General features: G+C 69.5%; 49 protein-coding genes and 5 pseudogenes (1 of these 54 running past the window's edge). 37 read left to right on the top strand and 17 right to left on the bottom strand.

Translation table 11 applies throughout. The features are described 5' to 3' along the window. The 6 genes from ABZ622_RS28905 to ABZ622_RS28880 form a co-directional block, all read left to right on the top strand. A protein-coding gene (locus ABZ622_RS28905; RefSeq protein WP_360548075.1) for a family 43 glycosylhydrolase crosses the window boundary here: on the top strand, positions 1-408 show its final stretch. 561 nt of this gene lie to the left of the window's left edge; the window shows 408 of its 969 coding nt (coding positions 562-969); its start codon lies beyond the left edge, outside the window; the stop codon is at positions 406-408. Then, complete coding sequence (locus ABZ622_RS28900) at positions 405-2,357, top strand: DUF2264 domain-containing protein (RefSeq protein ID WP_360548073.1); 1,953 nt, start codon at positions 405-407, stop codon at positions 2,355-2,357. Before ABZ622_RS28905 ends, ABZ622_RS28900 begins: the two co-directional genes overlap by 4 nt. Before the next feature lie 61 nt (positions 2,358-2,418). Further along, a complete protein-coding gene (locus tag ABZ622_RS28895) occupies positions 2,419-4,581 on the top strand; it encodes an alpha-galactosidase (RefSeq protein ID WP_360548071.1) in 2,163 nt (720 codons plus the stop codon). 175 nt (positions 4,582-4,756) lie between these two features. Next, complete coding sequence (locus ABZ622_RS28890) at positions 4,757-5,551, top strand: sugar phosphate isomerase/epimerase (protein WP_360548069.1); 795 nt, start codon at positions 4,757-4,759, stop codon at positions 5,549-5,551. Then, on the top strand, positions 5,551-6,672 hold the full coding sequence (locus ABZ622_RS28885; RefSeq protein ID WP_360548067.1) for a Gfo/Idh/MocA family oxidoreductase: 1,122 nt from the start codon (positions 5,551-5,553) through the stop codon (positions 6,670-6,672). Before ABZ622_RS28890 ends, ABZ622_RS28885 begins: the two co-directional genes overlap by 1 nt. 138 nt (positions 6,673-6,810) lie before the next feature. After that, the gene (locus ABZ622_RS28880; protein WP_360548065.1) at positions 6,811-7,308 is read left to right on the top strand and encodes a hypothetical protein; all 498 of its coding nucleotides are present in this window, start codon (positions 6,811-6,813) and stop codon (positions 7,306-7,308) included. 123 nt (positions 7,309-7,431) lie between these two features. Here ABZ622_RS28880 and ABZ622_RS28875 read toward each other — a convergent pair whose 3' ends face one another. Further along, positions 7,432-7,926, bottom strand: coding sequence for an SDR family NAD(P)-dependent oxidoreductase (locus ABZ622_RS28875; RefSeq protein ID WP_360548063.1), 495 nt, complete (start codon positions 7,924-7,926; stop codon positions 7,432-7,434). A 126-nt stretch (positions 7,927-8,052) separates the two neighbouring features. On the opposite strand from ABZ622_RS28875, the pseudogene ABZ622_RS28870 reads away from it, so the two are divergent. The 3 genes and pseudogenes from ABZ622_RS28870 to ABZ622_RS28860 all read left to right on the top strand — a co-directional run bounded on the left by ABZ622_RS28870 (position 8,053) and on the right by ABZ622_RS28860 (position 10,479). Continuing rightward, positions 8,053-8,864: pseudogene (locus tag ABZ622_RS28870) on the top strand (helix-turn-helix transcriptional regulator). Positions 8,865-9,098: 234 nt separating this feature from the next. Further along, positions 9,099-9,367: pseudogene (locus ABZ622_RS28865) on the top strand (IS5/IS1182 family transposase); the annotation flags it as partial. Between the two features lie 272 nt (positions 9,368-9,639). Then, on the top strand, positions 9,640-10,479 hold the full coding sequence (locus ABZ622_RS28860; RefSeq protein WP_360548061.1) for an IS5 family transposase: 840 nt from the start codon (positions 9,640-9,642) through the stop codon (positions 10,477-10,479). Positions 10,480-10,515: 36 nt separating this feature from the next. Here the strand turns inward: ABZ622_RS28860 and ABZ622_RS28855 are convergent, their stop codons facing one another. Beyond that, positions 10,516-11,406, bottom strand: a complete 891-nt coding sequence (locus tag ABZ622_RS28855; RefSeq protein ID WP_360548059.1) for a MurR/RpiR family transcriptional regulator — start codon at positions 11,404-11,406, stop codon at positions 10,516-10,518. Between the two features lie 140 nt (positions 11,407-11,546). Between ABZ622_RS28855 and ABZ622_RS28850 the strand changes: the two genes are divergently transcribed. From ABZ622_RS28850 to ABZ622_RS28820, 7 genes are all read left to right on the top strand, one after another. Beyond that, on the top strand, positions 11,547-12,731 hold the full coding sequence (locus ABZ622_RS28850; RefSeq protein ID WP_360548057.1) for a C45 family peptidase: 1,185 nt from the start codon (positions 11,547-11,549) through the stop codon (positions 12,729-12,731). 13 nt (positions 12,732-12,744) lie between these two features. Beyond that, positions 12,745-14,400 carry an ABC transporter substrate-binding protein gene (locus ABZ622_RS28845; protein WP_360548055.1) on the top strand — a complete coding sequence of 552 codons (1,656 nt, stop codon included), beginning with the start codon at positions 12,745-12,747 and terminating at the stop codon, positions 14,398-14,400. Between the two features lie 6 nt (positions 14,401-14,406). Continuing rightward, positions 14,407-15,354 (top strand): ABC transporter permease, encoded by a 948-nt coding sequence (locus tag ABZ622_RS28840; protein ID WP_317859734.1) that lies wholly within the window; start codon positions 14,407-14,409, stop codon positions 15,352-15,354. Continuing rightward, positions 15,351-16,202, top strand: coding sequence for an ABC transporter permease (locus tag ABZ622_RS28835; protein WP_360548052.1), 852 nt, complete (start codon positions 15,351-15,353; stop codon positions 16,200-16,202). The genes ABZ622_RS28840 and ABZ622_RS28835 overlap by 4 nt, the downstream gene beginning before the upstream one ends. A 4-nt stretch (positions 16,203-16,206) precedes the next feature. After that, on the top strand, positions 16,207-17,193 hold the full coding sequence (locus tag ABZ622_RS28830) for an ABC transporter ATP-binding protein (protein WP_360548050.1): 987 nt from the start codon (positions 16,207-16,209) through the stop codon (positions 17,191-17,193). Further along, a complete protein-coding gene (locus tag ABZ622_RS28825) occupies positions 17,190-18,017 on the top strand; it encodes an ATP-binding cassette domain-containing protein (RefSeq protein ID WP_360548048.1) in 828 nt (275 codons plus the stop codon). Before ABZ622_RS28830 ends, ABZ622_RS28825 begins: the two co-directional genes overlap by 4 nt. A gap of 772 nt (positions 18,018-18,789) precedes the next feature. Beyond that, positions 18,790-19,272 (top strand): hypothetical protein, encoded by a 483-nt coding sequence (locus tag ABZ622_RS28820; RefSeq protein WP_360548157.1) that lies wholly within the window; start codon positions 18,790-18,792, stop codon positions 19,270-19,272. Positions 19,273-19,389: 117 nt separating this feature from the next. Here ABZ622_RS28820 and ABZ622_RS28815 read toward each other — a convergent pair whose 3' ends face one another. From ABZ622_RS28815 to ABZ622_RS28805, 3 genes are all read right to left on the bottom strand, one after another. Continuing rightward, complete coding sequence (locus ABZ622_RS28815; protein WP_360548046.1) at positions 19,390-19,761, bottom strand: hypothetical protein; 372 nt, start codon at positions 19,759-19,761, stop codon at positions 19,390-19,392. After that, entirely contained in the window at positions 19,724-20,380 is a 657-nt protein-coding gene (locus ABZ622_RS28810; RefSeq protein WP_360548044.1) for an LD-carboxypeptidase, read from the bottom strand. The genes ABZ622_RS28815 and ABZ622_RS28810 overlap by 38 nt, the downstream gene beginning before the upstream one ends. 466 nt (positions 20,381-20,846) lie before the next feature. Beyond that, positions 20,847-21,887: an Lrp/AsnC family transcriptional regulator gene (locus ABZ622_RS28805; RefSeq protein WP_360548042.1), complete on the bottom strand. Its 1,041-nt coding sequence runs from the start codon at positions 21,885-21,887 to the stop codon at positions 20,847-20,849. 116 nt (positions 21,888-22,003) lie between these two features. Between ABZ622_RS28805 and ABZ622_RS28800 the strand changes: the two genes are divergently transcribed. From ABZ622_RS28800 to ABZ622_RS28780, 5 genes are all read left to right on the top strand, one after another. Further along, the gene (locus tag ABZ622_RS28800) at positions 22,004-23,254 is read left to right on the top strand and encodes an MFS transporter (RefSeq protein ID WP_360548040.1); all 1,251 of its coding nucleotides are present in this window, start codon (positions 22,004-22,006) and stop codon (positions 23,252-23,254) included. Continuing rightward, a complete protein-coding gene (locus tag ABZ622_RS28795) occupies positions 23,251-24,558 on the top strand; it encodes an amidohydrolase (RefSeq protein WP_360548038.1) in 1,308 nt (435 codons plus the stop codon). Before ABZ622_RS28800 ends, ABZ622_RS28795 begins: the two co-directional genes overlap by 4 nt. A 197-nt stretch (positions 24,559-24,755) precedes the next feature. After that, positions 24,756-24,950: a hypothetical protein gene (locus ABZ622_RS28790; RefSeq protein WP_360548036.1), complete on the top strand. Its 195-nt coding sequence runs from the start codon at positions 24,756-24,758 to the stop codon at positions 24,948-24,950. A 61-nt stretch (positions 24,951-25,011) separates the two neighbouring features. Then, positions 25,012-26,478 (top strand): amidase, encoded by a 1,467-nt coding sequence (locus ABZ622_RS28785; protein WP_360548034.1) that lies wholly within the window; start codon positions 25,012-25,014, stop codon positions 26,476-26,478. Between the two features lie 624 nt (positions 26,479-27,102). Then, entirely contained in the window at positions 27,103-27,336 is a 234-nt protein-coding gene (locus ABZ622_RS28780; RefSeq protein WP_360548155.1) for an HAD-IA family hydrolase, read from the top strand. 19 nt (positions 27,337-27,355) lie between these two features. Here ABZ622_RS28780 and ABZ622_RS28775 read toward each other — a convergent pair. Further along, positions 27,356-27,573: pseudogene (locus ABZ622_RS28775) on the bottom strand (IS5/IS1182 family transposase); the annotation flags it as partial. Here ABZ622_RS28775 and ABZ622_RS28770 point away from each other — a divergent pair. Beyond that, the gene (locus tag ABZ622_RS28770; RefSeq protein ID WP_360548032.1) at positions 27,547-27,654 is read left to right on the top strand and encodes a DUF6357 family protein; all 108 of its coding nucleotides are present in this window, start codon (positions 27,547-27,549) and stop codon (positions 27,652-27,654) included. The pseudogene ABZ622_RS28775 and the gene ABZ622_RS28770 overlap by 27 nt on opposite strands. A 436-nt stretch (positions 27,655-28,090) precedes the next feature. Here the strand turns inward: ABZ622_RS28770 and ABZ622_RS28765 are convergent, their stop codons facing one another. After that, positions 28,091-29,503 (bottom strand): hypothetical protein, encoded by a 1,413-nt coding sequence (locus ABZ622_RS28765; RefSeq protein WP_360548030.1) that lies wholly within the window; start codon positions 29,501-29,503, stop codon positions 28,091-28,093. Between the two features lie 761 nt (positions 29,504-30,264). On the opposite strand from ABZ622_RS28765, the gene ABZ622_RS28760 reads away from it, so the two are divergent. The 5 genes and pseudogenes from ABZ622_RS28760 (at position 30,265) to ABZ622_RS28740 (ending at position 33,971) form a co-directional block, all read left to right on the top strand. Next, positions 30,265-30,738, top strand: a complete 474-nt coding sequence (locus tag ABZ622_RS28760) for a hypothetical protein (RefSeq protein WP_360548028.1) — start codon at positions 30,265-30,267, stop codon at positions 30,736-30,738. A 171-nt stretch (positions 30,739-30,909) separates the two neighbouring features. After that, complete coding sequence (locus ABZ622_RS28755; RefSeq protein WP_360548026.1) at positions 30,910-31,266, top strand: hypothetical protein; 357 nt, start codon at positions 30,910-30,912, stop codon at positions 31,264-31,266. A 482-nt stretch (positions 31,267-31,748) separates the two neighbouring features. Then, positions 31,749-32,126, top strand: a complete 378-nt coding sequence (locus ABZ622_RS28750; RefSeq protein WP_360548024.1) for a hypothetical protein — start codon at positions 31,749-31,751, stop codon at positions 32,124-32,126. 264 nt (positions 32,127-32,390) lie between these two features. Next, complete coding sequence (locus ABZ622_RS28745; protein WP_360548022.1) at positions 32,391-32,798, top strand: hypothetical protein; 408 nt, start codon at positions 32,391-32,393, stop codon at positions 32,796-32,798. A 671-nt stretch (positions 32,799-33,469) separates the two neighbouring features. Continuing rightward, positions 33,470-33,971, top strand: a pseudogene (locus tag ABZ622_RS28740) (class I SAM-dependent methyltransferase). Between the two features lie 64 nt (positions 33,972-34,035). Here the strand turns inward: ABZ622_RS28740 and ABZ622_RS28735 are convergent. The 3 genes and pseudogenes from ABZ622_RS28735 to ABZ622_RS28725 form a co-directional block, all read right to left on the bottom strand. After that, positions 34,036-34,707: pseudogene (locus ABZ622_RS28735) on the bottom strand (IS630 family transposase); the annotation flags it as partial. A gap of 39 nt (positions 34,708-34,746) precedes the next feature. Further along, positions 34,747-35,709 carry an adenosine deaminase gene (gene add / locus ABZ622_RS28730; protein WP_360548020.1) on the bottom strand — a complete coding sequence of 321 codons (963 nt, stop codon included), beginning with the start codon at positions 35,707-35,709 and terminating at the stop codon, positions 34,747-34,749. Beyond that, positions 35,706-36,959, bottom strand: a complete 1,254-nt coding sequence (locus ABZ622_RS28725) for a nucleoside hydrolase (protein WP_360548018.1) — start codon at positions 36,957-36,959, stop codon at positions 35,706-35,708. The genes add and ABZ622_RS28725 overlap by 4 nt, the downstream gene beginning before the upstream one ends. Before the next feature lie 232 nt (positions 36,960-37,191). On the opposite strand from ABZ622_RS28725, the gene ABZ622_RS28720 reads away from it, so the two are divergent. Further along, a complete protein-coding gene (locus ABZ622_RS28720) occupies positions 37,192-38,196 on the top strand; it encodes a LacI family DNA-binding transcriptional regulator (protein ID WP_360548016.1) in 1,005 nt (334 codons plus the stop codon). A gap of 811 nt (positions 38,197-39,007) precedes the next feature. On the opposite strand, the gene ABZ622_RS28715 is transcribed toward ABZ622_RS28720, so the two are convergent. Then, positions 39,008-39,283, bottom strand: a complete 276-nt coding sequence (locus ABZ622_RS28715; protein ID WP_360548014.1) for a hypothetical protein — start codon at positions 39,281-39,283, stop codon at positions 39,008-39,010. Positions 39,284-39,480: 197 nt separating this feature from the next. Next, positions 39,481-40,473, bottom strand: a complete 993-nt coding sequence (locus ABZ622_RS28710; RefSeq protein WP_360548012.1) for an Lrp/AsnC family transcriptional regulator — start codon at positions 40,471-40,473, stop codon at positions 39,481-39,483. Positions 40,474-40,730: 257 nt separating this feature from the next. On the opposite strand from ABZ622_RS28710, the gene ABZ622_RS28705 reads away from it, so the two are divergent. Together ABZ622_RS28705 and ABZ622_RS28700 are read left to right on the top strand one after the other, a co-directional pair. Beyond that, a complete protein-coding gene (locus tag ABZ622_RS28705; RefSeq protein ID WP_360548010.1) occupies positions 40,731-42,131 on the top strand; it encodes a UbiD family decarboxylase in 1,401 nt (466 codons plus the stop codon). An 82-nt stretch (positions 42,132-42,213) separates the two neighbouring features. Further along, entirely contained in the window at positions 42,214-42,879 is a 666-nt protein-coding gene (locus ABZ622_RS28700; RefSeq protein WP_360548008.1) for a UbiX family flavin prenyltransferase, read from the top strand. A gap of 413 nt (positions 42,880-43,292) precedes the next feature. Here the strand turns inward: ABZ622_RS28700 and ABZ622_RS28695 are convergent, their stop codons facing one another. Continuing rightward, the gene (locus ABZ622_RS28695) at positions 43,293-43,751 is read right to left on the bottom strand and encodes a hypothetical protein (protein WP_360548006.1); all 459 of its coding nucleotides are present in this window, start codon (positions 43,749-43,751) and stop codon (positions 43,293-43,295) included. A gap of 150 nt (positions 43,752-43,901) precedes the next feature. On the opposite strand from ABZ622_RS28695, the gene ABZ622_RS28690 reads away from it, so the two are divergent. After that, positions 43,902-44,519, top strand: coding sequence for a hypothetical protein (locus tag ABZ622_RS28690; RefSeq protein WP_360548153.1), 618 nt, complete (start codon positions 43,902-43,904; stop codon positions 44,517-44,519). Here ABZ622_RS28690 and ABZ622_RS28685 read toward each other — a convergent pair. From ABZ622_RS28685 to ABZ622_RS28675, 3 genes are all read right to left on the bottom strand, one after another. Continuing rightward, positions 44,416-44,778: a helix-turn-helix transcriptional regulator gene (locus ABZ622_RS28685; RefSeq protein ID WP_360548004.1), complete on the bottom strand. Its 363-nt coding sequence runs from the start codon at positions 44,776-44,778 to the stop codon at positions 44,416-44,418. The two genes, ABZ622_RS28690 and ABZ622_RS28685, sit on opposite strands and share 104 nt — an antisense overlap. Before the next feature lie 332 nt (positions 44,779-45,110). Beyond that, complete coding sequence (locus ABZ622_RS28680) at positions 45,111-45,623, bottom strand: FBP domain-containing protein (protein ID WP_360548002.1); 513 nt, start codon at positions 45,621-45,623, stop codon at positions 45,111-45,113. 300 nt (positions 45,624-45,923) lie between these two features. Beyond that, entirely contained in the window at positions 45,924-47,531 is a 1,608-nt protein-coding gene (locus tag ABZ622_RS28675; RefSeq protein WP_360548000.1) for an MFS transporter, read from the bottom strand. Between the two features lie 228 nt (positions 47,532-47,759). Between ABZ622_RS28675 and ABZ622_RS28670 the strand changes: the two genes are divergently transcribed. Continuing rightward, positions 47,760-48,629 carry a TetR/AcrR family transcriptional regulator gene (locus ABZ622_RS28670; RefSeq protein ID WP_360547998.1) on the top strand — a complete coding sequence of 290 codons (870 nt, stop codon included), beginning with the start codon at positions 47,760-47,762 and terminating at the stop codon, positions 48,627-48,629. A gap of 180 nt (positions 48,630-48,809) precedes the next feature. Here the strand turns inward: ABZ622_RS28670 and ABZ622_RS28665 are convergent, their stop codons facing one another. After that, positions 48,810-49,718 carry a LysR family transcriptional regulator gene (locus ABZ622_RS28665; RefSeq protein ID WP_360547996.1) on the bottom strand — a complete coding sequence of 303 codons (909 nt, stop codon included), beginning with the start codon at positions 49,716-49,718 and terminating at the stop codon, positions 48,810-48,812. Between the two features lie 121 nt (positions 49,719-49,839). On the opposite strand from ABZ622_RS28665, the gene ABZ622_RS28660 reads away from it, so the two are divergent. The 5 genes from ABZ622_RS28660 (at position 49,840) to ABZ622_RS28640 (ending at position 57,580) form a co-directional block, all read left to right on the top strand. Continuing rightward, positions 49,840-50,190: a DoxX family protein gene (locus tag ABZ622_RS28660; RefSeq protein ID WP_360547994.1), complete on the top strand. Its 351-nt coding sequence runs from the start codon at positions 49,840-49,842 to the stop codon at positions 50,188-50,190. A 1,401-nt stretch (positions 50,191-51,591) separates the two neighbouring features. Next, positions 51,592-52,011, top strand: a complete 420-nt coding sequence (locus ABZ622_RS28655; protein ID WP_360547992.1) for a GNAT family N-acetyltransferase — start codon at positions 51,592-51,594, stop codon at positions 52,009-52,011. A 1,081-nt stretch (positions 52,012-53,092) separates the two neighbouring features. Next, positions 53,093-55,405: a M20/M25/M40 family metallo-hydrolase gene (locus ABZ622_RS28650; protein ID WP_360547990.1), complete on the top strand. Its 2,313-nt coding sequence runs from the start codon at positions 53,093-53,095 to the stop codon at positions 55,403-55,405. Positions 55,406-56,669: 1,264 nt separating this feature from the next. Continuing rightward, a complete protein-coding gene (locus ABZ622_RS28645) occupies positions 56,670-56,909 on the top strand; it encodes a GNAT family N-acetyltransferase (protein ID WP_360547988.1) in 240 nt (79 codons plus the stop codon). 458 nt (positions 56,910-57,367) lie between these two features. Further along, a complete protein-coding gene (locus ABZ622_RS28640) occupies positions 57,368-57,580 on the top strand; it encodes a cold-shock protein (protein WP_360547986.1) in 213 nt (70 codons plus the stop codon). Positions 57,581-57,671 lie beyond the last annotated feature (91 nt).

Genomic DNA, 57,671 nt, shown 5'->3' with positions numbered 1-57,671 from the left:
CACGGCTACGAATCACCCGCACTGGTACGCGTGGACGGCACCTACTACCTGTTCGGCTCCGACCTCACCGGCTGGACGACCAACGACAACCGGTACACGACCGCCCCCGTGCTCACCGGCCCCTGGGCACCCTGGCGGCTGTTCGCCCCCGAGGGCTCGGCGACCCACGACTCACAGATCAGCGCGATCGCGACGGTGTACGGAACCGAGCGCACCAGCCATGTCTACCTGGGCGACCGGTGGCTGCCGGACCGGCTGGCCGACTCGCCCCCCGTCTGGCTGCCGCTGCACATCGGCGGCGGCCGGGCACGCCTGGAATGGAGCGACCGTTGGAGCGTCGACACCACGAGCGGCAACATCTCCGCGCACGACGAGCCGGCCCGCCCGCACCGGAGCACCGCCACATGAGCCAGGCGCCGCCCCCCTTCGCCCTGCCCCCCGACGACCACACCCGCTCGCCCCTCACCGGCTGGACCCGCACCCACTGGGAGACCACCGGCCTGCGCTGGCTCGACCACGTCCGGCGCCACGACAGCCCCGGCGGGGCCCTCCCGCGTCTGCCCGGCCGGGTCACCCCGGACGGCGAACGCCGCGAGAGCATGGAGACCGTCGGCCGCTCCTTCCTCCTCGCCGCCCCCCTGCTCACCGGCGCCGACGAGAAGACCGCGGAACCGCTCGCCGAGCGCTACGCCCGCGCCCTGCTCGCCGGCACCGAGCCGGAAGGCCGCGAGTCATGGCCGCGCGGCGTCACCTGCCGCGCACCCGTCACCGGCGTCACCAACTCCATCGTCGAGGCCGCGAACATCGCGTTCGGCCTGTACATCAGCCGCGACCGCCTCTGGGACCGGTTCACCGCGCCCGAGCGCCACCGCATCGCCGACTGGCTCAGGCACCACGCCCGCCTGGAGGTGTGGCACAACAACTGGCAGCTCTTCCCGGCGATGGCCGAGGCATTCCTGCGGTCGGTGGGGGAGGACACCTCGGGCTGCACCGGCGAACGCAACGTGCGCCGCGTCGAGTCCTGGTACCTGGAGCAGGGCTGGTACACCGACGGCCCCGAGCACGCCATCGACTACTACAACGCCTGGGCCATCCACCCCTACCTGTGGGCCTGGTACCGGATGACGGACCGGGTCACCACTCCCGAGGGCGACCGCCACCTCGAACGCCTCGGCGCGTTCGTCACCTCCTGGGCGCGGACCGTCGCCCCCGACGGGTCGATGCTGCACATGGGACGGTCGCTCAGCTACCGCACCGCCGCGCTCGCCGCCCTGTGGTGCGCGGAGATCTCCGGCGTCAACCCGCTCCGGCCGGGCACCACCCGACGCCTCGCCTCCGGGGTCCTCGCCCGGTTCGTCGCCCACTGCGTCGGCATCGACCGCCCCCTCGACCTGGGCTGGTACCGGCCCTACGAGCCGATCGCGCAGAGCTACAGCGGCTTCGGGTCGGCCTACCTCGCGGGGATCGGCTTCCTCGGTCTCGCCCTCGCCCCGGACGCCCCGGTCTGGACGGCCGTGGAGGAGCCGCAGCCCACCGAGACCGACCACGGCACGCACGCGATGCCTTCGCTCGGCTGGCTACTGACCACACAGCGGGACGGCATCGTCCGGCTCACCAACCACGGCAGCGACCACTGCGAGATCCCCGTCGAACCGACCCGCCCGGACCCCGACGACCCGCACTACGCCAAGCTCGCGTTCTCCTCCCACACCGCCCCCGGCACCGGCGCCGCCTGGCAGGAGAACGTCGACTCCCACCTCGCCCTCGTCGACGCCGAAGGCCGGGCCAGCCGCCGCGGGGCGATCAGGGCGATGCGGGTCGACGGCACGATCGCGGGGTCGGTGCACCTGCCTCAGATCGACGGACGGCAACTGCCCGGCTGCGCGGTGGTCTCCGTCTCGCTGCCGGACGGCGAACACGAGGTACGCGCCCACCTCGTGCGCTCGCCCGGCGGACGGACGGTCCGGGAGGGCGGCTGGGCCGTCGCCGACGACGTACCGCCGACCACGCAACTCGACCCGGACGCCCCGTCGGTGACCGTGACGAACACCGGAGGCCTCACCGCACGCATCACCGGTCTCCACGGCTACGACGACGCCCGCGTGTTCCGCTGCCGGGACGCCGACGCCCTGGGCCCCTTCTCCGCCGTCCCGGCCCTCTTCGCCGCCGCCCGCGCCGGGGACACCGTACTGGTCAGCCTGCACACCCTCACCCGTACCACCACGACCACCCCGCCCGAACCGCCCGTCGTGCGCGTCGACGGAACCCTCGTGACGGTGACCCGGCCCGGTGGCATCCGGAAGTCCGTCGATCTCGCGGCCTTCGTCCCCTGGGACGGACGCCTTCTAGGGGTATGACCCCAACGCGACCCCGCACCCCGGCCGACCGCGGACCGGGACAGACCGTACGGAAGGCATCATGCGCTCCGAACCAACTGCCTCGATCGTCCACCTGCGCGCCCGGACGGTGAGCGTCGTCGTCGACCTCGGCGACGGCCGCCTCCCGGAGATCGTCCACTGGGGTGCTCCCCTCGGCGACCTCGACGACACCACCCTCAGCGCCCTGGTACGCGGCGCCGTCCGCGACGTCGCCCCGAACGGCCCCGACAGGCCGGTACGGCTCGCGGTCCTGCCCGAGGCGAGCGAGGCATGGCTGGGCCGCCCCGGCATCAGCGGCAGCCGCGGCGGCGCGGACTGGTCGCCCCTGTTCACCACGGAACCGCCCGAGACGACCGAACGCTCCCTGCGCGTCCGGGGCACGGACACCGCCGCCGGACTCTCCGTCCTCGTGGAACTCGAACTCGACGAGGAAGGACTGCTGCGCACCCGCGCGACCCTCGACAACACCGGCGCCGACGACTTCCAACTGGACGACCTGAGCCTCGCGTTGCCCCTGCCCGCACGGGCCCGGGAAGTCCTCGACCTCGCGGGCCGCTGGAGCATGGAACGCACTCCGCAGCGGGCGCCCCTGCGGGTCGGCGCCTGGGTCAGGGAGAACCGGCGCGGACGCACCGGCGCCGAATCGCCCCTGGTGCTCTCCGTCGGCACCCCCGGGTTCGGCTTCGCCGCCGGCGAGGTCTGGGGCGTACACGTCGGCCACAGCGGCAACCAGCGGCACTACGCGGAACGCCTCGCCACCGGCGACCAGGTCCTGGGCGGGGGCGAACTCCTGCTGCCGGGTGAGATCGTCCTGCCGCCAGGCGGGAGCTACACCAGCCCCTGGCTCTACGGGGCCTACGGGGACGGGCTCGACGCGCAGGCCGCTCTGTTCCACCGGCATCTGCGGGCCTCACCCGCGCACCCCGGCTCCGCGCGGCCCGTCACGCTCAACGTGTGGGAGGCCGTCTACTTCGCGCACGACCTCGGCGTACTCGCCGAACTGGCCGACATCGCCGCGTCCGTGGGCGTCGAGCGGTATGTCCTGGACGACGGCTGGTTCCGCGGGCGCCGCTCCGACCGCGCCGGCCTCGGGGACTGGACCGTCGACCCCGAGGTGTGGCCCGACGGCCTGCACCCGCTGATCGATCATGTCCGTTCCCTCGGCATGGAGTTCGGCCTGTGGTTCGAACCCGAGATGGTCAGCACCGACTCCGATCAGGCCCGCGCCCACCCGGAGTGGATACTCGGCACCGGCGGCCGGCTGCCGCTGCTCTCCCGCCACCAGCAGGTGCTCGACCTCACCCACCCCGGCGCCTTCGCCCACGTCCTGGACGGCATGACCGCGATCCTCACGGAGTACGACATCGCGGCCGTCAAGTGGGATCACAACCGCGACCTCGTGGACGCCGGGCACGGGCCGTCCCGGCGGCCCGGTGTCCACGCCCAGACCCGCGCCGCGTACCGGCTCATGGACGAACTGCGCCGCCGCTTCCCGGTGTTGGAGATCGAGTCGTGCTCGTCCGGCGGATCGCGCATCGACCTGGGCGTGCTCGAACGCACCCAGCGCGTCTGGCCGTCGGACTGCAGCGACCCCCTGGACCGCCAGCGGATCAACCGCTGGACCACTCAGCTCGTACCGCTCGAACTCCTCGGCACCCACATCGCCTCGCCCCGCTCCCACACCACCGCCCGCACCCACGATCTGTCGTTCCGGGCGGCGACCGCCCTCTTCGGACACATGGGCGTCGAGTGGGACCTGCGGGCGGCCGACGAGCGGGAACGCGGCGAGTTGCGGGACTGGTTCGCCCTGTACCACGCCTACCGTGGCCTGCTCCACACCGGGCGGCTCGTACGGGAGGACCCCTGGGACGACAGCCTGCAGCTGACCGGGGTGGTCGCACCCGACCGGAGCCGTGCCCTGCTCTCCCTCGCGGTGACCGGGCGCTCGGAGGTGGTCCGGCCGGGCCGTTTCACCTTCCGCGGCCTCGACCCGGCCCGCCGGTACCGGATCAGGCCGGTGCGAGCGGGGGAGAGCGGGCCACCGGAATCCGGGCCGGAGTGGTTCGGCACCGATGCCCGGGGCGTAGTCCTGACCGGCGCGGCATTCGCCCACGCCGGACTCCAGTGCCCGCCGTCACCCCCCGAACAGGTTCATCTGTTCGACGTCACGGCCGTGGACGCCGCGACGGACACGACCGCGTGACACCAACGGGCCGGAGGCGAAGAGCTCCCGGCCCGGAACACCGCACGCCCTGCCGGACCCCACCGACCCGGCGGGCCGGCCGTCCCGCCACGTGCGGACCCGCCACTTACGCACCGCCGGCCGGGCCGGTCACCGTTCGGCCCGCAACCCACCGTTGAACCCGAAGGGACACCGAATGCCCACATCCCGGTTGTCACTCCAGCTCTACTCCATGCGCGACGCGCTCCGAGCCGACGAGGACGGCACCCTGGCCCGCCTCGCCGAGATCGGGCTGCGCAACGTCGAGGTGTTCGACTTCGTCCACCGTCCGCGAGAACTCGCGGACGCCCTCGCCCGGCACGGGCTGGCCGCACGCACGGGGCACGCCGCCATCGCTTCCCCCGGCCAGACCCCGGACACACTGCGGCGGACGTTCGACGCGGCCCAAGTGCTGGGCCTGGAAACGGTGTTCGAGCCGATGGTGCCGGCCGCCCGATGGGCCGAGGCACGGGAGATCGACAGGACCGCGTCACTTCTGAACGAAGCGGCCGCCCTCGCCGCCGGCCACGGGCTGCGGGTCGGTTACCACAACCACTCGCAGGAGTTCACCCCCACCATCGAGGGCGTGAACGCCTACGACCGCTTCGTGGAGCGACTGGACGCCGAAGTGGGGCTGGAGGTGGACGTGTACTGGGCCTCGGCCGGCGGCAAGGACGCGGTCGGGCTGCTGCGCCGGCTCGGCCCCCGCGTGCGGGCGCTGCACATCAAGGACGGCGCCGTCATCGACGACCCGCACACGTCCGGCGCCCCGTTCGACGTCGCGCTGACCCGGCAGGTCCCGGCGGGGCAGGGCGAGATCCCGGTGGCCGCCGCCCTGGCCGCCGCCCCCGACACCGCGTGGGCGGTCGTGGAGTTCGACCACTACGACGGCGACATGTTCGACGGCGTGGCGGGCTCCGTGGCGCACCTCAACGAGAAGGGAATCGTCTGATGAGCTCCCGTCCTGGTCCGGTCGGTGTCGGCATCATCGGCGCCGGCAACATCAGCGAGCAGTACCTCTCCACATTCGGCCGGTTCCCCGACACGGACGTACGGATCGTCGGCGACGTCGCCGTCGACCGCGCCGAGACCCAGGCCCGGAGGCACGGCGTCGGTGAGTGGGGGAGCGCGGCGGACGTACTCGCCCACGACGGCGTGGAGATAGTCGTCAACCTGACCGTCCCCGCCGCTCACGCGGACGTCAGCACGGCAGCCGTCGCGGCGGGCAAGCACGTGTGGTCGGAGAAGCCCCTCGCCGTCCACCCGCTCGAAGCACGCACTCTCCTCGACCGGGCGGCGGCAGCCGGACTGCGGGTGGGCGTCGCCCCCGACACCGTCCTCGGTCCGGGTGTACAGACGGCACGCCGGGCGATCGCCCGAGGGGACATCGGCACCGTGCTGTCGGCGCAGACCTTCATGCAGACCCCCGGCCCCGACGCCTGGCACCCCGACCCGGAATTCCTCTTCGCCGAGGGAGCCGGCCCGCTGTTCGACATGGGCCCCTACTACCTGACGATGCTGGTCTCCCTGCTCGGGTCAGTGACGCGGGTGTCCGCCGTGGGCTCCACCGGGCGCAAGATCCGCACGATCAGGGCGGGAGACCGCGCCGGAACGGAATTCGCCGTCGCCGTCCCCACCCATGTCTCGGCACTCGCCACGTTCGAGAGCGGGGCGAGCAGCCAGAGCGTCTACAGTTTCGACTCCCACCTGGTCCGGAGCGGGGTCGTGGAGATCACCGGCACGGAGGGCACCCTGGCCGTACCCGACCCCAACACGTTCGCCGGGGACGTGCGGATCACCCGGGGACTCTCCGCGGACGGCGAGGCGCGGTGGGAGCCGGTCGAGCCGGTCGGCATCGAGGCGGGCCGCGGACTCGGGGTACTGGACATGGCCCGGGCCATCCGCACCGGCGAGCCGCACATCGCCACCGGAGACCTCGGCCACCACGTCCTGGACGTCCTCACCGCCATCGACCGGTCCATCGTCTCCGGGGAGACCGAACACATCGACAGCCGGGCCGGAACCATCCCGCTGGTCCCGCCGGACCGCGACCCGTACGCGGCCACCCTCTGACCCGCACGGCCCGCTCCGGCCCCACCGGCGCGGGCCGCGGCCGCCGTCCGACGGCTCGGTCGGTGAACGGTCTCGGGAGCGGGCGGTGGGCGTCGGGCGGGTAGGGGAGTGCGCGGGGGCGTACGGCAGAATCCCACTGTGGCGTCTTTGGAGGGCTTGGCCGAACTGGAAGCGGGCATGGCAGCGCTGTCCACCCCGATGAGGGTGTACGTGGAGGCCGGGCGGTTCACCGAGCCCGCCCCCGACCTGCCGGAGCTGGCGGCCCGGATTTGCGGGCTGCTTGCCGTGGTGGCGGCGGACGAGCCCTGGCAGCGCTTCCTGCGCGGATACACCCCGCCGTCCGTTCCGGAGATCTGTGCCGCTCTGGAGCCGGTGGAACCGCACGGCGCCGCCTCGTTCCTGGCCCGGGTCGCGGCTGTCGACCTGGTCTGGCCGAGCCACCGGCACCTGCCCGCCGAGACCGCCGAACACGCGGCGGTCCGGGTGGTGTCCCTGCTCGGACCGGAGGCCGTCTGGTGGACCAACCATGACGTCGACTGCGGCGCCGTGAACGGGCTCACCCCGCTGTTCGACAGCCTGCTCGCGGGGACGAACGGTGAACACTTCGCACTGGCCCTGCAGATCGCCGACGACTGAGGTCTCGTTGACGACTGAGGTCTCGTCAAGCGGGCACACCATGCGCCGGGGTGCTCCGATCCGGTGTCCCTGCGGGAACGGGGTTCCCCGCCGCCGACCACCCCCGCCGACCACCTCCGCCGATCAGCTCTGAGCAGTGGGCCGGACCACGATCTCGTTCACGTCCACGTCAGCGGGCTGCTCGATCGCGTAGGCGATGGCCCGGGCCACCGCCGCGGGCTCGATGGCGACCTCGTCCCGCATGCGCGTGATGTCGCCGCGGACCCGGTCGTTGCTCGACGCCTCGGCGAAATCGGTGGCGATCAGGCCGGGTGAGACGGTGGTGACCCGCAGGGTCGGCCCTGCCTCCTGCCGCAGGCCTTCGCAGACGGCCCGCACGGCGGCCTTCGTGCCGGCGTAGACGGCCATGGCCGGGGCGATCCGGGTCACGTTCGTACGCAGATGGACCGCCTCACCACCCGACTTCTTGATCCGCGCGGTCAGATCCGCCAGCCGCTCGGTGCGACGCGCACCCAGAACCAGCCGGGCGCCGCGCTCGGCCAGCAGCAGTACGGTCGCCTCGCCGATCCCGCTGCTTGCCCCCGTAACGGCCACGACCTTGCCGGTGATGCCTGACATGACGGCCCCTTCCACACTGCTGCTCATGTATCCCTGCCGCCCCTGTCGACGGCAATGGCCAGTGTGCGGCGGCATTAGCCTGGTATCCAGAGTCGGCTTATTCTGGAATCAAAGGTGCTAGTGCCCATGTCGGAGAGCGCCCTGTCCGGCCCTCAGGAGCAGCGTCGTGAGCTCGTGGCCTTCCTGCGCAGCCGCCGCGAGCGCATCACCCCGCGCGAGGCGGGCCTGCCGTCGACCAGCCGGCGCCGCACCCCGGGGCTGCGGCGCGAAGAGCTGGCGCTGCTCGCCGGGATGAGCGCCACCTGGTACACGTATCTGGAGCAGGGCCGGGACATCCGGGCCTCGGACCAGGTCCTGGACGCCCTCGCCGGCGCCCTGCGCCTCGACGCGCACGAGCGCGACCACCTCTTCCGGCTCGCCGGACGCTCACCGGCCGCCGAGGAACCGGGGCCCGAGCCACTCGACCCGGAAGTGGCCGCCGTCCCGCTGTTGCTGCAGCCGCATCCCGCGTACGTGATCGACGGCACGTACGACGTGCTGAGCAGCAATCCGGCGACCGAAAGGGTGTTCCCGGGGCTCTTCACCGCGGGCGGGCGGCCGCCGAACTTCGCGCGCTGGGTGTTTCTCGATCCGACGGCACGGGGGTCCTGGTCGACTGGGAGCCCGAGGCGCGGGGGCTGCTCGCGCGGGTGCGTACCCTGGCCGGCGCCCCCTCCGGGGATCCGCGCTTCGGGCGGCTGGTCGACGAACTGCACGAAGGCAGCGCCGAAGTGCGGGAATGGTGGCCGCAGTTCGAGATCGAGCCACGCAGGGGCGGACACAAACGGCTCCGGTCGCCGGACGGAGACGTGGTCACGTACGCCTACACGGCGTTCCATGTGGCGGGGAGGCCGGAACAGACGCTCGTGATCTATGTGGCGCCGGGCACCGGACCTTGACGAGTTCCCGCGCAAGTGGCAGGCCCTCCGACGTCCTGGTGACGACTGTGCCATGTGCGCCGAGCACAATGAAGTGATCGGCCACGCCCGCCACAGCCCGGCGAACCAGTGCGGTCACAGGGCGTTTTCGGAGTGGCCGGCGGTGGGGTGACGACGGCGAGGACTCGACGCGCGAGGCACCCGTGCCGTTGAGCGAGTTTTTCGAAGTCTCAACTCATCGGCGCAGGTGCCTCATTGGTACCCCGTCCTGCCGCTCTCGACCTGCTCCATGCGCTGGTCGAGTGGGTCATCCCGCTCGTCGTCACCCGCGAGGGCGACCGTCGCCGCAAGCTCCCGCCGCACCAACGCGCGCTCGTCGCTCCGGTGCCTCCGCGCAAGCACAACCCCCTGGCCCGGACAGCCCACCGGCCTCGGCATCTCCGTCGGCACCTACCCACGCCCACACCACCGCGGTGATCGGCCTCCTCGCCGACGGGGCGCCCGGCCTGCTCAAGGTGTTGCGCACCCCGACCTCGCTTCAAAACGGGCATCAACTCGCGAACTGCCCTCTCAGAGGGCGTTTACGTAGGTATATTCCGGAAGGCGGCTTTACTCACTGCCCTGCATTGCCCAGTTTCGGGAGGTAAGTGAATTTCAGCGCCTCCTGCCGCGCAGACTCTGCAGTCCGTTTCACACGCTTCTGCCACTGGGATTCCGTCTGGTTTGATGATGCACCAGAATCTCCCGATGAACGGCGGAACGGTACCTTCCGGCCTTCCCGCGGCAACGCTGCGGCGTGAGCCAGCGCAAGCCGTACCCGAGCGACCTGTCCGACGCCCGATGGGCCCTGATCGAGCCGACCCTGACGGCATGGCGGAAAGCGCGGCTCGACCGTCGCCCCACCGGACAGCCGGCGAAAGTCGAACTTCGTGACGTGTTCAACGCAATCCTCTACGTGAACCGCACCGGAATTCCCTGGAAGTACGTCCCGCACGACTTCCCGAGCCACGGCACCGTCTACGCCTACTACGCCGCGTGGCGCGACGAGGGAATCTTCACCCAGCTCAATTACGACCTCACCGCGCTGGCTCGCGTGAAAGAAGGCCGCAAGCCTGAACCCACAGGCTCCGTCATCGACACCCAGAGCATCAAAACCTCCACCAACGTGCCCGTGACCAGCCAGGGGACGGACGCCGCCAAGAAGATCGTCGGCCGGAAGCGAGGCATCCTCACCGACACGATCGGCCTGCTCCTCGCCGCGACCGTCACCGCCGCCAGCCTCTCCGAAAACGCCTTGGGAATACGCCTCCTCGACCAGGCCAAAAGCACCTACCCAACCATCGTCAAGAGTTGGGTCGACACCGGCTTCAAGAAAACCGTTGTCGAACACGGCGCCACCCTCGGAATCGACGTCGAAGTAGTCAACAGAAACCCCGGAGTTCGCGGCTTTCACGTCGTGAAAAGGCGCTGGGTAGTCGAGCGGAGCATCGGCTGGATCATGATGCACCGACGCCTCGCTCGCGACTACGAGACCCTCGATGCCAGCTCCGAAGCCATGATCCACATCGCTTCGATCGACAACCTCGCAAAGCGCATAACGGACGAGACCACACCGACCTGGCGAGGGACTTACTAGGGCATAAGCGGCAATTCAACTACACCAAACGCCCTCTCAGGGCCGCCGCTTGGGATCCAGCAACTGCTCACGCAGCGCGGTGAGCTGGTGCGAGGACTCCACCGCCCGGGTCTCGTCGAGCGTGGCCAGCGCAAGCAGCAGTGCGTCCGCGACAAGCAGCCCTGTCAGCGATTCCGCTGTGATCCCGGTCGGGGTGTGCGGTGCGGTCAGGACCGCCTCGACCCGGTCCGCATATGCCTCGCCCAGCTCGTCCGTCACGAGTACGACCTTGGCGCCGACCGCGCGGGCCCGCTCCATCATGACGGTCAGCTCCACCAGCCGGCGGCCCGGCTGGAAGATCACCACACTGTCGCCCTGCTCCAGGGCCAGCAGCTGGTCCGCGAGGGCGAAGCCCGTCTCGGAGACGAAGCGGGCCCGTCGGCCGATCCGGCCGAGCGCCAACGCCAAGTGGCGGGCGCCCGGTTCGGAGGCGGCGATTCCGTAACAGAACACCTCGCGCGCCTCGGCGAGGGCGGTCACCGAGCGCTTCAGGGCTTCCGGTTCAGTGAGGCGCCTGGTGTGGTCGATGCGGTCCTGGGCCTCGTCGAAGACATCGGCCCAGATGGACTCCAGGTCCTGACCCACATGCGCGATGCGCTGCTTGAGACGCTCCTCGGGGGAGACGGCCGCGGTGAAGTCGTTGGCCAGCTCGCGCTTCAGGGCGGGCAACCCCGCGTACCCGAGGCGTTGCAGCGCTCTTACGACGGTGGCGTTGCTGGTGGAGCTGGCGGCCCCCAGCTCCTGGGCGCTGACGAAGAGCAGCTGCCCGACAGGAGCGCTGACCAGGTGCTGCGCAACGGCTCGCTCAGACGCGGACAGACCCTCCCATTGATCGCGAATCGCCGCGCGCAGCCGAGTCGCGCCGGCCCCATTCTCTGGAATCTCCATTACAACCATTGACTTCCGTGTGACCGACGTTACTGTTCCTGGGCAGTGCGTTCCAATCGGAACGCAACCCGTAATCGACGTTACAGGACTGTCGCGGTCCCGTGGCGCCGTTCGGAGCGCGTTCCAGAGCGAGGAGAAGCATGGCACCCCGTCCCACGGCCCCCGGGCCCGCCCGGGTCCTCCCGGTCATCGAGATCTCCGGCAGCCCGCTCCAGCGCGGCCGCCAGTACGGCGAGGCAGTGCGGCCCCAAGTACACGCCGCGCTCGGCTACTACGAGGAGGCCTTCGGCCAGTCCGCAGGCCTGACCTGGGACCGGGTCACCGCCCGAGCCGCCCACTGGCTGGAGCCAGTACGCGACTACGCACCCCACCTCGTCGACGAGATGCAGGGCATCGCGGACGGCGCCGGTGTCAGCCTGCTCGACGTCCTCGCCCTGAACGCCCGGGGCGAGGTCATCTACGACAAGTCCTTCGCACAGATGGACGCCGACGGGCGAGCGAGCGAGGAAGAGCCCGCTGAGGGCTGCACCTCCTTCGCCGTCCACGGCGAAGCCAGCGGCGACGGGCACGTCTACGCCGGGCAGAACTGGGACTGGCGGGCCGGCGTCGCCGACACCGTCGTCATGATCAGGATTGTCCAGCCCCCCAAGCCGACTCTGATCATGCAGGTCGAGGCCGGACAGATCGGCCGCCAGGGCGCCAATTCCGCCGGGCTCGCCTTCAACGCCAACGGCCTCGGCGGCCGATTCAGCGATGCGATCGGGCTGCCCCAGACCGTCGTACGCCGAAGCGTCCTGGACCAGAGCAACATCACCGACGCCCTCGATGTGCTCTGCCGAACCCGGGCACATATCGCCAGCAACGCCCTGCTCACCTGTCGTGAGGGCTTCGCCATCGACCTGGAGACCACCCCGGCCGGGCACGGCTGGATGTATCCGACCGATGGCCTGCTCGTGCACGGCAACCACTACCAGGCAGGCATTCCCGCACCGCTGGCCGCTGCCGGCTACCGGCCCATGTCGTCCGATTCCCTGGTCCGCGTCCCCCGAGCCGCGGAAGGGCTGAAGGCACTGCGCGGCTCCGCCGGCCCCGACGAGTCGCGCAGGATCATCCGTCGGGCGATGTCGGACCACCTCGGCCACCCCGAATCCCTGTGCACCCACCCCGATCCGCGCCGGCCGCTGCTCGAGCGGTGGACCACCCTCGTCTCCTCCCTGGCCGACCTCACCTCAGGTGACTATCACGTGACCGCGGGTACCCCCTGCGACCGCGAGTACCAGCACCTTCCCTGGAACCTCTACGACGGCCCGTACGGCCAGAACTGACAGGAACTCAGTGATGACGCACACCTCTTCGAGAAAGTCGGTCCTGGCCGCGGGCCTCGTCGCGGCGACCCTCGTCGCGGCCGCGGGCTGTAGCGGAGCGACCCAGAACACCGCAGGCGGCTCCCGGACCGCAGACGCGGCCACGCTCGACCTCACCCCGACCACCACGCCGGCCAAGGGCGAACTCACCAACGCCAACTGGCTCCTGGAGGACGAGCCGGACTCGCTCGACCTGGACACCCAGGGATCGAGCGCGGGCCGCGTCGTGCTCACCAACGTCTGCGAGCGGCTGTATCAGCTCCAGCCGGACATGTCGACGAAGCCGTTCCTCGCCGAGAAGGCCGAAACCCCGGACGACAAGACCCTCGTACTGACCCTGCGCTCCGGTGTCACCTTCCACGACGGCACCCCGATGACCGCCGACGACGTGCTCTGGAGCCTGAAGCGGCACGCCGACCCGGACATGGAACAGGGCGACGAGTTCGACAACATCGCAGCGATGGAGAAGACCGGCGACCGCCGGATCACCATCTCCTTCAAGGCGCCGGACGCCATGTTCTTCAAGGCACTCGCCGGTGACGCGGGCATCGTCTGGAACAAGGAACAGGTCGAGAAGGCGGGCAAGGACTTCGGAACACCGGGACACCCCGACGCCTGCACCGGCCCCTACAGCCTGAGCAGTTGGAAATCCGGCGACTCCATCACCATCGAGCGCTCCGACGCGTACTGGGGCAAGAAGCCCCTGACGAAACAGGTCACCTTCCGCTGGGCCGCCGACAGCGCCCTCGTCAACGCCCTGACGACCGGCGCCGCCGACGGTGCCTACGCCGAATCGCCCAACACGGCGGCGGCTCTCCAGGACAAGAAGGGCATCGAGCAGCACTACGGTCCCTCCACCGCCTCCCTCGTCCTCATCCCGACCGGGCGCGGCGGACTGAAGGACGCGAAGGTCCGCCGGGCGCTCTCGCTCGCGCTGGACCGCAAGGGCATCGCCGCATCCGGCTACGGCGGCATGGTCCAGCCCTGGAGCACCCCGGTCGGCTCCGGCGCCTGGGGCTACGAGAAGCCCGTCTTCGAGGCCGCCCAGAAGGCCGTCGCCTATGCCCCCGCCGCCCCGACCGCCGAGGATCTCGCCGCGGCCAAGAACCTGGTGAAGGAGGCGGACACCGACACCACCGAGCCGGTAGTGATCGGCACGGACGCCAGCCAGGGCCGTTCCGTCGTCGCCAACGCCGTACGCGCCGCGCTCCAGCGGATCGGCCTCAAGGGGCAGATCAAAACCGTGCCGACCTCGCAGTTCGAGCAGTTCTACAGTGACCCGCAGGCCCGCGCCGACATCGATGTGCTGGTCGGTGACTGGTACATCTCCAAGGCCGATCCCATGGGCTTCTACGACAACGCGCTGTCCGACTCCTCCAACAACTGGGTGGGCTTCAAGGACGCCGCGTACGACGCCAAGGTGAAGAAGGCGCTCTCCACGCTCGACGACGCCGAGCGCGCGAAGCTCACGGTCGACATCCAGAAGACGTTCACGGACGCCGCCGTCTGGATCTCGGTCGCCCAAGTGCCCTCCGTTCTCGTCCTCAACGAGAAACTGACCGGACCGCCCGCCTCCATGGCCTATCTCTACTACCCGTGGGCCGCCGAACTCGGCTCGAAGAAGGGCTGATCGCGCATGCTCGCCCGGATCTCCCGGCGGCTGGCCGGACTGCTGGCCACACTCCTCGCCGCCTCCTTCGTCATCTTCGCCGCTGTGTACGCGGCGCCCGGCGACCCCGCGGTCTTCCTTGCCGGGGGACGCGACAAGCTCTCCCCGGAGAAGCTGGAACTGGTCAGGGCCCAGTACCACCTCGACGAGCCCCTCGTCGTGCAGTACGGGCGCTGGCTCGGCGACTGCGTTCAGCTGGACCTCGGCCGTTCCTTCAAGTACAGCGACCAGGTCGCCGATCTGCTGGCCGCCCGCTTCCCGACGACGCTCACCCTCGTGGCGTACGCGACCGTCCTCTTCGTCGTCCTCGGAGTCGGCGCCGGCGTGCTCGCCGCCGTCCGCCGCGGCACCTGGATCGACTCGACGGTCGTCGGCGGCACGACCCTGGCTGCCTCCGTGCCGTCCTTCGTCTCCGCCATCGCCCTGGTCGCGGTCTTCGGCGTCCAGCTCGGCTGGTTCCCGGTGACCGGCAGGGGCGAGGGGTTCGCGGGCACCGTGCACCATCTGACGCTGCCCGCCCTGTCCCTGGCGCTCGGCGCGCTCGCCCTGATCAGTCGTGTGACCAGGCAGTCGATGGTCGACGCGGGCGCGGCCGACCATGTCGAGGTCGCCCGAGCGTCCGGCATCCGCGAACGGGAGATCGTGGTCCGGCACGTGCTGCGCAACGCCCTCGGCCCGATCGTCACCATGTGCGGTCTGGTCATGGCGGGCATGCTGGCCGGCACGGTTGTCGTGGAGACCGCTTTCGGGATCAGCGGCATCGGCTCGCTGCTCGTCGGCGCCATCAACACGCACGACTTCCCCGTCGCGCAGGCCGTACTCCTGCTCATGGTCACCGGCTACATCGTCGTGACCACCCTCGTCGACCTGGTGCACCCCCTGCTCGACCCGCGAGTGAAGGAGGCCTCCGCATGAGCGCGCCCACCCTCGACCGCGTCAGTCCGAAGACCGGGAAGGAGCGGCTTCCGGCGGGTTTGGCGATCGCCGGCGGGACACTCGTCGTGGTCGTCCTGGCGGCGCTCCTCGCACCGCTTCTCGCCCCCTACGCCCCCGATGCCATCGACCTCTCCGCGTCCCTGGTCGGCACCGGCCCGGAACATCTGCTCGGCACCGACTCCTCCGGACAGGACCTCCTCTCGCGGGTGTTGTACGGGGCCCGCACCAGCCTTGTCGCCCCGATCCTCCTGCTGGCCATCGCCGCCGTCCTCGGCGTCACCCTCGGCACACTCGCCGCATGGCGTGGCGGCTGGGTCGACACGGTGGTCTCCCGCCTCACCGACGTCATGTACGCCTTCCCAGGACTGCTGTTCACCGTTCTGATCATCGCGGTCTTCGGCGCCGGAATGACGACCTCCGTGCTCGCCCTCGGTCTCGCCTACACACCGACCGTCGCCAAATACACCCGCTCGGTGGCACTCTCCGAACGTCGCAAGCCCTACATCGACGCCTATGGCGTCCAGGGCATGGGCGGAGCCCGGATCTGTGCCCGCTACCTCATCCCCAACCTCGGCCGTTCGATCACCGGCTATCTGGTCGTGCTGTTCGGCGAGGCCCTGATGTCCCTGGCCACCCTCTCCTACCTGGGCTTCGGCGCCCAGCCGCCCAGCTCCGACTGGGGTCTGATGGTGCAGGAGGGGCAGGCAGCCGTCGTCCAGGGCGCGCTCCTGCCGGCCCTGGTGCCCGGCCTCGCCATCGCCCTCGTCGTGGTGTCCTTCAACGTCGTCGGGGTCTGGGCCGCCGACCGACTCGGCAGCAGGAGGTAGCCGCATGCTCCTCGACATCGAAAACCTCACCCTCGAACTCCCGGGCACAGCCCGGCCCGTCCTCGACCGTGTCTCCCTGCGAGTGGCAAGTGGCGAAGTGGTCGGCCTGGTCGGCGAGTCCGGCTCGGGCAAGTCGACGACCGCCAGGGCGGCGCTGCGTACGCTCCCCGACAGGACGGCTGTCTCCGGTTCGATCCGCGTCGACGGCACGGACGTCCTCGCACTGACCGGCGACGCCCTGCGCCGGCACCGGGCCCGTACGGTCGCGATGGTCCACCAGGATCCGCGCTCCGCTCTCAACCCGGTCCGCCGCATCGGCGACTTCCTGGTCGAACGGCTGACGGGGACCGGGCTCGACAGGAAGGCAGCTCGTACCCGAGCCGTCGAACTCCTCGACACGGTCGGCCTCTCCGACCCGGAACGCCGGTCCCGCCAATACCCGCACGAGCTCTCAGGAGGCATGCTCCAGCGCGTCGTCATCGCGGGTGCGCTGGCCGCCGAGCCAAGGCTGCTCCTCGCCGACGAGGCGACCAGCGCCCTGGACGTCACCACTCAGGCCGAGATCCTCGCTCTCCTGCGCACCCTGCGTGCCGATCGGAGCCTGGGGCTCCTGTTCATCACACACGATCTCCAACTGGCCGCTGCGTACTGCGACCGGGTGTACGTGATGTACGCGGGCCGGGTCGTCGAGGAGCAGCCCGCCGGTGGCCTCTTCGACCGGCCCCGCCACCCGTACACGAAGGGGCTCCTGGCCTGCTCCCCGACGCTCGGGGAGGGGCAGCGGACGATCCTCCCGATCCCGGGGCGCCCGCCGTCGCTCGCGGACGCGTTCGGCGGCTGTGAATTCGCCGAGCGCTGTCCGGACGCCGAACCGGAGTGTTCGACCTGGCGGCCCGAGCCGGTGCCGCTGGACGGCGAGGGTACTGCGACCTGTCGCCGCCTGCCCGTGCTGCTGCCGGGCACGGGCACTGAGAGGAGGAGCGACCGATGACCACCACGACAACGAAAGCCGCACCACTGCTGGCCGTGGACGGACTGCGCAAGACATACGGGCTGCCCGGCGGAGGCCGCCTCACCGCTGCCGACGGCATCACCTTCACCGTCCCGGCGGGCGGTTCACTCGGAATCGTCGGCGAGTCCGGGTCCGGCAAGACAACCGTGGCCAGGATGCTGGTAGGTCTCGTACGTCCGGATGCGGGCAGCATCTCCGTCTCCGGACGGTCCCGCGCCGCGCGTACCCCGCGCGGCCGGGAGGCCCGGCTGGCACGGGCCCGGGAGATCCAGATGGTGTTCCAGGACCCGTATGTCTCCCTGGACCCCCGGCTCACCGCCCGCCAGTGCCTCACCACGGCCCTGCGTCTGCACGGCCGGGAGGCGACCGTGGCCGACGGGCTGCTCGACCGGGTGGGGCTCGGCGCCCGGGAGGCGGAGGCCAGGCCACACGGCCTCTCCGGCGGCCAACGGCAACGCCTGGCCATCGCAAGGGCGCTGGCGGTCGACCCGAAGGTATTGGTCCTCGACGAGGCAGTGGCCGCGCTGGACGTCTCGATCCAAGCGCAGATCCTTCAGCTCCTGAGCGAGATCCGCCGGGACACCGGGGTGGCGCTGGTCTTCGTCAGCCACGACCTGGCGGTAGTCCACCACATCACCGACGAGGTCGTGGTGATGCGCCGCGGAACGGTGGTGGAGCAAGGACCGACGGCCGAGGTGCTGGCCGGTCCGCAAGACCCCTACACCCGGCTCCTGCTGGCCTCGGTGCCACGAGCCGGCTGGAATCCGGCGGATGCGGTCAATGCCCGGGCCGCCATGGCCTGAGCCACTGCCCCGGCGCACAGCGGATGACGCAGGACTCGTCACTTCTCCTCCCAGCCGAATGGAAGTCCACCGTCACGCGCTCGCCCCGGTGCGCAGCCCGGCATCCGCTGCCCCGGCGCCGGCCAGGTCCTGCCTGACGACGCACTTATCCACATCGGTGAACAGCGGTGTCCTCTTGGGATTCGCGCACCCACGCTCCCAGGAGGGCACTGCGTTCAGCCCGCCCTACCGTCCCAATGGCACTCACGGCCGCCCGACGGGCACCGCGTCGACTCCGGGACCGACCCGGTCGACCTCGCCTCGGGAAGGACATTCCCGCCCAGACCGGCCTGGTGTTGCCGGGAACCCTGCCGCTGTCCTCCCGCCGGTTCTTTCGCCAGGGCCATCGACCTCGTGGCAAGGCCCGGGTGTCCACCCCGTTCACCGTCTGGGACCCTCTCGGCCTGTCGCCGCACTCGCAGTTCAAAGGCTTGGGCCGGCTGACGGACAGCTCCTTGAACGCCCGTCGGGCCAGTACCGGCGGCTCGTCACCGACCGGAGCTACGAGCAGCAGCGGATCCTGCCGGATGGCCGGAAGATCCATGTCGACGGCGGTCGGCGGCCGGCGGAACTGCTGGATCTGGAGGCACGGGTGTCCGCTGCAGGGGTGTCCAATGAATGGGGTGCCGCGCATGTGAACGAAGCGCGGTCCAAGGCCCTCCCCGAAACCGGCGCCGGCGGGCAGCTGAGGGCGTATCACGTGCCCGACAACGGCAGGAGTGGAATGAGTTTCATGGCCGCGGTGATCGCAATGCTGGAAGAGCTCAGGGGCCTCGCCCCGCTGACCGCAGAGGGCGTGGCGGCCCGGTTCTCGGCTCGGAAGTGGACGCCCGGGGGCAAGCCCCGTGACGGTGTGGAGACGTCGTGGGACAAGGACGGCGTCGGAGGCTGGATCCAGACGCTCGATGGTGGGGCGGTCTTCGTCTCGTTCGCCGTCTGGATCCGCGACGTCGACGAGTCGGGCTACTTCGACGACCTGGATGCCGTCTACGAGCAGGGGGAGCAGGTGCTGGCCGACTTCCTGCCCGAGATCGAGGAGTCCTCTCTCGCCGGCCACCTCGTCGAGGCCGAGCAAACGGAGGCTGACAGGGACGAGTTCATCAGGGTGCAGAAGTGGACCCTCGACGGCCGGATCCTGACCGCCGGTGTGATCCAGCAGGACACCGACCTTCCGGTGATGGTCGTGGTGGCGCTGGAGGAGCCCGGTGCCGCCTGAGCCACTCCGCGCACACCAGGAAGCCCGCGCCCCACCGGGGGCGCCTGTGCACCGGCCGACGGACTTACGAGCCGTTTTCCCGGCGCATCGCCGAGGGCCGCTCGATCGCGACGATGCTCAGCTGACCGGTCCCGTCATCGCGTGCGGCCGTACCGTCGGTTCAAGCAGCGACAACGTCCGCTGCTGCGCATCGAGACCGACGCGGATGCCGACCGGCATCGGCAGGTTCGGCCCGGCATGTCCGAACTCGACGTTGCCCAGGGCCGGGATGTCACGGCCGCCGAGGACGTCGAGGACCATCTCGGGGAGGCTCGGGGACGCGTTGGGCGTCTCAAGCATGCCGGAGATTCGATCGAGGATGCCGCAGTGCCTCAGTGTCTGCAGATAGCTCCACACGTGCGATGCCAGGCCGCCCATCTCCTCCCAGAACAGCACCGCGCCGTCGAACCACTCAAGCGGCAGCGCGTAGGGCGTCGCCTGCACCAGCACGATGCGATTGAGCAGGCCGCCGATCAGGCGCCCTTCGGCACCCAGGACGCCAGCACTCCCACGACGGGGTGGTGGGCAGCGCACCGATCGCCTCAGTGCCGGTCAGCAGCGTCGAGTAGAGCCTCTCAAGTTCCGCTCTGCGCGCGGCGGGCGCGGCCTGCCACGCCCCACCGAGACCGGGCGTGGCCAGGTCGGTATGGAACCCGACCAGACCTGTGCGCGCATAGAGCACCAGATGCAGCAGCGAGGTGTCGCTGTGGCCGAGGATCGGCTTGGGGTCGGCAGCGATCGCCTCGACGTCGATCAGGTCGAGATAGCCGAGCGCCGTCTGGCCGCCGTCATGCGCGATGATCGCGCGCACCTCAGGATCGCGCAGGAGAGCGTTGAGCTCCTCGGCGATCTCCACCGGCCGAGCCGCGCTCCACCAATGGTGCCGACCAGCCTCAAGGAGCGGCGACCGACGCACACGGAATCCCATACGCTCAAGCACGACCACCGCCTGTTCGAGGTCGGGCTCGTAAACGGCATGGAGCGGCCCGGACAGCGACGCGACAACGACGAGATCTCCTGGCCTCAGGGCACGAGGCCGAAGCAGTTGAGGCAGTGCGGAACCGGTCACCGACGCAGTCTCCCGACGCGCCCGACAGCACGCCACACATTTACCGAGACGATCCGGCCCGCACACCCCGGCCGGTCCGACACATGCGGTTCGTCCGGTGCCTGCTGAGCGAGTTGCTGCCCGACTGTGCCTGAGCCCGAAGCCGCACGAAGAGCCAGACGCTGGAGCCGGTCGCGCTCAGAGCCAGGCGCTGGAGCCGATCGTGCTCCTGGACTGGCGGACACCGGCTCTGCGGCAGGCGTCGGCGAACGCCCGGCTCGTGTACTGGGCGCCTCGGCCGGTGTGTACGACGGCCCCGGCCAGACTGCCGGGGCACTGCCCGGCGGTGGCCGACGCGTCGGTGACAGGCCCGGTGCGCGTGTGATCGGCAAAGGCCCAGCCGGCCCGGCAGTTCAAGGTTCCGGCAGACGAACCGCACCGCCCGGCCTCCATGTGGTTCGAGGTTCTCGACGCCACCGGGCACGGGTCAGAGCTGTGGCAGGGAGAAGGGAACATGCCCGGTGGCACGGCCGGTGGTGTCGAGCAGTCGTCCCATGCGCTTGCGTGAGTGGAGGACTACGGTGCGGTCGTTGACCCGCAGACTCGGGAAGCGCTCCGCGAGCTGTGCTTCGAAGGGGTCGATGGCGTGCAAGCCGCGCAGCCAGACCATCACGAGCAGGTTGTCGGAACCGCTGACGGACACGGCCAGGCGGACTTCCTCCATCCGGGCCAGCGCTTGGCCCGTGCCTTCGAGGTGGGTGTGAGGGGTGGCGGTGCGGTAGAGCACGACCGTCGAGAGCCCCGCGAGGGGATGGGCCAGATCGCAGCGGAAGGTGATGTCTCCGTCCCGGATCATCCGCAGAAGACGGCGCCGGGCGGTGTGCTCGCTCATCCCCGCCGCGGCCCCGAGACCGCTGTAGCCGAGGCGTCCGTCGCGGCCGAGGGCTTCCAGGAGAGCTCGGTCCTCCGGCGGAGGCAGGTGGTGCATATGGGCGCTGTACACGGTCGGACGTGCGGTGCGCGGAGTGGAGAGTTCCGCGTGCCCGGCGGGCTCCATGGCCCGCATCCGCCAGTCACCGCCCTCGCTGTACAGCGTGATGCCGAGGCGGGTACGGGTGGACCGTACACCGTCCAGACCGCCGATCAGGCCATGGACCGAGCGGCCGAGGGCAGGCAGATCGGCTGCGGCGACGGACGCCAGGAGGTCGAAGTCGCCCGCGGTTTCGTCGACGCTGAAGACCCAGGGCATGTCGGCCAGGGCGATGCTGACGGATTCGAGCGCCCGCGGCCGACACCGCACCTCGACATAGGCGACGGTGGCCGACTTCGCCGCGTCGTACGCGGTGACCCAAGCCAGGCCGTTCGCGCACAGCCGTTCCCAGCGGCGCGCCGCCGTGGTCGCGTCGACGCCCAGTGCCTGGCCGATCCGGGACCAGGGCGCCCGGGGAGCGGCCTGGAGCGCGTCGACGAGAGCCAGGTCCAGTTCGGAGAAGAGCGCGCCGGGACTCGTGTCGCGGGAATCCGGCACCACAGCTCCCTCCACAACATTTTCCTGCAATTCTCCAGGAATTCCTGTCACGGAACGGATCGTAGGGGCACTTCCGGCCGATGCCCAGTTTCGGCCACAGCGATGAGGAGTGCCGCGTGTCTGCTCCGTCCCCGCAGTCCGCCCGGAGAACCGTCCGGATCACGATCGTCCTGCTGTTCACCGCCTGGCTGGTCGACTACGCCGACCGACTCGTCATCAACCTGGTCCTGCCCTCCCTCGGTGCCGAGTTCGACCTGAGCCGCGGGCAGCAGGGGCTGATCGTCTCCGCGTTCTTCCTCGCCTACGCCCTGTGCCAGATACCCGGCGGGATGCTCACCGACCGATACGGCGCGCAGCGGATCATGATCTGGGCCCTGCTGGCATGGTCCGTCTTCACCGCGCTGACAGGCTTTGCCTGGTCGTTCGCCGTCCTGCTCGTGATGCGGTTCGCGTTCGGCGCCGCCGAAGGCGTCTTCCCGCCCGCCGCGCTGAAGGTTCTCGTCGAGCGGACCACGCCCGAGGAACGGATGGGCGCCAACGGTCTGATCATGAGCTCCAACGCGGTCGCCGGCGTCCTCACCCCACTTCTCGTCGCTCCGCTGATCGCCGTCTTCGGCTGGCGCTCGGCGTTCTTCTCGACGGCGGCGCTCGGCGTCTTCGCCCTGATCACGGTACGGATGTGGCTCCCCGCCCCGCTGCCCCGCACAGAGCCGGAGACCCGCACCGCCGGCCGACGCACGGGCGGAGTCCTGCGACTGGGCGTGATCTGGCGCTTCAGCGCCATGATGTTCGGTTACAGCGCGATCGTGTGGGGCCTCAACACATGGGTCCCGACCTATGTCAGCGAAGTGCACGGAGTCCCCCTCGCCTCGGCCGGAGCCCTGGTGGCGATCCCGGCCCTCGCCGCCGCCGGCGCGATCATCGTCGGCGGTCGCATCTCGGACCGGCTCGGCGGCCACCACCGCAAGGTCATCGTGCCCAGCATGACAGTGGCCGCCGCCGCGCTGCTCCTCATGGCCTTCTCGACCTCGCTCACCGGCTTCGTCGTCTTCGGCACGCTCGCCTCGGTCGCCGTCTCCCTCTGCTACATGCCCGTCCTCGCCGTCCCACTGGGCGGACTGGCGGCCGAGGACGTCGGCGTGGGGAGCGCGGTGATCGTCTTCGGCGGCCAGGTGGCCGGCATGGCCGCCCCGCCCGTCATCGGCGCGCTCGCCGACGCCTTCTCCTTCAAGGTGGCCTTCGCCTCCCTGGTGCTCGGCGCGGCCATCGCCACCGTCATGGCTCTCCTGACCCCGCAGGACGCCGCCTCCTTCCGGACCGCCACCGGCGTGTCCGACCTGCCCACCCCCGTAAAGGACCACTCATGACCGCCGCATCCGTCGCACCTCTGCTCCACGGCCTCCCGGACCGGCTGCCCGGCCTGTGCGCCGTCTACGAAGACCTGCACGCCCACCCCGAGCTCTCCTTCCAGGAGTTCCGCACCGCCGGAGTCGTCGCCGACCGGCTGCGGGAGCAGGGCTGGGAGGTCACCGAGGGCGTCGGCGGCACCGGCGTCGTCGGGGTCCTGTCCAATGGCGCGGGCCCGGTGGTCCTGCTCCGCGCCGACATGGACGGACTCCCGGTCAAGGAGGCCACGGGGCTGCCCTACGCCTCCCACGAGACCGCCGTCGACGACGAGGGCAACGAGGTGCCCGTGATGCACGCCTGCGGCCACGACATGCACGTCACCTGTCTTCTGGGCGCGACCGCCCAACTCGCCGCCGCCGGTGCCAAGTGGCGCGGCACGGTCGTCGCCGTGTTCCAGCCCGCCGAGGAGATCGGCGGGGCACCGGCAATGATCGAGGACGGCTTTCTGGAGCGCTTTCCGCGCGCCGACGTCTGCCTCGGCCAGCATGTGTCCCCGGCCCCCGTCGGCTTCGTCGGCACCCGTCCCGGACCGGTGATGGCCGCCTCCGACAGCCTGCGGGTTCGCCTCTTCGGACGCGGCGGCCACGGATCCACGCCCGAGACCGCCGTCGATCCGGTCGTCATGGCCGCCGCGGTCGTCATGCGCCTGCAGACGGTCGTTTCCCGGGAGGTGGGAGCGTCGCAGACCGCCGTCGTGACGGTCGGCTCGATCCACGCGGGCACCAAGGAGAACATCATCCCCGACACCGCCGACCTGCGGATCAACATCCGCTCCACGACTCCCGCAGTACGAAAGAGGGTTCTGGCGGCCGTCGAACGGATCGTCCGCGCCGAGGCCGCCGCCTCCGGCGCCCCGAAGGACCCCGAGATCACCGGGATCAACTCCTTCCCCGTCACCGTCAACGACGACCGGGCCACCAGCGCCGTACTCACCGCAATCGCCGAAGTCCTCGGCGGCGAACGGGTCTTCACCCTGCCCCAGACCCTGACCGGCAGTGAGGACTTCGGTGTCTTCGGCACCGCGCTCGCAGTCCCCTCGGTCTTCTGGCACTTCGGCGGCGCCGACCCGGCCCTCTTCCAGCACATCAACCCCGCCACCCTGCTGACGGACGGCCTGCCCGGCACGATCCCCGCCAACCACTCTCCGTACTTCGCCCCCGTTCCGGAGCCCACGATCAGGACCGGTGTGACGACGCTGCTCGCGGCGGCCGCCCACTGGCTGTGCCCCGAGGACGGCCACACCGTCGACCGTCGGGAGACGTGACGTGCTCCTCGCCCCGGACATCACAGATTCCCTGCCGGAGCCGCCAGCAATTCGATGCTCCGGCAGGAGGAGAGAACGAAGCGGCCCGGGCCAAGGCACGGCCGCGAACGCTGACCGCCGACCGGCGTGACCAGGCCACGGGACCCGGGGCCGCGAAGGCGACCACCACCGTGCCGGCCGGCCCTGAACCGCGGGCAGTGCCCCTGCACGCGGGCAACCGGCCAGTCCGCTCCGGCCGTGACGTGGCCTCGGCGGAGCACGACGCGCCGCGCGTCGAGCACCGGCGGTTAGGCGGCATCGTCCACGGCTTCCACAGCGTCGGCCACCTCAGCCCTGCCGCCACCGGGGCAACGGCCTGGAACCACACCGCCCGCGAACGGCTGATCGGCTGAGGCCTGCCTGCGTCGCCGCGAGGCAGTTCCTCCCTTCCCCTCATACGAAAAGGACTTCCACATGAACGCGCACGGCTCCAGCACCCATCTCGCCTACCTCAGCGCCACCGAGGCGCGACGACTCTTCAACGCCCGCGAACTGTCTCCCGTGGAACTGATGCGCGCGGTCATCGACCGCGCCGAGCAGACCGAACCCACCATCAACGCCTTCACCGAGCAACTCTTCGACGAGGCACTCGAACAGGCCCGGCACGCCGAGAACCGCTTCCTCGGCAAGAACGGCCTCACGCCGCGCCCGCTGGAGGGCATCCCGGTCGCCACCAAGGAGAAGCACGCCATCGCCGGGCGCTCTCTCACCGAGGGATCGCTCGTCAACACCGGCAACACCGCGACCGAGAACGCTCCGGTGATCGACCGCATCCTGGACGCGGGCGGCATCATCCACGCCCGCACCGCCACTCCCGAATTCTCCATCGCCACCTTCACCCACAGCCGCCTGTGGGGCGTCACGCGCAATCCCTGGAACCCCGAGTTCACCCCCGGCGGCTCGTCCGGCGGCGCGGGCGCCTCTCTCGCGGCCGGCACCGCACTGCTCGCCTCAGCCTCCGACATCGGCGGCTCCACCCGCATCCCCGCCGCCTTCACCGGCACCGTCGGATACAAAGCCCCCTACGGCCGGATCCCCGGCGTCGCACCGCTCTCCGCCGACCACTACCGCGGCGACGGCCCCATGGCACGGACCGTCGACGACTGCCTCACCTTCGCCAACATCCTGGCAGGCCCCGACCCACGCGACCACGTGTCGCTACGCCCGAAGCTCATCCTGCCGACCGAGTACGAGGCGGTCGCGGGAATGCGCATCGCTCTGTGCGTCCGCCTGGGCGCATACGACGTCCACCCGGAGGTCGAGGCCAACACCCGCGCGGTCGCCCGCGACCTCACCGATGCGGGCGCCGTCGTCGAGGAGATCGAACTTCCGTGGACCAAGGACGACCTCCTCATCAGTCTCGCGGCACACTTCTCCACCATCTTCGGTGCCCTCGTCTCCGAAATCGAAGCGAAGCACCGCGACCGCATGTCGACCTACGCGACAGCCTTCGCCGACACCATGGCCGCAGCCCGCGAGCGCGTCACCTACCTCGACGGCCTGCGCGTCGAGACCCGGCTGCAGCGCGAGCTGGGCGAGGCGATGGCCCCCTACGACGCCCTGATCTGCCCGACCACGGCCGTCCCCGGACTGCCCGCCGGAGACGACCTCCTGGGCCGCCTGGTGGTGAACGGCGTGGACCACGGGGAGCCCCTGTGGGCAGCGATGACCGTCCCCTTCAACATCAACAACCGCTGCCCCGTCCTCAACGTCCCCAGCGGCCACTCCAGCTGGGGCCTGCCCACGGGCCTCCAGATCGTCGGCCACACCTACGACGACCCGACCGTCTTCCGCATCGGCAAGGCCCTGGAGCAGCTGCGCCCCTGGGCCTACACCCCGGAGCACCGGCCGACCGCCCATTCGGCAACCCTCACACCCTGAGGCGCCTTCCGCGTTGCAGGCGACGGTGGGCCGGCCGGGGCCGACCTCCATCCATGGAGTCGCGACCGGGCCGGCCCCGTACAACTCGGGTGGCCAACGCCCGCCTTCCCGCGCGTTCCTCCGCCGAGCCCGACCGACCAGCGCATCCCGAGCGCATCCAGATCCGCACACTGTTGCTCGGGCGTCCGATGTCCGCTCGCCGTAGCTGTACGAGAACAGGGCCGAGTCCGGAGAACACCTTCCGGTTGTTGTTGCGGTGACAAACCATTGTTCCGCGGGTATTCCACCGATGCGGCCGCGCTCGCCGACCGGAGGGTGGTCCGACACGGATCCGGCGGAGCCGAGGGTCTTCCAGCGCGAGCGTGTGTCATCCAGGTCACCGGGGGATTCCTGAAGTCTCCCGGCGGACCGACGGCATCGGGCCGCACCGGTTCCCGCCCACCCGGTGGCGGTCACCGGTCCCGACCCCCGACGAATGCCGCGCCCCGGGTGCCCGACGGACGGTACGCACTCCATGGCAACCGTCCGTCAGCCCGCCGATGCGGGGAATCCGGTCCGGCCGCGTGTGCGGATCGGGCCCGGAGCCCGGACTTCGGCAGGTCTACTCGGGGCGAGGCGTAAGCGATCTCCGCCGAGCTGGGCTGCAACAAGCCGGATCCGCGCATGTACCACCACGCCAGCACCGCGCTTGGTCTGATGCCCACGCAACGCCTGTTCATCGACGACGATCCCGACCTGGTTCAAGCGGCCCGCGACCTCGGATATGTGGGGCGAGCGCTCGTCCGGGACTCCCCGCTCCCGGACGTTCCTCCCGTCCCGTCCATCACAACTCTGACGGAACTGCTGGAGCTTTTCTGACCACAGGCTTCGCTCGAAGGGTCAGAGACACCGCGAGTGGGATGCCCTGTCCGTCGGCGAGCACGTGATGCCTGCTGCCGGGCCGCGCTCGGTCGACCGGGCCGGGGCCATTTCCGGGCCCCGCCGAGCGGCCCTGACGCGGGAGGAGTCGATCACCGCCCGTGACCGGTCGAGCTGTTTCGCCGTCCGAAGCCCGGCGGGCAGCACGACGTGGAGCCGGTGCCGGACGCCGGCCTCGCCCCTGACGCGGTGCGCACCGTGAGCTTCCTGATGTGTTCGGAAGCCGCCGACCGGGCCCGAAAGCCGCAACGGCCATGAGGAGGCGGGCAGCTGCAGCAGCCGTCACCTACCTCTGAACGCTCGCCGACCGAGGACGCTCAATTCCCGTTGTCGGCCCCGTGCGAGTCGTCCCACTGCGCGACGGGTGCTCGCCTCCGCGCCTCCTCAAGTGGGATCACCGCGGGGCGGCCGGCGGGCCGCATGTCTCCCAGTACGCGCCACAGGCACGGCAGCGGCGGATCTCCACCCAGTTCGCCGCGGTGACGATCGCGACGCTCTCGTCGCGAAAGCCGTCCAGGCAACAGGCGGAGCACATCTCGCAGGCACCAGTTCGCATCGCCGTGGACACGTCCCCGCCGGGTGGGCATCGGGTGTCCGGCCGTTGGCCGGCCCACGCGGCACCGCGTCAGCCGAAAACCGTAGTGATCCCCGACGACGCCGACCACCATCTCGGGTGCGGTGATGATCCGACCGCTCACGCCTGCTCCTCCTCCTGCGCTGCGGCCAGGCTCGCCTCGATGGCCTCCTCGTCCGACATCCTGCTCCGCGTCAGGTCGCGCGAGCGCCAAGGATCGTCGTTGCTCGTCCAGGTGCGGTTGATTGCCTCCTGCAATCGGGACAAATATGCCTCACCGTCACGTTCGTACTGCTGCACCTCGGCGGCCTCCAGGCGGATCAGCCTCGACCCTTCCACGGCGCTGTACCAGCAACGCGCGTTCATGAAGAGATGCTTGCCCATGGCAAACAGGACCCAGGTGCTGCCGTCGGTCGCGATCTGTTCCGGGCGCTGCGCTGCCCGCGCGATCCGGGCGGCATCACCCCACCGCTCGACCAGTGGGACCTGCTCCGGGGTTCGGCGACAGGCGTCGTTGAGCGAGACGTACTCGAAGGTCGGGTCCGCGTCGCGGTGCAGCGCGAAGAGGATGTGCCGGTGGCAGATCGTGCATCCCAGCTGCGCCGCGACGTGTTCCATCAGTCCGGAATCGTGCAGGCGGAGCATGTCGTCCAGCGCCACCCAGTTGTGCGCCTGGCGGAGACGGCCGGCGGCGACCCCGTCATGCAACGCTGTGATCGTTGCGTCCACGTCCACGTCCACGTCGACGCCATCGGACGCCGATGTCGTCCTGATCAACATGTCCGCGCAGCCAGGGCAGCGCTCGTCGGCAGGATCGGTCTTGGCGTACGTGTCCTCCGCTGTCATCTGGATGAGTTTCAGACGACCCGGCGCATCCTTCTCGGCCCACGCGTCGTAGAAGACCTTCACGAACCCGCCCGCGACGGGGTAGGTCGCGTTCGGGCCCGTGCGTCCGACGATCGGTTCACCGAGTGCCTCCTCGACCTGGCTTCTCGAAGAGTCCCGGCTCAGCCCGGGGATCAGGGCACTGAGCCCGGTGAAGCCGCGCGGCGCGGCCGCGGTGGGCTGGACATGGAAGAGGATCGCCGTCACCGCCCCGTCCCGGAGCATGATCTCGCCGCCGGAGCCGAACGTCAGATACCGGTCGTGGTGTGCGGGCGCACCAACCTCGAAATCGCTGACCACCGGGTCCGAGCCGAGCAGGCCGATGGCACGCTGCACGACGTCGTCGCACTCGGCCATCAGAAGGGCGTCGTTGTACGGCTCGAAGGCTTGCCGCACCGCGGTTGCCCGGGCCGCTGCCCTGCGTTCCGTCTCCTGCGCACGCCGGGCGCGTTCCGCATCGTTGGTGATCAACGACTCGACGCCGAACCACAGCCGCTTCTCGAACGCCGCCCGATCCCGAGAACGCGTCAGATCGGCCTCGCACAACAACGCCAGTGAATCCCGAAGACCGCCCAGAAAACGCTTGTTCATCATGGTCAAGTACTGCTCGACTTCGGAAACGGTGCCACCGAGGATCGTGTCGATCACCCGTCGGCATTCTCCCGGCGGACGGGCCGGGGCGGCATCGGGGTGAAAGACAGCGAGTTCACCGAAGAGTACGGCGAAGACGGCCCAACGCCGAAGTGCGCTGCGCTCTGCGGCGGCGATGTGTTGTGCGGTCACCGCGAAGCAGAAATGATCTTCCCGTTCGTCCCGGGCGACCCACACATTCAGCGTCCCGTGACCGTCCCTATGGACGTCGATGAACGGCTCGTCCCCTCCCGGGTCGGGCAGCAGCCACAGCCGCCGTACGCCCCTGCCGGGCGCTTGGACCTGTGGGCCTCGCCTCCTGCTCATGGCTCCTCCTCGCGCATTTCACGCTCGCACTGCTTCTTCTTATTCGCGAGATTCCGCTGTCCTTTGTGCGAGGTCCCGCTGTATCTGTGGCGTCTCGACCATCCGTGCCGGCGCCCAGAAGGCCGCCGCCACGCTCTATATCGTGCCAGCGCCACCCCGTACGGTTCGACGAGATCCTCGCCTGTCCGTCCGAGCGGCTCGGCGCGCGCCTGCTCGTCGTTGATGCCCCCTCCACTCCTTCATCGGTGCGAGTCGGACAGCCGCCCAGTCGGCATGCCGTCCCGAGACCGGGGAGAACCTGAGCGTCCGGCAGATCGGCGGGTGGGCAGGTCTGTCCAGCACCGGCTCCGTTGTGCCGCTGGGCGCGTATTTGGTTGTGATCAGTAGGCGGTCCGGGTGAGGAGCTTGAGCCGGTTAAGGTGCCCCCGAAGCCAGGCATGAGGGGGATCGCGTTGGAGCGACGGAAGTTGATCGGGATCGGGGCGGGTCTGGCGGTCCTGCCCGCCTGGTGGGCCCTGCGTCAGGTGGCGAACGGGGCCAAGGAGGAATGGCGTACCGACACCGCACCGTTGGAGCGGGCGTTTCCGGTGCTGGGGCCGCTCGCCGACGCCAAGTGGGTGAGCAGCCGGGACAACGAACGGGACGTACCTTCGCCGGAGCTGGTGATCTCGGGCTTCGCCCGGCTGACACCGGGGACACTTGCCGAGCTGACAGCGGCCCACGCCTTCGTCTCCGAGGGGCCGGCCGATGATTTCTCCTCGTGGTTCGAGAAGCCACTCAGGAGCGAGGGGCCGGAGAATCCGCAGTGGGTCCGGTCGCAAGAGCTCGACCGCGACGGCAGCGGCTACTCCACCAGCCTGTGGTTCGACCGTCGCAGTGACACCGTCCGCTTCTGGGCACTCAACCCGTACGGCCAGGGCGCGTAAAGGGGTGTGACCAATCGGCGGCACTCGTCCTCGTGGCGGGGCTCGGACCGCTAGACCTTCTGGAGTGACGCGCATGCAACTGACGGACAAAGAGCGGGAGTTCATCTGACCGTTCCTGTCGGTCGGTGAGTACGGCCCGCACGCCGAGCGGTTGCGGCAGCGGTTCGAGGGGTGATCCGGTATTCCAGGACCGGCGGGCAGTGGCGGGAGACGCAACCGCTGGTCAGGGCACAGGTGTGTGTGCAGGCGTCCACCTCCAGCGGGACGATGGTGGAGGTGACGGCGTACTTCGGGTTCACCTGCTCGGGCTGCTCGGACCACGGCCGTATACGCACCATCACCACCCCGGTCTCAACCCCCTACGCGAAGAAGATCCTGGAGCTACCGGAAGCCGGAGCGGCGGGGGAGGATCTGGATCCGATCGTCGCGGAGACCGTCACCGAGTCGTATTTCACGGAATGGGGCACCCGGGCCGATCGCCCGCGCGCGGATTTCACGCACGTCCAGCCCGTAGATTTCCAGCTCTGACGCTGCCCAATCAACGACCTGCTACGAACCGCATTTGTGAGCCGAAGCACGATAGGTGCCGCATAGGCAGGTTTGTTGTCGCAGAGGCCGTCCCCATGTCTCGCCCTACTGAGCCGAAGCGCGATGGTTGACACGAGGGCACGCTTGTTGTCACTGAGACGGCGACTTCGAGGGAGGCGTCGGCCTGTGCTGCGGCGAGAGCCCGGACCTGGGTAACCGGTAACGTTGCATCAATCGCGTGACGGTGTGGCGCTTGGCGGGACAGCCCGCGTTGTCCAGCGGGTGCGAGACCGGCTGCGGAAGCGCGCTGGCCGAGCGGAACGCCAGTCGTACCGAGGAGCGGAGGAGTCTGACGGGCCGAGGTCCATAGATCATCGTGTCCGTAGCCCCGGGTCCTGACGCTATTGTTTTCTGCTGGCCACGGACTGAGCAGTTCGACCGAAGCGCTGGCGCGGCGACACCGAAGTGCGGCAGCTGGGGGAATGGGCATGGAGGACAGAGGGACAGCGGAAGTGCGCCGGGAGCATGCGTGGGCCGAGCGGCTGACGGAAGGCGTGACCGTCGCCGTGGCGTTGGGCCTCTCGTTCTACCTACTGGCGGGCCCGGCAGTGTTCTTCGGTACGACCACCTGGCATCTGATCACCGACACCGGCACCACCGCGTTCAGCCGGTTCTTGGTGCCAGTGATCTTCCTCGCCCTCGTGGCGCTGCCATTCCCCTTGACCCGCGTGGTGTTCCGTTCGGGCAGGCGCAAGGGGAAGAGGCGACTGACGGCGGCGGTCCCGGCGGCGCTGACGCTGCTCGGCGGGTCCGTCGTGCCCTTCGCAGCTCTGTGCATCATCTTCGTGTACGCGGGCTGAAATCCGGCTACGGCGGGTCCGTCAGACGTTCACAAAGACGGGCGTGTGGTCACCGGGGAGCGCAGCGCTGCACCTCGGTAAAGGGGTGACAACTGCGGTGCCTCATTTTATGGAAGATCGCAGGTTGGCGTAACCCGGCGGTGACAGCTACCGTGCCTCGGCACAATTCGTGAGCCGAAGCGCGATATTTTCCACAACGGCAGCCCTACTGTCACCAAGGTCGACGGCAGAGGCAGGGTACCGGGCAGGAGGTAGCGTTCCGGCATGACATCAGCGCCGTCCCGGTTTCCGCCGTATCCGCTCCGTGGCGTGTGCGTGCTGCATCAGAAGCAGAACTGCGCGCCACATTTCGCGGAGATAACGGTGGATTTCGAGCCCGCAGCCGAGGGTTTCGCCTTCGAGGTGGCCCATGGGCTGACGGTGGAGTACGAACCTGCCGAGGACCTGCCACGCTTCTTCGCGGCTGCCGCCGCAGGGATCGAGGAGCAGCTCAGCCTTCCCGAGCACGGAGTCGTGGCCGCCACTCGGGTGGTGCTGCGCCATGCCCGTGCCGATACGTTCGGCTCTCACGAACTGGCGTTCAAAATCGCAGGCTATCTCGCCGCCCGCAAGGCTTTGGAGCGGGCGGGGCTGGCCACGACTCCGAGCGGCGCGCCTCGCGACGGCGGATAGCTCAATCCGCACCATCAACCGGACCAACTCAAGTGACACCAGCCGTGCTGTGGGACGGAGTGACGAGAAGCGCGCCGAGTTGGTGACGACGTCCTCGCTTCGACCAAGCGAAACCACAGGTCAGCACTGGTATTGGTGACAGCTTCCGTGCCTCGGCACAGCGGATGAGGGGCATTTCCCTACCTCGTCGGTCAGGCCCTTGGCCTTGGCCTTGGCCGGGCGCGGGCCACCTCGATCCCGTGCCGCTCGCCGAGCGGCACCCACACCTTCGCGCGCGGGCTATCAGCCCGGAGGCGGAGTCCGGGGCAGGGGCAGTCGTCATAGCCGCTCGTGGTAGTACGCCGCCAGCTCAGCCTTCGGCTTGGCCTCGAACGCTGCCGTCTCGGAGGCCTGTTACTCGTCGCAGTGGCGCACCTGCTGCCAACGGGCGGTGTTGTAGCCGATGCACCGGCATCATGCCGGGGGTGTTGCGTCGGACAATGGAAGAGCGGGACTACCTGGGCGGCCCCGCGTGTTCTACAGCGGGTCGGTCCCGCACATGCCGCACAGCCGCTTCCGGCAGCCCCGCAGCCGTAGTTCCTGCGCGGTGTACAGGTTGGGCAGGCGGGACCAGTGGAGCCCACCGGCCTTACGGGCGTAGGCGCGTGCGAGTACCAGCTAGGGTCGCCCGTATGGCTGAGCCCTCCTTTCTGACCGCTGTCCGGGAGTCGTACGACAGGGTTGCCGCCGACTACGTCGAACGCGTCCCGCCTCCAGCCGAGATGGACCCGCTGTCCCGCGCGATGCTGGCGTGGTTTGCCCCTGCGGTTCGCCGAGGGCTCGATGACCGCCCTGGAGACGGGGGACGACGAACTCGGCGGCATCCTGGCCTGGTATTCCACCCGCCACACGCCCCCGCAGTGGCTGCCGGCGGTGTTCGCTGAATTCCACCGCGCGCTCGCGCCCGGCGGCTTCCTTCTCTGGGGAGACTACGTCGGCGATAAACGGCTACAGCCGACCCACGGCTATGGCCGTCCGGTGTCCTATGAATCGCACCTCCTGCCTCTGGACCGCATGGTCGGCTTGCTGGGCCAGGCCGGGCTCGTCGTCACCGCGCGATTGGAGCAGGCGCCCGGCGGACGGGTGAACAGACCGCACGCCTGCCTCCTGGCCCACAAGCCCGAAAGGCCCTGACAGGGTAGGTTCCTGCGGCGAGGCCGCCGGTGCCGGGTCACTGACGATCATGGGAGGCGGGCGGTCAGGCCGTGGGGTTGAGAGGGCGACCGCTCCAGCGGATGTCTTTCACGCTGCGGACCCGGGAGCGTTCCCGGCGCTGGGCGGCCAGGACGTCAGGATGGCGGGCGTTCTGATTGCGCCAGTACAGGTAGCGGTGCAACACGCGGGTCCGAACCGTGTGGTTGGGGTGGTTCGAGTTGGCGAGGGTGAACTGCGGCAGCGGCTCGAAGTGCGCCTCGATCGGGTTGGCCCATGAGGCGTTGGGCGGCGTGACGCACAGCTGGACCTTGTTCCTGGCCGCCCACCGGCGGATCTTGCTGCCTTGGCGGGCGGAGAGCTTGTCGAGGATGACGTAGACCGGGGCGCCGTCCGAACGGGCCCCCGGCTGGTCTTGAGTGTGGCGACACTGCGGTCGGCGCCCTCGCGGCGCCGGTTGACACCCCGGAGAGCGTTGTCGCCGACCGAGTAGCGACCGTGGAAGTAACGCACTCCGTGGGTGCGGTGGCAGGTGGCCGGCAACCGGTCGGGCCTGCCCTGCCCCTCAGGTCCCGGCGGTCGCTGGGATGCCGAGCGGCCCGAACTCGTCGAAGGCGAAGGCGAAGGTGCGGTCGGGTCGCTCGTTCAGGGCGTACTCGATCCGGTCGAGCTTCGCGTCGAAGTCCGGGGCGATGGACTCCTTCCACGTCCTGGTGCGCGTGTGATGAGTTGTCGAGATTGCTTCCGCTGCTCGCTCCTACTGCTCGCTCGTGGAGCTGAAGGACGCTTGGGCAGCGTTCTCCTGTGCGAGGGCCTCGTGCCGGCTGGTCCAGTCGATGTTGTGCCGCAGTGAGTCGAATTCGCGTTGCAGGGTGGTGTCGGAGGTGGTGCGGGTGTCGGTGCTGATGGTGACGGGCAGTCCGTCGGCCAGCAGTGGGGTGGCGGGGTGGTCGGTGAGGCTGCGGACGGCGCCGGTCTGCACGTTGCTGGTGGGGCACATCTCCAGCGCGATCCTGTCGGTGCGGAGCCGGTTCAGGAGTGCGGTGTCGGCAGTACAGCGCACGCCGTGGCCGATGCGGCGGGCGCCGAGGATGTCGATCGCCTCCCACATGCTTTCGGGGCCCGCGGCTTCTCCGGCGTGGACGGTGCAGGGCAGGCCGGCGTTGTGGGCGAGGTCGAAGGCGGCCCGGTGGGGCTGGGCGGTGTACAGGGTCTCGTCGCCCGCGAGATCGAGACCGGCGACGACGTTCCGATGCCGCAGGGCGGTCTCGGCGACGGCGAGGCTTTCGTCCGGGCTCTGGTGGCGCAGGCAGCACAGCAGCAGCCCGGTGCTCACGCCGGTGGTGGCCCGGCCCTGGGCCAGGCCTTCGGCAACTGCTTGGACGGCTCCGTCGGGGGTCATGCCATGGCGGCCGTGCAATTGCGGGGCGAAGCGCACTTCTCCGTAGACGACGCCGTCGGCTTTCCAGTCCTCGATCAGCTCCCGGGCGGCCCGGGTGAGCGCGTCCGGAGTCTGCAGGACCTGCAGGGGGAGGTCGATGTAGGTCAGGAAGGTGGTCAGGCTGCCGCAGTGGGCCGGGGCCACGACCAGTTCCCGGACGGGCCGTCTCACGGCGATGCCCTGTTCGCGGGCGAGGTCGGCGACGGTGTCCGGGCGGACGGAGCCGTCGAGATGGCAGTGCAGTTCGTAGCGCGGGATCCGCGTGGTGGGAGTGCTCACGAAGCCGATCCGGGTCGGAGGGCGGGGGCAGCCGTGTCGGTGAGCGGCGAGCCGGGGAGGGGAGCGGTGACGGTGTCGAAGAGCAGCTTCTTGAAGCCGGTCTCGTCGACGCGGCGGACCAGGGTGATGTTGGGGGCGGGAGCGGACATGCGCCGGTCGATGATCATCTGTCCGCGGGTGTCGTCGGTGACGGAGATGTCGACGTGGACCCGTTCCTGTTCGGTGACCAGGCTGGGGTCGAGTGCTACGGCCATGGCTACGGGGTCGGGCAGGTCGTAGCCGGTCAGTCCCGTGACGTCGCGGGCCCAGTCGTTCACGGTGCGGTTGATGCGGTGCGCGAACGTGGCCATCGGGGTACCGATTTGTTCCAGGCGCTGTTGGTCGGACGGGGTCATGACGGCGTCCTTGCGGGAGACGTCCCACCCGATCCAGGTGACCTTCTCGGGCGTGGCCGCCCGGGTGACGATCCGGGCGGCCTCGGGATCGGCCCAGACGTTGAACTCTGCGGTGGGCGAGACGTTGCCGCACAGGTCGGCGGCGCCGGCCATGCAGTACACATGCCGGTAGCGGGTGAACAGTTCGGGATCACGCATCAGGGCGGCGGCGATGTTGGTGAGCGGGGCGAGCGTGACCAGCGTCAGCTCTCCCGGATAGCGGTGGGGGGAGGACAGCAGAGTCTCGATCGCGTGGGTGCGATGGCAGGTGGCAGTCGGGTCGGGCAGGCCGATGTCGCCCATGCCGTCCTCGCCGTGTACGTGCTGCGCGGTGGAGAGGGCCCGCGTCATCGGGCGGGCACAGCCGGGGTGGACGGGGATGTCGGTGCGGCCGGCGGTCTCGAGGGAGATCAGTGCGTTGCGGGTGCCGGTCTCGACGGGCACATTGCCCGCCACGGCGGTCACCGCCCGGATGTCGCCGAGTCCGCTGGCGGCAGCGAGCAGCAGCGCGACCGCGTCGTCGGATCCGGTGTCGGTGTCGATGATCAGGGGAATGGCAGACATGGCCGTGCTCCATTCGTGCGAGTCGTACGGGATGGGCGAGGGCCGGCGGGCCCGTATGCGGACGAGGCCGCTCGGGCGGGGTGGGGCCTCGGGCTCCGAGAGCGGTGACGCGAGGGCACCCGCGGTGGCGCCGGTGGCTGCCGCTCGGGTGAGGGAGTGGTCGTGAGCGTCGTCTGCGGCGAGCACGCCGCAGACGACGTCCCCGGCGCCGGTGGTGCCGACGACGGTCATGGAGCGGGGATGTACTCCCACCGCCCCTCCTGAGCAACCAGGTTGCTGGTGGCGGCGGGCCATGGCCTGATGGCCGCCTTCCCTCCGGAACCCTCCCTCACGGAGGTCTCCAGCACAGTCTCAGCCGGGGAGGGGAGGACGGGACACAGCAGGATTCGGTCGATGTTCACCGAGCCCACGGCCACCACCTGGCTTGCCGGGAATTCGTTTCATGCTTTATGTCTAATCGTTTAGATGAGAGGATGCAAGGGTTATGAAGAAGCGAACGGGCAAGGCCCCGACCCTGATGGACGTGGCCCGCGCGGCCTTGACCTCGACAGCGGTAGTCAGTTACGTGATGAACAACGGCCCCCGGCCGGTCGCGACCGAGACCCGCGAGCGTGTCCTGGCCGCCGCGGCCGAGCTGGACTACCGACCCAACCGGATCGCCCGGGCTTTGCGCTCGCGGACCACCGGTGTGGTCGGCCTGATTCTCGTCGACGCCTCCAACCCCTATTTCGGCGCGCTGGCCCGGCACGTCGAGCGGGCACTGGACAGATGCGGAAAGCTCACCCTGATCGGGAACGCCGGATACTCCCCGGACCGGCAGGAGCACCTCGTGGACAAGTTCCTCGCCGCCCAGGTCGACGGGCTCATCATCGTCTCCGCCGACGGGGGCGCCGACGTCGCCACCCAGGCCGAACGCGCCGGCGTCCCCGCCGTATACGTCCACAACCAGCCCGAGGACGGGCAGGCCCCGTCAGTGACCGCCGACAACGAAGCCGCCGTCCAGCAGGCCGTCGCCCACCTGCGCGGCCACGGACACACCCGCATCGCCTTTCTCGCCGGACCACGCGACGCCGGACCTGTCGGCCGACGTCGCGCCACATGGGAGGCGGCGCTCGTCGGCACCGGCGCACCCCTGTTGCGTTGCCAGTACTCCCGTGCCGCGGCAGCGGCCCTGACCGGGCGTCTCATCAGCGAGAACACCATGCCCGCGGCACTCATCACCGCCACCGACGAACAAGCCGTCGGCGTCCTCGCCGGAGCCCGGGCTCTCGGCCTGACCGTTCCCGACCAACTGGCCGTCATCAGTCTCGACGGCACCCCCGACAGCGCCTACACCGCTCCCGCCCTCACCGTCACCCAGCAACCCCTGGAGGCGATGGCGGCTCAGGCTGTCGACCTGCTCCTCAGCGGCGAGGCCGCGCCGTCGACCACCTTGAGGGCTCCCCTCGTGATCCGGAGCAGCTGCGGGTGTGAAGCCACCGAATCCTGAGGAACGCTCCGGACGCTTGTCCCGTCGGTGTGGCAGTGCAAGGACACTGCCACACCACCCGGAGCGCGGCAGCGGCGCCGCGGACCGGGCGGGGCCCCTGAGCACCCACCGCCTGTACCGCATGGGCCGAAGGCCCAAAGGACCGACCGGCCCCGACACTCCGAGAAGAGAAGCAACTGGCGGTCCACCAGCGCCACTGCGTCAAGTTCCGCCACCCGGGCCGCAGCCCAATGGCTGACCACGCCCACCCCCGCCTGCTGAGTCGGCCCGGCTCATGAGAACGGCGTCTTGACCGAACGGGCAGACACACGAGCCGCGTGATCCTGCGGTTCATTCCGCAAGTTGCTACGGGCTCCTGTCGACCGACGGCGAGCGCGGCGATCCTCGGTCGCCAGCCTTCGCCCGCGATGTCCTCGGCCGGCAGGTCGCCCGCGAGGAAGATCAACGCTGCGCCCTCGCCGCTTTCCTGGACGGTTGGGACGCGGCGGGCGGAGGGGGAAGGGGCCGATCGGCGGGCGCCAAGCGGGCTCACCGGCCGACGCCCTCGGCCACCAGCACATGCCGAGTTCATCGAGGTCGGCGCGGCGTCGTTCTGGGAGCTTCGCGGCGCGTTTGTGGACGTTTTCGAGCCAGGTGCCGGGCTTGACAACCACAACCACCGGCCCGTCAGCAGCGTTCTGACGGCCCGACACCGCCACTGCCGACTCCAGTGTGCTCTGCGTGCTGCGGGGTAATCGCAGGAGCCCGTTCCGGGCGTGGAACTGCCGTGCTGCTGCCGGGTTGACCGCCCGCTTCGCTTCCTGCGTCTGCTTCACAGGCCGCTCAACTGCTGTACGGGCAGGAGCCGTTCCCACCCGAACTGCTGCGCGTTCACCCAGCGTCCGAGGTCTTCGTCCTGGACGACGACGTCACCGTCGGCAGTGGGGGAGTGTGCCGTCGGCCTGGAAGTGGTTCTGGACGAGGTGGTGGCAGCGCTGCCACCGGATGCCCCGGACTGGACACCGTCCCGAATCGATCGCGTCCAGCTCGTCCCGCCCCGCGCTTCGGTCATCGTGCCGGCCGCGGACGGGACGGGAACCCCGGCCACACGGAACTCCTCGTTCTCCCGTGCCTTCAGGGCCGCCGCCCTCGAGTTCTTCGCCCACACCGATCGGCTGCCCTTCCCGCACCGTGGTGGTCGGCGGGAGGAAGTGCCCGTGCACCGCGGCGTACTCCTTGGCGACGGCGACGCGACGGCGACGGCGACCCCGTCCGCCCAGGCCGCCTCCTGCTCCGACCACACGATCAACGGCGATCACCCACCCCGAGGCCGTGATTGCGTGCGACGGAGCCGTCGCGCTTGAGGGTGCGGATGATCGGGGCGGTCTCGACCGTGTCGATGCCCAGGAGAGCGCCGATGCGGTCGGAGAGGTACGCGTAGAGGGACTCGTCGTCGGAGCAGAGGACGTTGGCCAGGAGGTTGGTCCGTCCTGTGGTGGCAGCGGCGTATGCCACTTCGGGATGGCCCGCCAGCGCGGCGCCGGTGGCGGCGAGCTGCGAGGGCTGCACAGACATCCAGATGACGGTGCCGGCCGCGTTGCCCAGGAGACGCTCGTCCATGTCCAGGACGAAGAAGAGCGCTCCGGTCGCACGCAGGTGCGCGATGCGGCGGCGCACCGTCGATTCATGGCAGCGGGCCTCGACGGCCAGCGCGGCGTGCGACGCGCGGCCGTCGCGGTTCAACGCGGCGAGCAGGACGTGGTCGAGATCGGTGAGTTCCACCGGTGCTGCCTGGGCGTGAGGGGGCGGGTACGAGGACGCGAGTGCGTCCATCTGTTCCCGGCTCAGCGCGGAAGTGGGACCGTCCCAGGTGGTCGGGCCGCCCTTGAACAGCCGCAGCATGCGGTGCGCGGTGATCGAGGTGACGCGGCGGCTCGAAGGGAGTCTGTCCATCAGCAGTGCGTCCCGGTCGCTGTCGCTGTGGACTGCGAGGTGGCAGATGATCTCGGTGCCGCCGGAGGCGAGCTGTACCCATCGTGTGTCTTCGCGCTCGGCCAGTGCCCGGGCCAGGCCGAGCGAGGCGCTGGGGACGCACTGCAGCCGAAGCGCCCACACGGTCTGCCCGACGGGACGGGGATTGAGCCGGCCCACGACTCGGAGCCCGGCCGTCTCACGCAGCCGGGCGTAGCGGCGGGCGGCCATCTGGTCGGAGACGCCCAGCACCGATGCAATCCGGCGCAGTGGTGCACGGCCATCAATTTGTAGTGCATTGATGAGCTGGAGATCGATGTATTCCACGCATGCCGACTCTATCTCGCGCAATATCCGGCATGCGTGTCCGTGCTCGTTGCGCCTGGTCCGGGCCGGTCCGGATCCTGGCGATGCAGGCCCGCGCGGTGACTGTCCTCGCGAAGCCGCCCCCCTGTGGGCGGCCGCTCCATGCGCAGCCGCCGCCGTCACGAAAGAGAAGAGGAGGACGGGAGGCACGGGCATATTGCCCGGCTCCCCGACGACACATGAACGCATTCCGTGACCTTCGGCAGTACATCGACCACATGACGCAGACGCTCGGGAAGGACGAGGTCCTCCGGATCGACGGCGCGGACCGGGACCTGGACATCGGCGGTATCACCGAACTGATGGCGGAGAAGGAAGGCCCCGCGCTGATGTTCGACAACATCCCCGGCTACCCGGCGGGGCACCGTGTGTTCACCAACTTCATGGGAACCGCTGCCCGGACCGCCGTGGCACTCGGGCTGCCCCACGACACCCCGAAGCTCGACATCGTGCGGGCTTGGAAAGACCTGAGCAAGCGGCTCGAACCCATCCCTCCGGTGGAGGTCGCCACGGGCCCGGTACTGGAGAACGTCCTGGTCGGCGACGACGTGGATCTCGGCATCTTCCCCACGCCGCGGTGGCACGACGGGGACGGCGGCCGCTACATCGGCACTGCCTGCATGGTCATCACCCGCGACCCCGACAGCGGCTGGGTCAATGTCGGCACTTACCGGGCCTGTGTCCAGGGCCCGGACCGGCTCTCGTTGTGGATGCTCGGCAACCGGCACGCCAAGGCGATCGCCGAGAAGTACTGGAAGCGCGGCCGGACCTGTCCGATCGCGGTGGTGGTGGGCCAGGATCCGATCCTTTCGACAGCCGCGGCGATCGCCGCGCCGTCCGGGATGTCGGAGTACGACCTGGCGGGCGGACTCCGCGGGCAGGGCGTCGAGGTCCTGTACGCACCGGGCAGCGACCTTCCGGTCCCGGCGTACGCGGAGATCGTGATCGAAGGCGAACTGCCCCCGGTCGAGGAGGAGTCCGTTCTGGAGGGACCCTTCGGGGAGTGGACCGGCTACTACACGCACTCGGGCCAGGAGACCGTGGTCCGGGTCGACCGCATCATGCACCGGAACGACCCGATCATCTTGGGCGCCCCGCCGATGCTTCCGACCGTCCCGGCCGGTGACCAGGCCGTCCCGCTGTACTCGGCATCGGTGACCTGGGACCATCTGGAGGCCTCCGGCGTCCAGAACATCAAGGGTGTGTGGGCCTACGCCCGCCAGCTCATGGTGGTCGTCTCCATCGAGCAGACCGGCGCGGGTGACGCCATGCACGCACTGCTCGCGGCGGCCGGGCGCAAGCGGACCGGCGGCATGGAACGGTACTTCGTCGTGGTCGACGAGGACATCGACATCACCGACATCAACCACGTCCTGTGGGCGATGTTCACCCGCGTCGACCCGTCCGAGTCCATCCAGGTGCTGCGCGCGCCCACCACTGCCATCGACCCGCGGCTGTCGCCCGACAAGCGCGCCGCCGGCGACCTGTCGATGGGCATCGTGCTGATCGACGCGTGCAAGCCGTTCGCGTGGAAGGACCAGTACCCGGCAGCCAATCGTGTCGACGAGGCGACCCGAGACGAGTTGCGCGAGCGCTGGGCGGGCGTCCTGTCGATGTAGCCCGGCACCGCAAGGGAGGGGGCAGCGCGTCCCCTCCCCGTAGTCCGTTCTCTTACGCCGCACGCCGCAACAGGAGCCCGCCGTGACAACCGCTTCCCCCACCCGCCTCATCGTCGGAGTCACCGGCGCCACTGGGGCTCCGCTCGCTGTTCGCCTGCTGGAAATTCTGCGGGAGGTGCCGCAGGTGGAGACCCATCTGGTACTGAGCACCTGGGCCCGCTCCACCATCGAGGTGGAGACGTCCCGCACCAGCAGGGACTGCGCGGAACTTGCCGACGTGACACATAAGTTCGGTGATCTGGGTGCCACGATCTCCTCCGGCTCCTTTCCGGTCACGGGCATGGTCATCGTCCCGTGCAGCATGAAGACGCTTGCGGCGGTACGGCATGGCCTGGCCGACAACCTGATCGCCCGCGCAGCCGACGTCACGCTCAAGGAACGCCGTCCGCTGGTCCTTGTCCCCCGGGAAACACCGCTCAACGAGATCCATCTGGAGAACATGCTCGCCCTCTCCCGCATGGGAGTCCGCATCGTCCCCCCGATGCCGGCCTTCTACGACATCCCGAACGGCATCAGCGACCTCGTGGACCACATCGTCATGCGGATCCTCGACCAGTTCGATCTCCCGGTGGGCACCGCGGACATCGCGGCGCGGTGGCAGGGCCTGGCCCATACGCGCAGTCGCGGACCCGTGCAAGGAGTGGAACGGATGCAGCGGCGCAGCCAAGGAGACGGCGGACGCCGGTAGCCCGGTCGACGGGGCTCGGGACGCCCTTGAGCTCTGGCAAGGAGCGAAGCCCTTCGCTCCGGGGCGACCTCCGAGTGCTATTCACCGTAGTTTCCACGGCAGTTCAATTAACTGCCCTCGGATCACTTCTCAGCCGTTCGGCACCCGCCCCGGAACGCTGTTGACGGTGAACTCGGTCGCCTCCACCTGTGAGGGATCCGCCATTGAGGAGTGCGACGTACACGTAGCGAAGAGAAACTACTCCGCAATGCCCCCGGACGGCACCCAGAACGGTGCCGCCGGCGATCTGCTCGCCGGTTTCTGCACGAACAACCGCATGATTGACGGTCCGGAGAACGGCTTCATCGTCAGGACCGACCGACTGAGGATGCGGGCTCGCCCCAAGTACTGCCCTTTGGGGTGAGCCCGCTTTGTCACTGCTGGAGCCAGAAGCCGACGACGTACTTCTCCACGCCGTAGGCAACACCTTCTTGCTCGGACACCTGCTTGGCCTCGGCCCTGCCCGAACAGCTCAGCCTTACCCGCCACCGGCCCGGGGCGCTCAGGCTGATCAGATCGGGCAAGCGGCCATAGACCGTCGACCAGACCGCGACATCCCCGGTAGCCGACTCAAAGTCGACCTCGTCCTGCTCGCCCCAGGGCCCGCCACCCGTCTCTGGCTCCATGTCCCAGACCCGCACCCGCACCTCGGCGTCGTGCGTATGCGCGCCGCTGGACACATCGATCCTGCGCACGTGCTGAGTCAGGAAGCCGCCTCGCTCATATGCCTGGTTGTACGGCACCGGGACCGAGCTGTCGTCCGAATCCTGGAAGGCGAAGCTGCTGAAGGAAACCCGCACGTCAAGCGTGTCTTCTCGGACCAATAGGGCCACGAAAGCACTCCATTCCTCATCCGGCGGGAAATATCGAACGAAACTCTAGTCTCCAGCTGCAGACGGCGATCTTGCTGGTCGGGGATGTGGTCAGGAGGATGGATCGATATCCGATCGCCTGAGGCGGTCGCCAACTGGCAGGCTGCTTCTATGGATCACGCGGAAGTACTGCTCATCGGGGGGCGGGCCGGTGTCGGCAAGACGACGGTGGGGTGGGAGGTTTCGGCGTTGCTCCGCGCCGTGGCGGTCTCCCACGCGGTCATCGATGGTGACTTCATGGGGCAGGTGCATCCGGCGCCGGAGGGGGACCCGCACCGTTCGGAGATCACGGAGAGGAATCTGACGGCCGTGTGGGAGAACTTCACCCGGCTCGGCCACTGCCGTCTGATCTACACGAACACCGTGAGTGTGCTGCCTGAGGCGACCGGCATGTTCGAGCGTGCCGTGGGTGCGAAGGTGCGTATCACGCGGGTCTTGCTCACCGCTTCCGACGTCACCGCCGGCGAGCGGCTGGCCGGCCGGGAACTCGGCTCGGAGCTTGAGCAGGAGCTGGAAGGCGGTGTCCGTAAGGCACGGCTTCTGGACCAGCAGGCCTGCGCGGGGACCGTGCGGGTGGCTACAGACGGACGGTCTGTCGTGGACATCGCGCGCGAGGTTGTGACCGTCACTGGCTGGGCCGGGAAGCACGCCGCCGGGCAAGCCCAAGGCGACCCTGGGCCCGGAGCGTGCGCGGGGTCAGGCCGAGGGCGCGGCGAAGGGAGCAGGTGAGGTGGCTCTGGTCGGCGAATCCCGAAGACAGCGCGATGTCCGCGATGCTGGTGTCCGTGTGGAGCAGGGCGTCACGGACACACTCGACGCGTTGGCGCAGTACGTACTGATACTGGGTCTCGCCGGTCGCGGCCTTGAATATCCGGTTGAAGTGGAACGTGCTGACCCCGGCGACCTTCGCGAGTTCGTCGAGCGTGATGCGCCGGGACAGGTTGACGTGGATGCAGTCCCGCAGCTCTGTGATGCGCCGCGCGGGCACGCCGCCGTCGCGTGCGGGGCGTCTCCAGGACGGGCCGCATCACGATCACCCGGCAAAGTGTTCCGCATCCCCCGCCCGCATCCCCCGCCCGTATCGCCTCCCGATTACGCCGAGCACCCTCATCTCGGTCAAGGGAGCTGAGCACTTCCGCCGCACTGTCCTGAGCAGATACGGGCGTACGCCGACAAGCGGACGCCAGCCAGGCCGTGCTCGACAACTGGTCGCATCACGGCACCGCTCCCGGCCGGCTCCGGAGCCTCGCCGGCCTCTTGATCGAAATCCATTGCGACTGCGACTGCGACTGCGACGTCGCACTCGCTGCCGAGCGCCCATCACCTTCTGTGTCGCGTGGTTCGTTCGGTATCGGACACCGAACGAATGAAGGCGATCGTGCGTGAACGCAGGCCTTCGCGGCGTGCCTCGACGTGGTCGTCGACCGGGAGACCGAATCCTTGGCGGATCGGCTTGGCATTCACCCTGACCGCACAGTCGAGATCGGTGCACAGGAGCAGACCGAGCGCGTTCAGGCGTTCGCGTTTGTCGCGTGATGGGCGTCGAGCGGTGAACAGCGAAACCTCGTTGAACCGGCGGGAGGACCGGCACAGGTCGCACATCACCGCGCGCGATCCGAGTGCGGCTTCATTCGGCGCCTGCCGCAGCAGCACTCCCAACGCCTGGCCGTCGGCTTCGGTGACGAGGTAGGCGAGCTTTGGAGCGCGCAGATCCCGCCACCCGAGGTATTCGATCCGATGCCACCGGACGTCGTCGAACCAGATGGGAAGCCGGACTCTCTTTTCGGCGGGGTCCCGGTTCACGAACGCGCCGCGAACCTCTTCCCTGGTCATGGGGCGCATTGCTTCTCCTGACGAGCTGAAGGAATTGTGGACGTGGAGACATCGGTGTTCTGTCACACGACGTAGGAAGGCGGGGCTCGGCCACAGTGCGAGTGGCGTGCGACGGGCGGTGCCGGTGTCCCGCAGCTTTGAGCGCCAGACGTACCAGGGCCAGTGCGTGGACGGCGCCGGCGATGCGGTTGGCGCTGAGCACGCCGCGGCCGTATCTCCACCCGCCTTCGACGGGCGCTGCTTCCCGGTGAGCCAGGACCTGAGCGTGCGGTCGAATCGTGGCGTCCTGCGACCGCAGATCTACACCGTGGGCTTCGTGGCGGGCTGTTCGGCATTGTCCTGGCCGCCGTGTCCTGTCGTGTGCTCCGGCTCCGCTGCTGGGGCAGCCACAGAGCCGGGCCGTTCGGCACCGCGGAGGAGAGTGGTGATCAGCATGGCTCCGCCCGCCGTCACTACGACGGCGACGACCGCGGCGATCCGCATCTCGTGGCTGAAGGCGTCGTAGGCCACCTTGCGCAGAGCCTCTGCGGTCTGGTGCGGCAGGGTCGCGGCGGTGTCGGTGGCGCCGCCGAGGGTTTCCGCTGCCGCCGCCCGCTGCCCGGGGGTGAGGCCGGCGGGGGCCTGCGACTCCATCTGCGAGCGGTAGACGGCGGTGCCGATGCTGCCCAGGACCGCGATGCCGAGCGCTCCGCCGAATTCGGCGGAGGTCTCCGCCAGAGCCGAGGCCGCTCCGGCCCGCTCCGGCGGTGCGGCGGACAGGATCACCTCCGTGACCACGGCGGACACTCCTCCGATGCCGATGGAGACCACGGCCAGGGCGCTCACCAGGTGCACGATGCCCGAGTCGGTCCGGATCAGCGCCACGGCGATGTAGCCGGCGGCTGCAATCGCCAGCCCGGCGGTCATCACGTTCGGCTTTCCGATACGCGGCGCCATCGCCGTGGCCAGGGCGATGCCCACGGGCATCACGAGAAAGGTGGGCAGGGACCACAGGGCCGACTCAAGCGGGCCCATGCCCAGGACGAGCTGCATGAACTGCCAGTTGAACAGGGAGAATCCGACCATCGCGAAGGTCGCCAGGGCATCGATGAGCAGCGGCACACTGAACCGGCTGGTGCGGAACAGCGCGAGGTCGATCACCGGTTGGGCTGCCGTGCGCTGGCGGCGGACGAACAGGGCTGCCGCGCCCAGTCCGGCGGCCGCGCACAGCGCCCCGGTCCAGCCGAAGCCATGCGCCGCCGTCGTCTTGAGGCTGTAGATCACGGCGAGGACGGCTGCCAGGGACAGCAGGGCGCCAGGCAGGTCGAAGCGCCCCGGCTCGGGGTCGCGGTACTCGGGCAGCAGCAGGGGTCCGAGGACCAGCAGCAGGAGCATGACGGGGACGTTGATCAGGAAGACCGAGCCCCACCAGAAGTGTTCGAGGAGCAGGCCGCCGATGATCGGGCCGATGACGGCGCCCCCGGCGAAGCCGGCCGTCCAGACGCCGACGGCGGTGGCCCTCTGCCGTTCGTCGAGGAACATGTTCCGGATCAGGGAGAGGGTGGAGGGGGCCAACGAGGCTCCGGCGACGCCCATGAGGGCTCGGGTCGCGATGAGCATTTCGGGGTTGGTCGAGTAGGCCGCCAGGACCGAGGCGAGGCCGAAGGCCGCGGCGCCGGCCAGCAGTACTCGCCGCCGCCCGATCCGGTCTCCCAGCGTGCCCATCGTGATGAGCAGGCCGGCCAGCAGAAAGCCGTAGGAATCCATGATCCACAGCACTTGCGAACTGCTGGGCCGAAGGTCGGCCGACAGCGACGGGAGCGTGACGAACATGACGGACATGTCCATGGAGGCCAGGACACACGGCAGTACCAGGACCGCGAGTCCGATCCACTGCTGGGCATTGGCTCTCTTGTTTCCTTGCGTCATGTCCCTCACTCGTGCTCCCTTGGTCGACGGCTGTGACAGAAGGGCCGTAATCAATTACGTCACACCGCGCGTACTTAGTACGCGTCACTGGTGTACAGCATACGCGCGGGGACGACGCTGGTGACAAATGCATTTCGAGTGCGCTGTGTCTTCCGTCGATCCCACCCGCCTCGTCGGCACGTTAGAATTTCGTCACACATGCAAGCTGTGACGAAAAGGGGTGCGGTGATGCCGGAAGAGGTGGTCTGCGGGGCCTGCGGGAAGGATCTGGAACCTGCGGAGCGGGGCCGGCCGCGACGTTTCTGCTCCTCCACCTGCCGGACGCGGGCCTACCGGGCGCGAAAGGCGGAGGATGCGACGGAGACGAGCAGCACGGAGAACGCGGAGAACGCGGAGAACCGCGTCCCGGCGGACGAATCCGGCACGCCCCATCTCACTGCCGGGCGCATCACCCAGGCCGGGATCGCCATCGCGGACGCGGAGGGGCTCGACGCGCTGTCCATGCGGCGGGTCGCCACCGACCTCGGCGCGAGCCCCATGGCGCTGTACCGGCATGTCGCGTCCAAGGAGGAACTGGTGGCCCTGATGGTGGAGGCGGCGCTGACCGGCGCCCCGCTGTCCGACACGCCGCCGCGGGACTGGCGGCACGGCCTCGAACGGGCCGCCCACCGCGACTGGGAGCTGTACCACCGTCACCCGTGGATCCTGTCGAAGGTCCTTGTGACGACCCGCACGCACTCCAGCCGGGCACTCGCCGCGGACAGCGAGAGCACCTTCTCCGCATTCGACGGACTCGGCCTCGACCCCGCCGACGCCTTCCGTTACATGTTCATGTTCGCCTCCTACGTCCAGGGCGTGGCCCTGACCTATGTCAGCGACGTGGAGGCGGAACGGCAGGCTCGACGTACCAGCCTGCGCACTGCGAACGGCGCGGACGCTGCGCGCAGTTCGCTCTACGCGCCCGGCGCGTACCCGCGGCTCGGCCCCGCAATGCGCGCGGGCGCCGACCCGTGGGACCTCGACGCCCTCTTCGTCTCGGGCCTCGCCGGCGTCCTCGACGGCATCGCGGCCGACCTCGCACGGCGCGGCATCGGGTAGAGGACAGGGCCTCACCCACTCGTGCCGAAGGCCACGCCAGGGGACGCCCTGACGGACAGGGACGCAGATGCGGGTGAGTGGGGCGGCGGCGGTGCGGGCCGGTTGCACCGCCGGGCGAGGACAGCGTTCACGCGGTCGGCCAGGTCGAGCTCTCCTGGCCGAGGCGGCGGCGCTTGATGGTCATGTGACGGGATTCGGCTCGGATCCGCTGTCCAGGCAGCAGCGGACGAAGTCCTGGATGACCGGGTTGCCGTCGTCGGTGGGGGACCACGCCACCGCGAGCCGGCTGGGGCTGACGCCGCTGACGGGGCGGTAGGTGATGCCGGGCCGGGCGTAGAAGCGCGCGGAGGAGGCGGGGGAGAGGGCGACGCCGTAGCCGTTGGCGATCGCGCTGAGCCAGTCGTCGGGCTGGTCGGCGACGGCTCCGATGCGGACCGGGTGCCCGTCGCGCTCGTCGGCGGCGAGCCAGTACTTGCGCCACTGGCCGGTCTCCGCCGGGGCCGCCACGAACGGTTCGTCCCACAGTTCCCGGAAGGGGATCACGTCGCTCGCGGCGAGCGGGTGTGCCGAGGGCAGCGCGACCCAGCGGGGCTCGGTGAGCAGGGTCTCCACCCGCATGTGCTCCTGGCCGGGGAAGGGCAGCCGCAGCAGAGCGACGTCGACGTCCCCGGTGGCGAGGCCGGCCGTCGGGTTCGACCAGGTGGCTTGCCGCATGTCGACCCGCCAGCCCGGTCGGGTGCGGGTGAACTCGGCGACGATGCGCGGGGTGGCCTCGTTGGCGGCACTGGCCAGGAAGCCGACGCGCAGCATCCGCTCGGCCCTGCTTGCCGCACTCCTCGTCTCCCGCAGCGTCGCGTCCCACTCGGCGAGCAGTCCGGGCGCCCGCGCCGCCAGGGCCCGGCCCGCCGCCGTGAGCGCCATGCCGGCCCTGGACCGTTCGAACAGGGGTACGCCCAGCCGGCTCTCCAACTGCCGGATCTGTTTGGTCAGAGCCGGCTGGGAGACGAACAGCCGCTCCGCGGCCCGGGTCAGGCTTCCCTCCTGTGCCACGGCGAGGAAGGAGCGCAGGAGCCGGTTGTCCACATCCATTCCATCAGGTTATAGAAGCTGGTATTGGACGCAAGCGGGGACCTCCGGCGAGCCTGGATGACCAGGGGTGCGGAGAGCGGATCGCCGCCACGCACGACCCGTTCCAGTACGAAGGAGTCCCATGTTCATCGCCTACGTGATCGTCACCGCCGCGACCGTCGCGGCCAACGCCGCGATCGCTGCCGCGGATTTCGCGAAGGCCGAGTTCGTCCTGGCCAACTCCGCTGAGGTGAACCTCCCGCGGACCTGGCTCCCGCGGCTCGCCACGCTCAAGGCCGCCGGGGCGGTAGGGCTCCTGGCCGGCCTCGTGGGATTCCGGCTCCTCGGCCTCGCCGCAGCGACGGGCCTCGTCCTCTTCTACGTGGGTGCCATGGCCGCGCACGTCCGCGCCCGGGTCTTCCGCAACATCGCCTTCCCCGGCGCCTACCTGGCCCTGGCCGTCGCGTCCCTCGCCCTCGCCGTCGGCCGCTGAGCCCGACTCTGCCAGGGATCTTGAGATGAGGCGCCGATGCTCCGTCGCGCGAAATCGGCTGCGATGTCGTCCAGGACACCGGCGGGACCTGAGACGAACAAGGCGTCGAGATCCAGGGGCTGGCGCCCGCGCGCATCGCGCGGGCGAGCCGAGGATACGCCCCGGGTTGGTACAGCAGGTTCTGTGCGTGGATCGAGGCTTTGGCCCCTGCCTCGCGGCGGTCTTCGACTGCCACTCCGCCTCCGCGTCGCTGACGAGGATGAGAGCCACGCCTTGCGCGTAGGAGGTGAACATGAACATGTACCGGAAGGCGTCGGCGGGTTCGAGGCCGAGTCCGTCGAACGAGCAGAAGACGTTTTCGCTGTCCGCCGCGAGAGCCGGGCTGAAGTCGCGCGGGTCGTCACCACGACCCTCGGCAGGATCCACGGGTGGCGGTGGTACAGCCTTCCAGTCGCGGTGCGCGGCGCGTTCGAGGCCGTGGCGCCGGTTCCGCGGCGGTGGGTCGGGCAGCGGAACGTCGGCCATCGCGGTCTCCACCATCAGGGTCACCAGGTCGGCCTTGGGCGCCACATGCCGGAAGACGGACATCGTGCCGGTGCCGAGTTTCATGGTGGCCCGGCGCATGGACAGCGCGTCGAGCCCCTCGGCGCACGCGATCGCGATCCCGCCCGGCACGATGCGGTCGACGGTGCGATGTGGCGCCGCGTCGCCGCTCTCCGGGATGTCGGCCAACGCTTCCGCCCTGCGCGCTCGGCAGGCCCTCGCCCGGCACGAGCGGGAACAGCAGAACCTCGGCCGCCCTGGTCCGCGGGCTCCAGCACCCTTCCGCACCACGCGCATGCCGACCGCATGGCCATCGATGAACTTCTTTTCGTCACGCCTTGGAGGTGTGACGAAATTCTGGTCCGTCGATGCGGACATCCGTGCAGCTCGCATTGAATCAGCAGTTCAAAAGGCTGATGTGCCGATTCGACGCGCGTGCGTACTCTGCGCCTGTCGATGCGTACAGAGTACGCATCCGGGGTGATCAAATCCCCGTACGGCCATCCACGGCATCGCCCAGCCACCCGACCACGACGAACAGAGAGTCCCAGACGTGTTCTCCTCTGCCATCACCGACTTCTGGCTGAGTCCGTCCCCGACCGGTCGACTCCTCTGCAGTGACGACAATTTCAGTGTCACCGCCGATTCCGCCCTGGCGGAGTCCGAACGACTCACCATTCTCACAACGACTGACGGAAAGACACGCGTACGGCTCACCCCGGCTCTCGCCGCGTCCATGGCACTGGAAGAAGGGCAGTCGGTCGATGAGGCGGGCTTCCGGCAACGCCTGAAGAAGTCCGGAATGTCGCTGCACGGAGCCGACAACCTGTTCTACTTCACCGAAAAGGACCGGGAATATTGCTCGGCGAACCGGACGCCCCCTCGATCCGCCCGCTCACTGAAGCCGATGCGCGGGCATTCGGGCAGTTCGAGGAAGCCGCGTCGGAACAGGACCTCGACGACGCATATGTCGAACTGGATCACTGGGCCGTTCATGGCGCGTTCGAAGACGGACGGCTGGTGTGTGTGGCGAGCATGTACCCGTGGAACGATGCCCCGTTGGCCGACCTCGGTGCACTGACACTCCAGCCCTACCGGGGAAAGGGGCACGCACGGCGCCTCGCACGGGCGATCTCCCGGCACGCCCTCGCACGGCAACACGAACCTCAGTACCGCTGTCAGCTTGACAACCATGCCTCGGTGGCGGCGGCCGAATCAGCTGGCTTGACACGATTCGGCACGTGGGACGTCGTCTCGCCGGATGGAAACACTCCATGACGCCGGAAGGGGTGCTGATGGATGGTGTCCCACGTGATGAGTCGATTGCAGCAGCAGGGAGTGCCGGTGAGGCCGAAGAATGCCAGGTAGCCGCAAAGGCAGCCTACGTAGCGGTGGTTGAGCTTGCGGTAGCTGGTCAGCCAGGACTCATCTGCTCGATGAACCACCTTTCGGCGCCCTGAACCGATCTTTGACCTCCCGGCGTGGCGTTGGTCGGATGCTCTCGCGACCGGGTGGCGGCGCCGCCGCCCGAAGTGGCCGAGAGCGTGGCGGCCGACGAACGCCGCGAAGGCAGCGGGCTGATACGCACCCCACCGGTGTCGGCGGTGTACCCCGTGCGAACCCTGCAGATGGACCTGATCGACGGCACCACCCTGCAGACCACACTGGACGATACGGACGACGTCCTCAACACCGTTGGCCGTACTACCACTTTGACCCGACGGTGCCGTGTTCGCGGCCCGTACCCATTACCACGACATCCGCGACGACTGAGAACCGAGCTTGTGGATGCTCGACCTGGACAAGGAAGTTCCGGCTGCCGAGCTCTGCACGGAAGCGGGCATGGGCGCCGCCCCCGAGGGGCCGGCAACCTGCTGCCCGCACGCGCCGTCCAGCATCCGACCACGTCCAGGACCTTCACACCCCTGCATCGCCGAACCGCCGACCATCGCAGTCCGGACGACGGCTCCCTGCCCGTCCCACTCCCACGACGAGGTACATCCGTGCAGATCCTGACCACGACGCACAGACGGATACCGGCCTTGGTCGCGCTTCTGTCGCTGCTCCTCACCGGCATGGCGGCCATGCTGCCGTTGCGTACCTCCGAGCCCCGGCCGGCCTCCGCCCCCGTCGGCGACTTCTCGGCGGCCCGTGCGGTCGCCCGGCTCAGCGGAATCGCGACGGTCCCTCACCCGGCGGGTTCGGCCGCACAGTCGGACGTACGGGACTATCTCGTCGGTGAGCTGCGGCAACTGGGGCTGCGGCCCGAGATCCAGAACCGGGTTGCCCCCTCCCGTGTCGAAGGAAACCAGGCCACCCTCGGGTCCGTCTCCAACATCCGGGCCACGATCCCGGCAAGATGCCCGCCGGCCGGGTCCTCCTCGCAGCCCACTACGACTCCGTGCCGATCGCCCTTGGCGCCGCCGACGACGGTGCCAACGTCGCCGCCATCCTCGAAATCGCCCGCGCACTCAAGACCGGACCGCAACCTCGCAACGACGTCGAGCTCCTCTTCACCGACGGCGAGGAGCCAGGGCTGCTCGGCGCGCAGGCTTTCGTCGACGGCGAAGCCGGCGGGCACCGGGCGACCGCCCACCGGCAGACTGTCGTGGTGAACATGGAGGGCCGGGGCTCCTCCGGGCCTGCCATGATGTTTCAGATGGCGGGCACCGGCCTCACACCCGCCCTGCGGGAGTCCGGGGCACTCGCCACGTCGCTCTCCACCGCCGTCTACGAACAGCTGCCCAACTACACCGACCTGACAGCCTTCGAAGAGGCCGGGACGCGGGGTCTCAACTTCGCCTTCCTGGACGGCTCCGCGCACTACCACACCGAGCACGACACCATCTCCCGGCTCGACCGCGCGAGCGTGCAGGACATAGGGGACGCGGCACTGGCAGCGGTCCGTCAGCTCGGCGGTGCGGACCTCTCGCAGATCGGTGCGGACGCCACATACTTCTCACTGTTCGGCACGGTCGTGTCGTACCCGGCATGGCTGACCCTGCCGCTCACGGTGGTGGCCGTCCTGGGTGTGTTCCTGTTGCTGTGGCTCGGCCGACGCCACGGGCTGTCCCCCGGCGGGGCCGGACGGGCCGCCGCGGCCTTCCCGCTCACACTGATCGGCGCGGCGGCCATCGGCCTGGCCGGGTGGTGGGCGCTGGGCCTGGCCCGACCGGACTTCGTACTCAGCGAGGGCAGGGTCTACCACGGTGGCCGGTATGCGTTGGGCGAGACGTTGCTGCTCCTGATGCTGCTCGTCGCCTGGTACCGCTGGGCCCGCCGCAAGGCGTCTCCGCTGGACATCACGGTGGGTGTGCCCGGATGGTTCGCGCTGCTCGCCCTGGTCTGTGCGGTGCTGCTGCCCGGGGGCGCCTACCTCTTGACGTGGCCGGCGCTGATCGGACCGGTGGTCGTCGCCATGGCACTGCGGTTCACACCTGCGGAATCGCCGTGGCGGACGGTGGCCGGAGCGGTGACCGCCGTACCGGCCGTGGCACTTGTCCTGCCCGTCGTGCTCCTGCTGCTGCCAGCCCTCGGACTGTCGTCCACCGCCGCCCCGTTGGTCCTCTCGGCTCTGCTCGGAGCCATGCTGCTGAGCCTCCTGGAGTTGCTTCCCTCGCGCAGGGCGGTCACCGCCGGGATGCTCGCGGTGGCGGTGGCAGGTGTGGGCACACTGGCCGTGGGTACGGCCCTCGACGGCTACGACGCCGACGAGCCCCGGCCGATCAGCCTTGGATATGCCCTGGAGTCCGATACGGGCAAGGCCACCTGGGTCAGTCTCGGTGACACCACCCAGCCCGGTGCCGGCGGGCTGCTCACCGGTGAGCCGGCCCGCTATGACGACCGCATCCCACCGCTGGGCGGCGTCGCGCTCGCGAACGGTGCGGCCGAGGTCGCGTCCCTGGACACCCCACGCACCCAGAACGCCTCAAGCACCGAGGCCAACGGCGTGCGTACGGTCCGTGTCCGCGTCCAGGCCCATGCAAAACGCCCACAGCATCGACGTTCACGCCGGGACCGGCGCCCACCAGATCTTCGACGCCACCGTGGAGGGCGCGAAGCTCACCGGCGGACCCAAGCACTCGGGGAGCACCTGGGGTTGGAGCTTCAGCTACGCCGCTCCGCCCGCCGAAGGCATCGACGTCGTCATCCGTGTTCGTGGCAAGGGCCCCCTGCCACTCCGTGTGGTGTCCACCGCAGTCGGCCTGCCGGACGGAGTCGGCGCGCCCGCCCCGGCCGCAGACCGGAGTTGGGCAAGCTGGCCGTCGGTCGCCGGCCAGACCTTCGTCGTACGGACCTTCCGGCTCTGACCGCACCGCACGAACGGCCGGCTACGGAGATCCATCCGTTCTGGCAGCCGTCGCAACACGTGCCCGTTCTTCTCTGTCCGGCAGGGGAATGGCCGGCTGTGTTTCGGGGAGGAGACCAGCGAGGCGAAGGGAGGGGCGGCGTCGTTCGGCGGCAGCCCGGCTGGATGAGGCCGGCTGGAGGCGCTGCGGGAACCGGTGTCCTTCGAGGGGCGGGCCGACACCCTGTGCGGTGTCGGGGCGGTCCCGGGCACCGTTGCCCGTCCTGGAGGACGACCGGGACGGACAACTGGTCCCGGTTCACGGGGCGGGCGGGGTCAATCCATTCTTTCGTGATTCTCAGGCGTTGCGATCCGAACCCGTGACGTGCAAGAACCCAACGATTCGAGTGTGGTCCATGCGACGACCGTTAGGCATGACTTCCTGTGGAACACACACGACTTGGGTGGCCCCCCGCATGCCGGCTCACCGCCGCAGCGGTTCCGCCGCATACGGCCGGCGGCGAGAAAAGGCCATCCGGAGGTGACGGCGCCCGATGTCCGCCTCGGGCCGGATCTCGGGCGCGGTCACCTCCGCCGGTTCGGAGCCCTGCATGTCACCCCGCAGACGCCCTTGCCGACATTGCCATGCAACAACGATCGAGTCGCGCCTCCCGGGTGGAGCCGAGTCGTAGTGGAGGCCTGGACCACCAGGTGTTTGAGCCTTACGAACGGCGTACCAGCGACAGTCACACCCAGAACCCACTGGTTTCCCGATCTTACGAATGACCGGAGCAACCCCATTGAAAGGCAGGACCCCTGTGAGCAGGACACCGCATCACGTCCCCGAGCCGCGCGCACTGCGCGACCGGGTGACCGCCCCTTCGACAGTCGACCTGCCCACGGCTGGTGAGGGCCTCGTCTGGAGACCAGTCACTGCCGCAGACATCGATCTGCTCCTCGACCTGGAACGCGCCGCAGGGATGGTCGATCACCCGCGCTCGCTGGTGATGAGGGACGAGTTGGAGGAGGCATTCGCCGACGAGACCTTCACCCCCGAGCGCGACGCGGTGATCGCCCTCGATTCCGACGGCCGCGCGGTCGCCTACGGTTCGGCCGTGTCCCCGGCGAGCCCGGAGACGATCTACTGGGTGGAACTCGATGGAATGGTGGCCCCGCACCGTCGCGGCGAGGGCATCGGCAGCGCGTTGCTGGCATGGCAGGAGGCCCGTGGCCTCCAGCATCTCGCTTCTTGCGACGCCGCCCTGCCCGGGTGGCTGGCCGTGGGCGCGGACGTCCGTGCCACGCGTACGATCCGGCTCCTGGAGGCGAACGGCTACGAGCGTGCCCGGTGGTGGCTGGAGCTGGAACACGACCTCGTGGTGCCGCTCGCCGAGCCGCCTTCCCCTTCGGGGGTGCGGCTCGTGCCCTACGGCGAGGAATGGGCCGAGCCGGCCAGATCCGCATGGAACGACGCCTTTCGCGACCACTGGGGCACTCAGCCGATGACCGCCGCCGAATGGGCCGCCGGTGACTGCCTGAAGGCGTCCCGCCCGGACCTGTCCGTACTCGCCCTCGCCCCCGGAACAGCCGACGCGTCCGAGAGCGAGCGCGTCGTCGGCTTCGTCCTCGTGGACGTGTCGCCGGAGGAATGGCCGCTGCGCGGGGGCCCGTTCGGATACATCTCGTCCGTCGGGTACGGCGGGAGGCGCGGGGGCAGGGGCTGGCCCGCGCCATGCTGGCCCACGTGCTGCGGACGCTGCGGGCCGATGGCTTGGGCCACGCCGTGCTGGACGTCGACGCCGAGAGCCCCACCGGCGGCCTCGGCCTGTACCAGAACCTGGGATTCACCGTCACCGACCGCTCGGTCAGTCTCGTCAAGCGCTTCTGACCTCGGAGATCCTGGGGCTCTGACGACCTACTAGGAGCGAGTTGTCATTGCCGGACCGGGCGCCGAAGCGGGCAGGGCCGCGGTGGGATCACCGACAGGTGATCGACGCGATCCCGTTCAAGCACCGGACCAGGACACCGTGGATGAGCCTGCCCAGAGTATTGGGTAGGGGACAGGAGCCCATGTCCGGCTTCGGAAACGGGTGCCCGACAGCACGCGGGAGAAGGTACTTGCTCTCCTCATCGTTCCAGCCAACTCGGCCGGGCCGCCGTGGGTCTTCTGCCAAGTGCTCGTGTTCAGCTCTCGATGAGACTGACGATCACTGCTGAGAGCTGGATCCGGACCTGCGAGGGGTGGTTCTGGGGTGTTTCGCAGTCGTATGAACTCTCTTCGTGTCACGATCTTCTTCGGCCGTACCAACGGGCGATGACTGACTGCTTTTGATGAGGGGATATGACATGGCCGAGCGCCAGAACGGCATGGTGAAGTGGTTCAACGATGAAAAAGGATACGGCTTCATCACACCTGAATCCGGCCCCGATCTGTTCGTCCACTTCCGGGCGATCCAGGGAAACGGCTTCAAATCCCTGAAGGAGGGCCAGAAGGTGACCTTCGTGGCTGTCCAGGGCCAGAAGGGGGTGCAGGCCGACGAGGTTCAGCCCGAGGCCTAGGGACTGTTTCTTGGATCATGTTCGGAGCCAGATCGCGAGGGCCGCGAGGGTGACGGTGCCGAGGTAGATGTAGGCGCGTTTCTCGTAGCGG

This window comes from Streptomyces sp. NPDC007164 (assembly GCF_040634135.1).
Classification (GTDB): Bacteria; Actinomycetota; Actinomycetes; order Streptomycetales; family Streptomycetaceae; genus Streptomyces; species Streptomyces sanglieri.
Note: the sequence above shows the minus strand (reverse complement) of the source record. Positions and strands in the feature narration are given on the sequence as shown.

Bases quoted from the DNA above. Each gene is read 5' to 3' on its own strand.
- ABZ622_RS28900 (WP_360548073.1), top strand. From the start codon at position 405: ATGAGCCAGGCGCCGCCCCCCTTCGCCCTGCCCCCCGACGACCACACC.
- ABZ622_RS28895 (WP_360548071.1), top strand. From the start codon at position 2,419: ATGCGCTCCGAACCAACTGCCTCGATCGTCCACCTGCGCGCCCGGACG.
- ABZ622_RS28890 (WP_360548069.1), top strand. From the start codon at position 4,757: ATGCCCACATCCCGGTTGTCACTCCAGCTCTACTCCATGCGCGACGCG.
- ABZ622_RS28885 (WP_360548067.1), top strand. From the start codon at position 5,551: ATGAGCTCCCGTCCTGGTCCGGTCGGTGTCGGCATCATCGGCGCCGGC.
- ABZ622_RS28875 (WP_360548063.1), bottom strand. From the start codon at position 7,926: ATGTCAGGCATCACCGGCAAGGTCGTGGCCGTTACGGGGGCAAGCAGC.
- ABZ622_RS28855 (WP_360548059.1), bottom strand. From the start codon at position 11,406: ATGGAGATTCCAGAGAATGGGGCCGGCGCGACTCGGCTGCGCGCGGCG.
- ABZ622_RS28850 (WP_360548057.1), top strand. From the start codon at position 11,547: ATGGCACCCCGTCCCACGGCCCCCGGGCCCGCCCGGGTCCTCCCGGTC.
- ABZ622_RS28845 (WP_360548055.1), top strand. From the start codon at position 12,745: ATGACGCACACCTCTTCGAGAAAGTCGGTCCTGGCCGCGGGCCTCGTC.
- ABZ622_RS28840 (WP_317859734.1), top strand. From the start codon at position 14,407: ATGCTCGCCCGGATCTCCCGGCGGCTGGCCGGACTGCTGGCCACACTC.
- ABZ622_RS28835 (WP_360548052.1), top strand. From the start codon at position 15,351: ATGAGCGCGCCCACCCTCGACCGCGTCAGTCCGAAGACCGGGAAGGAG.
- ABZ622_RS28830 (WP_360548050.1), top strand. From the start codon at position 16,207: ATGCTCCTCGACATCGAAAACCTCACCCTCGAACTCCCGGGCACAGCC.
- ABZ622_RS28825 (WP_360548048.1), top strand. From the start codon at position 17,190: ATGACCACCACGACAACGAAAGCCGCACCACTGCTGGCCGTGGACGGA.
- ABZ622_RS28820 (WP_360548157.1), top strand. From the start codon at position 18,790: ATGGCCGCGGTGATCGCAATGCTGGAAGAGCTCAGGGGCCTCGCCCCG.
- ABZ622_RS28795 (WP_360548038.1), top strand. From the start codon at position 23,251: ATGACCGCCGCATCCGTCGCACCTCTGCTCCACGGCCTCCCGGACCGG.
- ABZ622_RS28785 (WP_360548034.1), top strand. From the start codon at position 25,012: ATGAACGCGCACGGCTCCAGCACCCATCTCGCCTACCTCAGCGCCACC.
- ABZ622_RS28750 (WP_360548024.1), top strand. From the start codon at position 31,749: ATGGGCATGGAGGACAGAGGGACAGCGGAAGTGCGCCGGGAGCATGCG.
- ABZ622_RS28745 (WP_360548022.1), top strand. From the start codon at position 32,391: ATGACATCAGCGCCGTCCCGGTTTCCGCCGTATCCGCTCCGTGGCGTG.
- ABZ622_RS28720 (WP_360548016.1), top strand. From the start codon at position 37,192: ATGAAGAAGCGAACGGGCAAGGCCCCGACCCTGATGGACGTGGCCCGC.
- ABZ622_RS28705 (WP_360548010.1), top strand. From the start codon at position 40,731: ATGACGCAGACGCTCGGGAAGGACGAGGTCCTCCGGATCGACGGCGCG.
- ABZ622_RS28690 (WP_360548153.1), top strand. From the start codon at position 43,902: ATGGATCACGCGGAAGTACTGCTCATCGGGGGGCGGGCCGGTGTCGGC.
- ABZ622_RS28680 (WP_360548002.1), bottom strand. From the start codon at position 45,623: ATGACCAGGGAAGAGGTTCGCGGCGCGTTCGTGAACCGGGACCCCGCC.
- ABZ622_RS28675 (WP_360548000.1), bottom strand. From the start codon at position 47,531: ATGACGCAAGGAAACAAGAGAGCCAATGCCCAGCAGTGGATCGGACTC.
- ABZ622_RS28670 (WP_360547998.1), top strand. From the start codon at position 47,760: ATGCCGGAAGAGGTGGTCTGCGGGGCCTGCGGGAAGGATCTGGAACCT.
- ABZ622_RS28665 (WP_360547996.1), bottom strand. From the start codon at position 49,718: ATGGATGTGGACAACCGGCTCCTGCGCTCCTTCCTCGCCGTGGCACAG.
- ABZ622_RS28660 (WP_360547994.1), top strand. From the start codon at position 49,840: ATGTTCATCGCCTACGTGATCGTCACCGCCGCGACCGTCGCGGCCAAC.
- ABZ622_RS28650 (WP_360547990.1), top strand. From the start codon at position 53,093: ATGCCCGCCGGCCGGGTCCTCCTCGCAGCCCACTACGACTCCGTGCCG.
- ABZ622_RS28645 (WP_360547988.1), top strand. From the start codon at position 56,670: ATGGCCGCTGCGCGGGGGCCCGTTCGGATACATCTCGTCCGTCGGGTA.
- ABZ622_RS28640 (WP_360547986.1), top strand. From the start codon at position 57,368: ATGGCCGAGCGCCAGAACGGCATGGTGAAGTGGTTCAACGATGAAAAA.